This is a genomic window from Burkholderia puraquae, from assembly GCF_002099195.1.
In the GTDB taxonomy this organism is placed as follows: Bacteria; Pseudomonadota; Gammaproteobacteria; order Burkholderiales; family Burkholderiaceae; genus Burkholderia; species Burkholderia puraquae.
The window spans coordinates 1-57,021 of sequence record NZ_NBYX01000031.1 but is presented as its reverse complement, the minus strand read 5'-3'; the positions used below and the strand labels follow the sequence as shown (position 1 = coordinate 57,021).

Sequence of the window (57,021 nt, the reverse complement as noted above, 5' to 3'; positions counted from 1 at the left end):
CCTTCGCCTCGGCCGCGAGCTTCGCCATGATGCGCGGACGGTGCGCGATCAGGAAATGGCCGCCCGGCTGCGGATCGCAGTCGATTTCCGACACGAGCGACTTGAATTTCTCGAAGCCTTCGAGAATCTCGTCGTGCATCTTCAGCGCGACGTCCTTGCCCCAGCGCTCGATCCACTGCGAGCGCGACAGCCGGCCCGACGCGTTCTGCCCCTGCCCGCCGTTGCGGCTGCTGCAGCCCCAGCTCGTGCGGTTGGCTTCGAGCACGACGGCCTGGATGCCATGGTCCCGCGCGAGGCACAGCGCGGTCGCGAGGCCCGTGTAGCCGGCGCCGATGATCGCGACGTCGACATCGAGATCGCGCGTGACGGGGCCGTCGTCGGGTGGCGGAGTGCCGGCCGTCGCGACCCAGTAGGTCGGCGCGTACTGCCTGCCGCACCCGGGCCCCGGCGAAACGAGCGGATCGTAGGTCGGGTCGTAACGCGTATCGTTCGACCGGCTACCGGCGAAGCCGCTCGCGGTGCGTTCGATGGATGGGGTCGACATGATCAGCCCTCCGACGCGGGCTTGCCTGCCGCGCCGCACCGGGCGCACGAGGCGATTCGACTGACTGATGCGGGGCGCGCGCTCGCCGCGCGGGCGAATGCTGCCGACTGCCTGTTGGTCATGCCTGTCTCCTGATCGTTCTCTTCGGGTCGATCGTGTGCAGATGCTTCAATGCGGCGATCCGTCGAGGAAAGTGTAGGCAGGCCGTTTTTTCGCAGGTAGGGCCAGTGGACCGGATTCGCTTGGACCAGCGACCGGGACGACGAACGGCGGGCGACAGCGGGCGACCGGCAGACGGGGTCGGTCAGCAAGGATCGGCGGCGCAGGCGCGACACCGCCAGAAGACCGGGCCGCCGATACGGCCGCACGCCCCGCCCCTTCCGCCGTCACATCGCGCGCACCGCGACTTCCGCCACGCCGCCGCGCTTCTCGATCGCCCGCGCGGACACGATCGACAGGAGTGCAGACAACATCACGTAAACCCCGACGAGCCACGGCGCACCGCCGTTCACGCGCAGCAGCGCGGTCGCGACGATCGGCGTCAGGCCGCTCGCGAAGATGCCCGACACCTGGTAGACGAACGAGATGCCCGTGTAACGCACGTTCGCGTCGAACAGCTCCGCGAACAGCGCGGCCTCCGGCCCGTACGCCATCGCGTAGAAGATCCCGAACGGGATCACCAGCGCGAGCCATACGGCGGGCAGGTTCGCCGATTGCGTCTGCAGCAGCCAGAACGCGGGCAGCACCGACAGCCCGCACAGCGTCGCGCCCCACCGGTACACGCGCGCGCGGCCGAGCCGGTCCGACAGGCTGCCGAACACGGGGATGAACCCGCACATCACGACGGCCGCGCTCATCACGCCGAGCAGCGCGTCGCCGCGCGAGATCGACAGGTTGCGCGTCATGTAGCCGATCGAGAACACCGCGAACACGTTGAAGAACACGCCGTCGATATAGCGCGCGCCCATCCCGAGCAGGATCGCCTGCCGATAGTTGCCGAGCAGCTCGACGACCGGCAGCTTCGTGTCGCGCCGCTGGCGCTTGAGCGCGACGAACTCGGGCGTGTCGGCCACGCGCGTGCGGATGTAGAAGCCGACCGCGACGAGCAGCAGCGACGCCGCGAACGCGACGCGCCAGCCCCACGCGAGGAACGCGGCATCGGGCAACGCGCGCGACAGCGCCGCGACGACGCCGGCCGCGAGGCACAGCCCGATCGCGAGCCCGATCTGCGGCAGGCTCGCATACAGCCCGCGCCGGTGCGGCGGCGCATACTCGTACGCCATCAGCACCGCGCCGCCCCACTCGCCGCCCAGGCCGATGCCCTGCAGCACGCGCAGCGTCAGCAGCAGCACCGGCGCCCACATGCCGATCTGCGCGTAGGTCGGCAGGAACGCGACGCCGGCCGTCGACACGCCCATGATCAGCATCGTCAGGATCAGCGCGGACTTGCGCCCAACGCGGTCGCCGAGATGGCCGAACAGCAGGCCGCCGAGCGGCCGCGTGACGAAGCCGACCGCGAACGTCGCATACGCGAGCATCGTCGACACGAACGCGTCGCCGGCCGGAAAGTACTGCTTGTCGAACACGATGCCGGCGACCACGCCGTACAGGAAAAAGTCGTACCACTCGACGGTCGCGCCGATCACGCTGGCCGCGGCCACGCGTCGGACGACCCGGGAATCGATTGCCATGCGAGCTTCTCCAGGTAAGGATGCGCCGCAACCTGCCCCGCCGGCGCCGTGCCGGCGGTGGCATCGATGAACGCGCGGCGGCCGTCCGGGCGCAGGCGCACGGGCCACGCGGGTTGATGCGTGGCGAGGCCCTACGCGAGCGCCTCGGCGGCCGGCGCGACGCTGTGGCCGCGATCGGCCGCGCGTGCGTCGTCGAGGATCATGTCGGATGCCTTTTCGGCCACCATCACGATCGGCACGTTGGTATTGCCCGACACGAGGGTCGGCATGATCGAGCAGTCGACCACGCGCAACCCGCGCGTGCCGTACACCCGCAGCCGCTCGTCGACGACCGCGAGCGGATCGCTCGCGACGCCCATTTTCGCGGTGCCGGACGGATGAAAGATCGTCTGCCCGTATTCCCGGCAGAACTCGAGCAGCTCGTCGTCCGTCTGCGCGTCCGCACCTGGCCGCACCTCGCGCTTCATCAGCGGCGCCATCGGCTCGGTGGCCGCGACGCGGCGCGCGAAGCGCACGCCGGCCACCGTCGTGCGGCGGTCGCGCTCGGTGTCGAGATAGTTCGGCTGGATCGACGGCGCGTCGCGCGCATCGTCGGTGCGGATTCGCACGGTGCCGCGCGATTCGGGCCGCAACTGGCAGATCGAATACGTGCAGCCGGGAAACGGATGCACGCTGCCGCCCGCCGAATCGGCCGACAGCGTCGAGAAATGGAACTGGATGTCGGGTGTCGCCGATTCGTCCGGCAGCGCCCGGCAGAACATCCCGCCCTGGTTGATGCCGATCGCAAGCGGGCCGCCGCGGAACAGCGCCCATTGCAGCCCCATCTTCGCGCGGCCGGCCCACGAATGCAGTTCGTCGTTGGTCGTGATCCGCTTCGTCACTTCGTAGATCAGACGAATCTGCAGGTGATCCTGCAGGTTCTCGCCAACGCCCGCGCGATCGGCGACGACCGGAATCCCGTGCCGGTTCAGCAGCGCGGCCGGCCCGACGCCCGACACCTGCAGCAGTTGCGGCGACTGCAGCGCGCCGGCCGCGAGGATCACCTCGCGCAACGCACGCACGTCATGAACCTTGCCATGCCGGACGTAGCGCACGCCGGACGCCTGCGCGCCGTCGAACAGCACCTTCAGCGCCTGCGCATCGGTTTCGACATGCAGGTTCGGCCGCCCGCGCGCGGGCTTCAGGTAAGCCACGGCCGTCGAGCAGCGCAGCCCGTTGCGCGTGGTGAGCTGGTAATAGCCGACGCCTTCCTGGTCGCCCGTGTTGAAATCGTCGACCGTGTGAACGCCGAGCCGGTTCGACGCGGCGACGAACGCATCGACGAGCTCGTGCCGCTGCCGGATCGCGGACGCCCACAGCGGGCCGCCGGTGCCACGCGTCGGCCCTTCCCCGAGCGTGTTGTGTTCGAGCTTGCGGAAGTACGGCAGGCACGCTTGCCAGCTCCAGCCGCGATTGCCGAGCGCGGCCCAGTGATCGTAGTCCTGCTGCTGCCCGCGCACGTAGATCAGCCCGTTGATCGAGCTGCAGCCGCCGAGCGTGCGGCCGCGCGGCCAGTACAGCCGGCGGTTGTGCATGTTTGGATCGGGATCGGTGTGGAAGCCCCAGTTGTACACCGGGTGGAACATCGTCTTGCCATAACCGATCGGCACGTGGATCCACATGGAGTGGTCGGCGGGGCCGGCTTCCAGCAGGCACACCGTATGGCGGCCGCCGTCGGACAGCCGGTTGGCGAGGACGCAACCGGCCGATCCCGCACCGACCACGACATAGTCGAAGCTGCGTGTCATTCCGTGTCTCCGTTCCGGGGTATTGGAAAAATCCGGTATGTTTTGTCCAAATTTATGGAGCACACGGAACGCATACAAGCCGATTTATTGTCCACGCCGCGAATGTGGTACAAAAACCGTTCAATTCGTTTCATTTCCATCGCACACACCATCCCGGGACGCACGCCGATCCCGACGGAGGAGACACATGCGCGAACCCGCCCCCGCGCCGCCCGATGGCGCGCCTGCCGACGACGCGCGCGTCCTGCGCGCGCTCGCGGTGCTCGAAGCGCTCGCGGCGGCCGGCCAGCCGTACACGCTGTCGCAGCTCGCCGCGCGGCTGCATATCCCGAAGGCGACGCTGCTGCGGCTGATCGAATCGCTCGAAACGCGCGGCTACGTGATTCACATGCCCGACTCGCGCGGCCACGACCGCGGCATCGCACTCGGCCCGCGCGCTGCGCAGTTCGCGCTCGCGGCGCTGTCGAACAATACGTTCACGCGCGGCTGCCGCTCGGTGCTGCGCGCGCTCGTCGACGTGCTCGGCGAGACCTGCAACCTCACCGTGCTCGACGGCGACACGGTGCTGTACATCGAACGCGTCGAGACGACCGAGCCGCTGCGGCTCGAGATGCGGCCCGGCATGCGCGTGCCGCTGCATTGCACGGCGAGCGGCAAGCTGTTCCTGTCGCAGATGAATGCGCTGGAGCGCAACGCGATGCTCGCGCGGCTCACGCTGAAGAAGATGACCTACCGGACACTGACCGACGCGCAGTTGCTCGCGGCCGAACTCGACCGGCTCGCCGCGCGCGGCGTCGGGATCGACAACGAGGAATTCGTGCGCGGAATGGTGGCGGTTGCGGTGCCGGTAAAGGATGCCGCGAGTGGCCGCGTGCTCGCGGCACTCGCCGTGCATGCGCCGACCGCGCGCGCGACGCTCAACGACTTGCTGGAGAACGTGCCGAAGATGCGGGAAGCGGCTACGCGGCTCGCGCCGCTGTTGCATGCGGCCGAGGGCGTTCCGCCGGGTTGATGCAGTTGCGCGCGTTCATGCCGTTACGCGCTCATGCATTGAAACGGTCAAGCCAGGTGGTAACGCAGCCAGAAAGTCTCGCGGCACGCGTTGTCGAACGTCATCCGCGCCGGGCCGATCGGTTGCGCATCGGGATGGCGGAGCACGTCGTAGTCGATCCAGCATTCGGCGCACAGCAGGTCGGACGGCGCGCGATCCTGCTCGACCGAGCGGCGCACGATCGCGCCGTTGTCGAAGCGGTATTCGGTTTCGTCGCGCGTGACCTCGACGTCGTCGTCGGTCCAGCGGTCGTGCGACGTCGCATGCGACACGATCTGCACCGGGCCCGCGAGCCCGTGGATCGCAGCGACGTAGGAAATGAGCTTGTCCATGGCGAGGCAGCGAACGGATGGATGGCTGCATCGCGCAACACAAGCAGCGCGATGCAACCCGAGCGGCGAGTATAGCCGCGCGCCGAAGACCTTGCCGCCCGTGGGGTCTCGCGCGCTACGCCTCCAGCGCGAGCAACGCGAACGTCGCGAGCCAGTGCTCGCCCATGTAGTCGCCGGCCACGTGCGCGAGCGCGCTCGCGAGGTGCCGGTCAGCCGCATCGAGCAGCTTTGCGCGTCGCGCATCGCCTTCCGGCAGCGCGCCGGCAAGTGCACGCTGGCACCACGCGCGGCTCAGGTTCAGCCCGTCGAGGTGTGCGATCTTGCCGTCGCTGCGATCGCTGACCGTCGCCGGCTCGAACAGCGTCGCCGGCTCGCCGCGCGCGAGATCCGGCAGGAAGCGCGCGAACCAGCCGTCGAATTCGGCGGCCGGCAGCACGCGCCGCATCAGCTCGGCCTCCATCAGCGCGGGCGACAGGAATTCGTCGCCCGACGGCTCCCACGCCTGGCACGCGACATCGTTCAGGTGCCAGCGCTTCGCGGTATCGACGATCAGCGCCGCGAGCCCGTCGCGCTGCGTGTCGCGCGCGAAGTCGAGCGTGAGCGCGAGTGCGAACGCGGTGTTGAAGTGCGTGCCGACGCGCAGCGGATAAGTCGCTTTCGGCAGGAAGGTCTCGAAGCGCGACACGAACAGGTCGGTGAGCGGCGCCATCGTCTTCGCCCAGCGCGCGGCCTGCGGCAGCGCGCCCTTCAGCGCGAGCCGCTCGAGTTGCGCGGCGAGCGCGAGCAGCCACGCCCAGCCGTACGGCCGCTCGAAGCCGGCGTTGTGCGGCAGCGCGAGATACGCGCGCTCGCCAGCGACGTTCGCGTCGGTGAAGTGCGCATCGACGATCGCGACGATGCGTTCGGCCTCCGGCAATGCCGGGTAGCGTTCGAGCACGCGCAGCACGAGCCAGTAACCGTGCACGCACGAGTGCCAGTCGTAGCTGCCGTAGAAGATCGGGTGAAGTGCGCGCGGCCCCTGCACGTCCTGCGGGCCGGCGAGCGAATGCGTGAGCTTGTTCGGATATTCGCGGGTCAGGTGCGCGAGCGCGAGCGATGCGAATTTCGAGGCAAGTTCGGGCGTGAGTCGATCGGTCATTGGCATCTCTCAGAAGCGGAATGCGAACGCATACATCAGCAGCGTGTTCACGGCGAGCAGCAGCACGGCCGTCGGCCACTGCACCTTGATCACGCCATTCTTGTCCTTCAGTTCGAGCAGCGCCGCCGGCACGATGTTGAAGTTCGCGGCCATCGGCGTCATCAGCGTACCGCAGAAGCCGCTCAGCATCCCGATCGCGCCGACGATCGCCGGGTTGCCGTGGAACTGGTGGACGATCAGCGGCAGGCCGATGCCGGCCGTCATCACCGGGAACGCGGCGAAGCCGTTGCCCATGATCATCGTGAACAGCGCCATGCCGACCGTGTAGGCCGCGACCACCGCGAACGGCGAATCGATCGGCACCCAGTCCTTCACGAGCCCCGACACCACCCCGCCGACGCCCGCGACCGCGAACAGCGCGCCGAGCGCCGCGAGCATCTGCGGCAGGATCGCGGCCCAGCCGACCGCGTCCATCGTGTGGCGTGCCTCCTTCACGGCATGCACGGGCGAATCGCGCAGCATCGCGAGCGCGGCGGCAAACGCGACGAGCGTGCCGAGCACGAGCGAGATCAGCGTCACGCTCTTCTGGTCGACGAACGGCACCCGCTTCAGCGCGAACGTGCCGATCAGCGTGACGACCGGAATCAGCAGCGCAGGCAGGAACAGCTTGTTGCCGAAACGCTGCGCGAGCGTTTCGCGCCGCACCGCCGCCGCTTCCCCGGCTTCCTCGGACTTGCCGCGCCCGAGCTTGCCCGAGCCGGCGATCACCGCGAGCGCGATCGCGAGGCAGCCCGTCACGAAATGCGGCAGCAGCGCGCCGAACAGGAACGTGACCGCGTAAATCGCCCAGAACGCGAAATTGACGGCGCGGCGCGGGTTCGTGCGGTCGGTCAGGTTGAAGTATGCGAATGCGGCGAACATCAGCCCCGCGAGCGTGTACAGCGATTCGAGGCCGATCATCGCGCGCCCTCCTGCGCCAGCAGGCCGAAGCCGCGCGCCAGCCGGCGGTCGAGCAGCGCGAGGCGCGTGCAGTGGATCAGCAGCGCGGCGATCGCGGTCGGGATCGCCCACACCGACAGGTGCAGCGGCTCGATGGAGATCCCGTTCTGTTCGAGAAAGCCCTTGATCAGCAGGATCGACTGGATCGCGATGAAGATGTCCTCGCCGAAGAACACGGCAACGTTGTCGACGCCCGACGCATGCGCGCGGATCTGCTGGCGCACCGATTCGGGCAGCTCGCCGTGCCGGTTGACGGCGGCGGCCTCGGCCATCGGCGCGATCAGCGGCCGCACCATCTGCGCATGGCCGCCGAGCGACGTGAGGCCGAGCGCGGCGGTCGCCTGGCGCAGCACGAAGTACAGCATCAGCACGCGGCCGGTGGTGGCTGCCTGCACGCGCGAGATCATCCGCTTCGCCTGCTCCTTGAGCCCGTTGCGCTCGAGCAGCGCGATCACCGGCAACGTCAGCCAGATGAGCCCCATGTAGCGGTTTTCGGTGAACGCCTTGCCGAACGCGCTGACGATGTCGACGAGATTCAGCCCGCCCGCCAGCCCCGTCGCGAGCCCCGCGATCGTGACCACCAGCAGCGCATTGAAGCGCAGCGCAAAACCGATCACGACGATCGGCACCCCAATCAGCACCAGCATTGCTCCTCCTTGTGTCGAACGCCCGGCGCCGTGGCAACGCGCCGCCCGCCCGGTTTGGACCGGGCTCTGACGGCGAAATCTAGCACGAGACTTTATCGATAAAAAGTCGACAATTTGCTGCTTCGGGTAAACGTTGAACCGAGCGGACACCGTGCCCGGGCCATGTGTCGTTTGTGTTTCATCCGACGAATCAGCGGTCGGCCGGCCGGTGCGGGCACGCCGCGCGTGGCACGTGGATTCCCGCCCCGCGCGCGGCGTGCGACGGGCCGCCGCGCGTGGCGGAGCCCCGGTGCGCCGACTACACTGGAAAGCATCGGCAACGGACGGGAGAGCCGCCATGATTGACGTATTCCAGACCATCGGCAGCCGTGCGTTCTCCGCTCATCTGGCGAAGGACGGGATGGTGACGCTGATGGAGCAACGCCAGGAGGTCGATCGCGTGACGCTCGCGACCGCGTATGCCGCGCTCGTCGAGGAGGCCGAGCAGGAAGGCGACCTGCGCGACGCGACGGTCGAAGGCATGATGCGCGCGTTGATCCAGGGGTACGCGCGCAGCCATTGACGGCGCGGCCGCGCAGCCGGTGCGCGGCCGGTTTCCGCTCGCGCCCGTTGAAGCGGGCGACGGGCTTGCGCGGGCGCTACGCGGCCGGCGTGCCGGCGCCGATGTCGAACCACCGGCCCGCACGCAGTTGCCGGTAGTCGGCCTGCGTGAAGATCCTCAGCAGGTTCGCGACCGCGCCATTGCTGGCGCGGTCGAGTTCCGTCATGAACGCTTCGACTTCGTCGCGGCCGGCGAACAGGATCGTGCTGAAGGTACGTTCGCGCTCCGCGTCGGACAGGTTCGTTGCGCTCAGCTGGTACGGATGGTGAAGCGCCGCGAACAGGAAGTAGTAACGCTCGGCGTCGTCGCGCAGCACGCGCACCGCGTCGGGCTCGACCGGAAAATCGCGGTAGAACGACGCGTGTCCGCTCTCGATGTAGATCCGGTACCGCAACCGGCCGTCGCGCTCGGTCACGATCGGCGCGTACGGGTCGCGGCTGACGAGTACGGTGTCGGGCGCGGCCATCTTCTTCCTTTCTATTTTTCGAAGCCGCCACGGTAACATGCCTGCTTCCGCGGCCTGCCGTGCCGAATCCGCGTGGTCGGGCAGGCACGCGCGCGCCGGCCCGGTTCCCCGGCCCTCCGCCAACACCGCACAGTCATAGAGGAAACGCACTGAAACGGCATCATGCGCAAATTTTTCGATTGCCGCCGCCCGCGCCGCATGACAGCATGCGGGCGTCGCCAACCCAAAAGAATGCCGTGCCGCCCGGCCGCCGATGCCGCGCGGCAGCGCCGAACAGGCAGCCCCTTCCATGAACCCGGCCCCCCTCCAACATTACGAACCGACCGGAGAATTCCGCTTGTGAACATCGGCATCGTCAACGACCTCCCGCTTGCCGTCGAGGCGATGCGCCGCGCGATCGCGCGACGGCCCGAGCACCGTGTGCTGTGGGTCGCGACCGACGGCGCGCAGGCCGTCGAACTGTGCGCCGCGCAGCCGCCCGACGTCGTGCTCATGGACCTGATCATGCCGAAATTCGACGGGATCGAAGCGACGCGGCGGATCATGCGATCCGAACGACCGTGCGCGATCCTGATCGTGACGAGTTGCATCGGTGCGAATGCGTGGCGCGTGTTCGAGGCGATGGGCGCCGGCGCGCTCGACGCGGTCGATACGCCGCGGCTCGGCGACGGCTCGGCCGGCGACACGACCCGGCTGCTGCTCGCGAAGATCGACCAGATCGGCCGCCTGCTCGACGCACCCGGCAGCTCGCGCCTCGCCGGCACGGCCCCGCGCACCGGCGGCGGCCCGCTGGTCGCGATCGGCGCATCGGCCGGCGGCCCAGGCGCGCTCGCGTCGATCCTCGGCGGCCTGCCGGCCGATTTCAATGCACCGATCGTGATCGTGCAGCACGTCGACCGCGCGTTCGCCGAAGGCATGGCGCAATGGCTCGATGGGCAGACGCCGCTCGCGGTTCGCGTCGCGCGCGAAGGCGACCGCCCGCAGCCGGGCGTCGCGCTGCTCGCCGCAACCGACGACCACCTGCGCATCACGCGCGCCGGCACCCTCGAATACACGCGCGAGCCGGCCGCCACGCCGTATCGCCCGTCGGTCGACGTGTTCTTCAACAGCCTGACCGAGCACTGGCCCGGCCGCGTGATCGGCGTGCTGCTCACGGGGATGGGCCGCGACGGCGCAATCGGCCTGAAGGCACTGCGGATGAAGGGCTACCATACGATCGCGCAGGACGAGGCGACGAGCGCCGTGTACGGCATGCCGAAGGCCGCCGCGACGCTCGGCGCGGCGCGCGCGATCCTGCCGCTCGGGCGCATCGCGGGCGAACTGGCGGCGCTCGCGAGAATCTGAGCCCGACGATGAACACGCGCAACAGCCATGCCTGCCGCTGCAACAACCGCATCAACCCGCATCGACCATGACCATTGACCTGACTCGCCCGCCAGGCGGCCCCTACACGCCGCCCAACGACGTGCCGGCGATGGTGCTGCTGGTCGACGACCAGACGATCGTCGCGGAGGCCGTGCGGCGTGCGCTCGTCAACGAGGAAGGCATCGATTTCCACTACTGCCCGCGTTCGGACGACGCGATGGCCACCGCGATCGAGACGCGGCCGACCGTGATCCTGCAGGATCTCGTGATGCCCGGCACCGACGGGCTGAGCCTCGTGAAAGCGTACCGGACGAATCCGGCGACGCGCGACGTGCCGATCATCGTGCTGTCGACGCAGGAAGAGCCCGTGATCAAGAGCGCCGCGTTCGCGGCCGGCGCGAACGACTACCTCGTGAAGCTGCCCGACCGCATCGAGCTCGTCGCACGGGTGCGCTACCACTCGCGCTCGTACATGAACCTGCTGCAGCGCGACGAGGCCTATCGCGCGCTGCGGCAATCGCAGCAGCAGTTGCTCGAAGCCAATCTCGAACTGCGGCGCCTCACGCATTCGGACGGCCTGACCGGGCTGTCGAACCGGCGCTATCTCGACGAATACCTCGCCGCCGAATGGCGGCGCGGCACGCGCGAGCGCAGCGAGCTGTCGCTGCTGATGATCGATGTCGACAACTTCAAGCTCTACAACGACACGTACGGCCACGTATCGGGCGACAGCGTGCTCAAGCAGATCGCGTCGACCATCGAGCGGTGTCTCGGCCAGTCGGGCGATCTCGCCGCGCGTTTCGGCGGCGAGGAATTCGCGGTCGTGATGCCGGCCACGTCGCCGGGCGCCGCGCGGCTGCTCGGCGAGAAGATCCGCCTCGCGGTCGAGGCACTGCGGCTGCGGCACGCACATTCGTCGACGGGCAACACCGTGACGATCAGCATCGGCGGCGCGAGCATCGTGCCGATACCGGGCCTGCCGACGACCGTGCTGATCGAAGCGGCCGACCGCGCGCTCTATCGCGCGAAGCACGAGGGCAAGAACCGCGTCGAGATCGATGCGACGCCGACGACGCCGCTCCCGGGCGGTTTCGGCGCGCCGCGCGTCGACTGAACGCCGAACGCCGAACGCGCGCCGCGCTCACGCGGCGCCGAGCCGGCGCGCGTAGTCGCCCGGGTCAAGCGGGCGGCTGAACAGATAGCCCTGCTGCATGTCGCAGCCGATCTGCTGCAGGAACCACGATTGCGCCTGCGTCTCGACGCCTTCGGCCGTGACCTTCATCCCAAGCGAATGGGCCATCGCTACGACGGCCTGCGTGATCGCCACCGAGTCGTGATGATCGGGCACGCCCGACACGAACGAGCGGTCGACCTTCAGGTTGTGCAGCGGAAAGCGCTTCAGGTACGCGAGCGACGAATAGCCGGTGCCGAAGTCGTCGACCGAGATCCGCACGTTCATGTCCGTGAGCGCCTCGAGCATCGGCAGCACGGTGTCCGTGTCGTTCATCAGCAGTCCTTCGGTAATCTCGAGCTCGAGCGCGGACGGATCGAGCTGCGTCTGCGCGAGGCAGCGATCGACCGATTCGACGAGCCCTTCGTGGAACTGCCGCGGCGACAGGTTAACGGCCAGCATCAGGTCGGGCGCGATCGTGCGGCGCCATTCGGCTGCCTGCCGGCACGCCGTTTCGAGCACCCACTGGCCGATCGCGACGATCAGCCCCGTATCTTCCGCGACCGGAATGAACTCCGCCGGCGACATCGGCCCGAGCTCGGGGCTCGTCCAGCGCAGCAGCGCCTCGGCACCGACCGTGCGGCCGCTGCGCGCATCGACGACGGGCTGATACGCGAGCCGCAGCATGTCCGACGAGACCGCGCGCCGCAGCGACTGCTCGATCGCGAAGCGGCGCTGCAGCCGCAGGTTGAGCTGCGCGGTGAAGAACGTGAAGTGGTTGCGGCCGCGCTGCTTCGCGTCGTACATCGCCGAATCGGCATTGCGCATCAGCGTGACGGCATCGTCGCCGTCGCGCGGCGCGACGCTGATCCCGATCGACACGCCGAGCCAGTATTCGTTGTTCGCGATCGCGAACGGCTTCGCGATCGCATCGATCACCTCGCGCGCGAGCACCGCGAGCCGGTCGGGATCGTCGCAATCGTCGACGAGGATCACGAACTCGTCGCCGCCGACGCGCGTGAGTGCGTACTGGCCGCTGCCGCAGGCCGCGAGCCGCGCGGCGACGCTGCGCAGCAGCGCGTCGCCCGCGTCGTGGCCGGCCGTGTCGTTGACCTTCTTGAAGCCGACGAGATCGATGAACAGGATCGCGACGCGCGCGGGCCCGCCCGCCGCATCGCGCCCGCCGAACAGCTCGCGCATGCGGTCGCCGAGCCAGCGTCGGTTGTAGAGGCCCGTCAGCGCATCGCGCGTCGCCAGGTAGCGCAACTGCTGCTGCGCTTCGCGCACGGGGCCGATGTCGTTGAACGACACGAGCACCGAGTCGGCCTGCTTCTCCCCCGGCTTCACGATCGGCACCGCGTTGCCGCGCACCCAGATGATGTCGCCGTCCGCGAGGCCGAAGCCGACCGTGTAGCCGAGCATCGGCGTGGCCGTCTCGAGCGCGCGCCGGCTCGGCCAGTCGTCGGGCGCGATCGGCGTGCCGTCCTCGTGCAGCTTGCGCAGGATCACCGTCGACAGCCGGCGGCCGACAAGGTCGCCCTTCACACGCATCATCCGGTTCGCGCTCGGGTTGCTCGCGACCACGACGCCGTCGCGCGACACGACGAGGATCCCTTCGTTCAGGCTGTTGACCACGAGCCGGTGATGTTCCTCGCTGCGCGCGAGCTGGCGCGCGATCCGGTCCTGGTGCACCGCAAGGCCGACACTGTTGCCGATATCGCGCAACAGTTCGGCTTCCTCGTCGCTCGGCCGGCGCGGCGTGCGGTGATAGACGGCGAACGCGCCGAGCACGGTGCCCGTTTCGTCAAGGAACGGTACCGACCAGCACGCACGCAAGCCCAGCGGCAATGCGATGGCACGGTAGTCGGCCCACAGGGGATCGGTTTCGATGTCTTCGACGGCGACCATCCGGCGCAGGTACATCGCCGTACCGCACGAGCCGGCCACCGGCCCGATCGATGCGCCTTCGATCGCCGCGCTGTACTGGGCGGGCAGCGATGGCGCAGCGCCGACGTGCACGTGCACGCCGTCGATATCGAGCAGCAGGATCGTGCACGACGCACCGTCGCCGAGCAAAGCCTCGGCACGCCGGCAGACTTCGACCAACAGCTCCGGCAGCGGTGTGTTGCGCGTGATCAGCCTCAGCACGCTTTGCTCGGACGCCAGCACTTCCGCCGCGAGCCCGAGACTGTAACGAGAACTTTGCGGTTCGGTATTCAAGATGAATCCTGCCGTCTGTCCGATCGGGTCTGATGCGCCCGATTCGTTTTCGAGCCTTCGTGCCGTTTGTCGCTCCGGGTTTACGCCGATGCCCGGTGCGCCCCGTATGGCGCGCGGTGCCACGCGTACCGAAATACATTTAACACCAATCCGTGACAACCCGCGCGTCCACGTGCATCAGGGGTTACGCGCGGTCGGTGCCGCGTTGGCGGCCGGCGGTCAGCTTGCGGAAAGACTTGCACGCCGCGCGACGGCGCTGGGCAAGGCCGAGCCCGGTCGCACCGCGCTTGCCGACGGTTTGTCAGATTGTGGCGGCGCCCCGGCTCCGTTGGCGGTCATGCGAGCGCGCCGGGATCCGTGCGCGTGACGGCCTTCAACGCATCGATCGCGGCCGCGACCGACACGCCCGCGGGCGCCGCATACAGCGCGCCGACCGTGTCAGGCATCGTCGACAGCTTCAGCGGCAACCGGCCGACGCGCTCCCCTGCGCGTGCGGCCAGCTCGAACGCGCGGGCCGACTGCACGAACAGGCAAGGCGACTGCTCGGCCACCGCGCGGTTGGTCTGCCATGACACCGATTCCATCAACACGGACGGCGGCGGCAGGCCCGCCTTCGCGAACTCGGTGTCCAGCGCCGTGCGCGCGGGCGACCCGAGCGGCGGCGCGATCCACGGAAACGCGGCAACATCGCGCCAGCCGATCCGCGCGCGCCCGAGCAGCGGATGGCGCGGCCCGCATACGACGATCATGTCGTCGCGATACAGCGGCGCGACGTCGAGCCCCGCGCTCAGCGCCGACGCATCGAGCCGGCACACGAGCAGGTCGAGCTCGCGGCGCTGCGCCTGCGCGAGCATCCGGTCGAGCGTGTCCTCGCGCACGTTGAGCTGCACGGGACGGCCGGCTTCCCGCAGCCACGCCAGCGCGCCCGGAATCAGCTGGGGCGCCATGTTCGGCAGCAGGCCGATCGACACCGGGCGGCCGGTGCCGGTGCGCAACGCGTCGAACGCGGGCGCGACGCCGCGCATGTCGGTCAGCACACGGCCGATGCATTCGAGCAGCGCGTCGCCGTAGGCGGTCGGCGCGACGCGCCGCGACGTGCGTTCGAACAGCGGCAGGCCGAGCGATTCCTCGAGCTCGCGCAGCCATTTCGACAGCGCGGGCTGCGTGATCGACGCAGCCTCGGCCGTGCGGGCGAAGCTGCGCGTGCGACCGAGCGTGTCGAGCGTTTCCATGTCACGCACGCGCAGCCGGCGCAGCGCCTGCGCGATGCGCCGCTCGTGGGCCGGCGCGCCGGGCGGCACGAGCGGTTCCGGCTGCGTGCGGCCGGCCGGGGCGCGTGGGTCGTGGGTCACGGGCGTCTCCGTCATTCATGTTCGTCAGGTTATCGATCGATCCCGATCTTTCATCGATCGATACGCGATCCTGCCGCATAGTCGTCGGCGTGAAAACCCCCGGCACGAGCCGGCAAGACCAGGAGACAGCCGACGTGAAAGACGATCAGGACACCCCCGCCGCCGAACCCACCCCGCGGCGCCAGTTCCTCAAGCTGGCCGGCGCGGCCGTCGCGGCGGCCGGCTTCGGCGCCGACGCGCTGGCCGCGAACACGCCGCCGGCCGCCCCGGTTGCCGCCGGCGCGGGCGCCGATCCCGCGCCCGCGTTCCACGGCGCGACGACCACGCCCGCCGCGCCGCCCGCCGGCTACAACATCCTGTTCATCCTGACCGACCAGGAGCGCCACTTCGACCGCTGGCCGTTCCCGGTGCCGGGCCGCGAAGCGCTGCGCCGCGACGGCATCACGTTCATGCACCACCAGATCGCCGCGTGCGTGTGCTCGCCGTCGCGCTCGACGGTCTACACGGGGCAACATATCCAGCACACCGGCGTGCTCGACAACGCGGGCGTGCCCTGGCAAAAGGACATGTCGCCGGACGTGCGCACCGTCGGCCACATGCTGCGCGACGCCGGCTACTACGCCGCGTATCTCGGCAAGTGGCACCTGAGCGCGTCGATGCACGAAACCGCGAGCCCGTACACGGCGCCCGTGGCCGACTACAACCGCACGATCCGCTCGTACGGCTTCGACGACTATTTCGGCGTGGGCGACCTGATCGGGATGGTGCGCGGCGGCTACCAGTACGACGGGATCACGGCCGAGGCCGCGGTGAGCTGGATGCGCAATCACGCGCCGCGCCTCGCGAAGGAAGGCAAGCCGTGGTTCCTCGCGGTGAACCTGGTGAACCCGCACGACGCGATGTTCGTGAACACCGACACGAACGGCTCGACGGTGCAGGACGCGAACCACCCGATGCTCGGCAACGCGCCGCCGCCGAACGACGCGCTGTATCGCACGTCGTGGCGCGACGTGCCGCTCGCGGCGTCGCGGCGGCAGCCGTACGACGAGCCGGGGCGGCCGCCCGCGCACGGGATGTTCAACGCCGCGCATGCGAACCTCGTCGGCCGCTATCCGTTCACCGACGAACGCCTGCGCATCTATCAGGACAACTACTTCAACTGCGTGCGCGACTGCGACACGCACGTCGTGCGCCTGCTGCAGTCGCTGCAGTCGCTCGGCCTCGACGAACGCACGATCGTCGTGATGACGGCCGACCACGGCGATCACATCGGCGCGCACCAGCTCGTCGGCAAGGGCGCAACCGCGTACCAGCCGCAGAACCACGTGCCGCTCGTGATCCGCCATCCCGCGTATCCGGGCGGCATGCAGTGCGATGCGCTGACGTCGCACATCGACATCGCGCCGACGCTGCTCGGGCTCACCGGTCTCGACGACGCGCGTCTCGCGTCGATCCGCGGCAGCGCGCTGAAGGGGCACGACCTCACGCGCTGGCTCGCGAAGCCGGCAGACGCGCAGCGGCACGCGGCGCGCGATGCGACGCTGTTCAACTACGCGATGCTGCTCTACTACGACAGCGAATGGATGCTGAAGGAACTGGGCACGATGCGCCAGAAGGGCGTGCCGGAGGACGAGTTGCTGCGTCGTGCGCTCGCGCAGCAGCCGGATTTCCGGTTGCGCGGCACGATCCGCAGCGTGTTCGACGGCCGCTACCGGTTCACGCGCTATTTCTCGCCGCTCGAATTCAACCGGCCGACGACGATGGAAGACCTGTTCGCGCACAACGACGTCGAATTGTTCGACGTCGCGAGCGATCCGGGCGAGATGCGCAATCTCGCGGTGGACAGGAAGCAGCACGGCGAGCTGCTGCTCGCAATGAACGGCCGCCTGAACGACCTGATCGCGAGCGAAGTCGGTGACGACAGCCCCGACGTCATGCCGATCCGCGACGGCAAGGTACAGGTGCAGATCCGCAAGCGGCATTGAAGGCGGCCGGCCGTCTTCCGGAACCGGCAAACATCGGACGATTCCGCGCTCCGTGATCCCGTGCCGTGCGGCCGTTCCGCTCGACCGCGCGCGGGGCGCCCCTTTTCCTCGTCGTCCGGGACAGGTAAGCATCGAGTAAGCATGACGCCCTACAGTGTGCTGATTCTCCAGGGCGGACCATCGCGGCGAGCGCGTGCTTCGCCCGTGTCCAGGCAACATGAAGGGAACAGGCATGCAGAACCGGCCAGCGTTGCGCTATGTATGTGCGAAACACCCCGACGGACGCCGGTCGAACTGGCAACCGCCTGCGGGCTGGAAAAGGCAGCTTGCGACGCCGTCGCGCGGCGTCGTCGCGATCGACCACTACATCGCCGCCGCGTCGGAGCTGATCGATCTCGAAACGACCGAGCCGATTTTCACGCTGCACCTGCGCGCGCCGACGGGATTCGAGATGCGCACGGACGGCAACGGATGGGCCGCGCACGTGATGCGCACGCCGTTGACTTACGTGCCGCCCGGCTTCGCGTGCTCCAGCCGTTGGTCGAACGACATCGAGTGGCTCGCCGTCCATTTCGATGTGGGCTGGCTGTCGCGGTGCGGGCTGCGGTCCAGCACGCCGACCGTCCCGGCCGTGCCCCGCTTCGACGTGAGCGACGATCTGCTCGTGCAGATCATCAGGAGCATCCATGAAGATGCGGTCGCGGGGATGCCGTCGGGGCCGACCTACGTCGAAACCCTGGGCGCGGCCGCGCTTGGCCGCATGTCGTATCTCGAGTCGACGCGAAAGGCCCGGGAGTACACGCATGCGCAGGGGATGCGCCGGGCCGTCGAGTACATCCGCGACAATTTCCGCGATCCGCTGACGCTCGTGACGCTTGCCGAAGCAGTCGACTATCCCGGCGACCTGTATTCGTTCATCCGGAACTTCAAGAAAGCCAACGGGCTGACGCCGCATCAGTACATCGTCGAGACCCGGCTGCAAGCCGCCCGCGACCTGATCGAACGCGGGCGATGCGACGTGACCGAGGCCGCGCTCGCATGCGGCTTTTCGACCACGAGCCACTTCTCCGCCACGTTCCGCAAACGGTGGGGATGCTCGCCGTCCGGGCTCAAGCCGCGTGCCGCGAACCTCACGCGAGCGGCAGCGACAGGATCCACAGGCCGCTGATCGTCAGCGCGATCGTCAGCCCCAGCAACGGCAACTGGTTGAGCACCACGGTGCCGGCCAGCACGCGATGACGGACGGCGATCGCGTGCGTGACGTACACGCTCAGCACATGGCCGGCGAGAATCAGCAGGACCTGCGCATGCCAGATGTAGCCGACGTCGATCAGCAGCGAGGTCGGCGCGACCTGCGCCGGCTCGAGCGCCAGCAGGTTCCAGCCGATGCCGAGCGGATCGGAGAGCAGTGAAAGGATCTGCCGCCTCTGGTCGATGAACAGCGTGAAGTAGTGACACACGTTGTAGAACAGCGCGATCGGCAACAGCAACAGGCAGAATTGCCGCGCAAACGCCCCTCCATCCAGCGTCGAACGCGATCCCGCCGCACCGAGCGCGCAGAAGCCCCGGAACAGGCCATGGTAGGCCAGCCCGACTGCGGCAAAGGTGGCCCACTGCCCGGCGAGCACGAGATCTCCCGCGATCGCGTAGTGGTTTTTCAGCGCCGGAAATACCGCGACGATCAGCGGATAGATGCCGCGCCAGAAGAAAGTGTTCCAGACGGCCGTATCGCGCAAGCCGTCGTAGGCCGTCGACGAAAGCATGAACGACAGGAAGATCACGACGCTCGCGTCCAGCGGCCGCTCCGATGCCATGCCGGCGACCGGATTCCTCAGCCTGATGCCGATTTCGCGCGCCGACACGCGACGCCATTCGAACGGCGAAAGTCGCGCGCACAATCCGCACAGGATGCCGAACGCATCGAAATGCGTGAGCCACACGTCTCGGCCGAAGCAGAACGAACCGGCCAGCGCATAGATCACATAGCCGGCAAGAAACAGGCTCGCGTCTCGCGGCCTTGCCGCGCCGAACAGCTCCAGCGCGATGAGGGCAACGTACGCGATCAGCGCGGGATACGATGCCAGGCCGCGGGGATAGCGATACCGGCCCTTGTCGATTGCCGGAACGCAGCGCGCCGCGATCCGCAGCATCAACGCAAACGGGTTGGTGAGCGCATAGAGGCCGCCGAACACCGCACTGACATAGATCGACCCCAGATAGAACCAGAGCCAGAATCCCGACATGCCGAGGTTGACGAACGGGTTCTGGGTGCCGGCAAGGCCCGACACGATCAGCAGGACGATGAAACCCATGCTGGCGGCCTGCCCCGCTGCGAGCGCCGCGGCCGGTATCCGCCAGTCCCGGCGCCATCGGATCGCCGGCCCGCGCGTGTCCGGAATGCGAGCGCCCGATGCGAACGCCAGGATCATGAAGGACACCACGAGCGTGCCGGTGGCCGCGTACGCATAGAGCCACAAGGGCACAGGCAGGTAGTAGGGAATATTCCATGCATGCGCATCGGCGCAGGTCGGCGCGCATGCGAGAAACGCCGCGCCCCCCGGGGCCAGCCATGCCTTGCGGCGCAGTACCCGGGTGTTGACGGGGGCCGTCGCGCCGCGCGCATCGTATTCGAAGTCGTCGCGCATATCAGTAATCGGATGACGAAATCAGTCCCGTGATCTTCCAGCCGGCCACGCTTCCCTGCTCCGACACCACGCCGATCGTGTCGTAAGGCGCATCGAGCAGCTTGATCAACGCAACGGCACGCTTGTTGCCGCCGGCCGAATCCGGCAACGGAAACACCACGAAAGGCAGGATCGGAGACGGCTTGTCGCCCTCCACGATGAGCGGCAGCACTGCATCGTTCAGCGACCTGAAGACCGCGAACGACGCACGGTTGCGCAAGATCGCCTTGGCGCTTCCCGTCGGCTGCGAAGGCGTCCCGACGGCGAGGTAGGCGCCGTGATCCCGCAGGCGCCAACCGGTCAACTGCTCGACGAGCGGGCCGTCGGGCTTGCCGGTACGACTGGCAGCGAGCGCAGGCAGCCAGCGCTTGTCCACCGGCGACGTCGTGACCCAGTCGTGGAAGAAGCGCGCGTAGAAGTCGACGAGCGCCTTGTCGACGCCGGGTTGCACGGCCGGCGACGCCGGCTTCGGCACGTCACGCCGGCCGTGCCAGCGGACCGCCTGCCACGCGGGGCCGTCCGGCAGGCTCGTGCCGTCGAGGAACGACGTGTCCTTTACGCCGTTCGCGACGAACCAGCCGGATTTCGCGTGCTTGGTACGCGCGTCGATAAAACCGGCGAGCAGCAGCCGGACCTGTTCCCACGGCAGCGCGTTTCTCGACACGCCATTGATCTTCGGATAACGAAGCATCTGGAGATACGTCGATTTCGCCATCGCCTCCGTATCGACGGGCCAACGCCAGGTCATCTCCGCGTCATGGCCGGACGGGCCGCCGCGCTCGACCGGCGCGGCCATCGCCAGACCGGCATCGCATTCGATGCCGTCGCGGCGCCAGTCCGGTACGGAGGGCGTGCCCTGGTGCGCCCACGCGTCCTGCAGCGCATGCAGCGCCCGACCGAACTCGCCCAGCATGAAGGCGGCATTGCGCCCCTCGGCGCGCCGCAGCGTGGCGTCGACCAAGGCGCGCGAGGCCGGGCCGTCGGGCACCACGGCCCGCGCCGCGGCAGCGGCCGGCACCCGGGTCTCGCCCGGATAGTGCGCCGCCTGGGTATCCTGCGCATCGGGCGCGAAGCGCGACAGGCAGGCGAACTGAAGCGGCGACGTCATGTATTCGATCGAGCCGGCATCCATCCGCTGGTCGGCAAGCGCGATGGCGTCGGCCTCGCCGGACGCGAACCCCGCCTGCCGCGCAAGCCAGGCCGTGAGACCGAAGTGCACGTCCGCTTCGAACCCCGAGCACGTCAGCGGCATGGCGAGCGCCGCCAGCAAGGCCAGCGCGGCAACGCCCGGATTTCGCCGGGCACGGCCTCGCGCGCCGGCCTTGCCGCTTGCACCCCCCTCACGCAACGACCTGCGAGCAACCTGTCTGCTGCGCATCAATTGCCGATCTCCGTCGCTTTGGTGCTTTCGGGAAACGGCCACGCACCGTTCTCGAACGACAGCACGAGCAGGCCGTTGTCCTGGCACGCCGTGGTCAGCAGATGGCGGTCGAAGTCGAAATCGAGGCGCGACGCACACCAGTCCGGGCCGCCCGGGCGATACTGGCCGAACATCAGGTGCGCGGAACCGGCGCCCGGGGATTTCGCGGCGGGCGGGTTGTAGTACGCGATTTCCTTCGGCTTGGCCGGATCGCGAATGTCGAAGACGCGCACGCCGGAGTTGAAGTAGCTGCACGCGAGCGCCGTGGCGTTCTCCCGGTTGTCGACGCTGCAGTAGTGCGAGCCGTAAGTGAACGTCGAAAGGCCCAGGATGTCGGGAATCACCTTGCTGCAGTTCTGCACCGCATGCGTTTCGAGTCTCAGCTCGGACACGAGCTTCGGCGCCGCTTCGTTCGACATGTCGTAGATATGGCCCAGCGGGAACGGCGCCATGCCGGCATTGCATGCGGCCTTCACGCCTGCCGCCCCCGGATCCTGGAGGCCGCCCGATCCGCCTTCGTCGACCTCGACCACATAGGGCTTGCCGCCCACCGCGAATGGAATCGTATGCTGCCCCGCACTGCCGTCGCGCACCGGCACCGTTGCGATCCGGTGCATCTGCGCATTGGGGCGACGGCTCTGCACTTCGCTGGTGTCGATGACGAAGAACCCGTTGTCGCCGTTCGAGTTCAGGTTGTCCAGCGGCGGTGCGCCCGATCCGGTCGCCGCGCCCGTGTTGCCGAGGCCGATGAAGTAGGCACGGGTTCCATCCTGGCTCACGGACAGCCCATGCGGAACCGCTCCGAAGCCCAGTTCGGCCATCGTGATCGCCGAGATCAGCTTCGGCCGCGTCGGGATCGTCAGGTCGACTGCGTAGTACGACTTGGAAAACGCGCCGCCGATGTAGTACGTGAAGCCGTCCGGGGAAAAGCCGCCTTCGTGGCCCATCGGCCTGGCACTCGGGAGAATGCCGCCGTCGGCTCCCGTGCCGATGGGTACGCTCGCGAGCAACTGCGGGCGCGTGCAGTCGGTGGCCACGTCGTACAGGTCGACTTCGGGCCCGCCGGCGCCGCCGAGCCCGTTATCGGCGGCGAGAATCCCGCGCGCGACGTTCACGCGCAGCGATTCCCACGGGTCGACCATCGCCGTGGACGTCAGCGAGCTCACCCGTACCGGCCTGGCCGGGTCGGTGATGTCGATCACCGGCACGCCCGGGTTCACGCGCGGCGGCGCATCGGGATTGTTGAATGCCGGGGAGGCGCCCATCGTCGCATGGTAAAAGCAGGTGTGCCCCTGCCGGTCGGTGTAGGTCGCGGCCGACCACGACGCGCCCTCGCCCTGCACCTGGCTGACGCGCTTCAGGTTGCAGTTGAAGCCGCCGAATCCGGACTGGCGCAGCGCGGCAGGCACCTGCCCTTGCAGCGCCGTCTCGGGCGTGTCGCCCGGGCCGCAGCCGGGCACCCGCGGCACGACGTAGTCCGCCACCGATACGGCGGGCGTCGCACTCGTCACGTCGTTGTCGTCTCCGCCGCAGCCGGCGAGCATGAAGGTACCGAGCGATAACGCGATCGCTGTACGGGTCAGTGCTTGCATCCTTGTCTCCTCCTGTTTCGAAATTCGTCTCTATCCATGCTTGTCGTTAGTTGTCCGGATATATCTCAATGACGGCGACCTCGATCTGCTCGCCGGCCCGGCTGTGAAAGTGAAGCGAAAAGCGCCCGGTGATCCCGACCGGGAGAATGTCCATCGACTGATCGGTTCCGGATGTGCATGCCGCGAGCGCACCCGGTATTTCATGAGCCATCAGCACACCCGCCTCTCGCGAATGCACGCGGATATGCGCCGGCACGCCTTCGCGAATCGCGATCACGGATCGCTCCCACGGCGCCTTGTCCCGATCGACGTCGACGGAAAAGACCTGTTGATCCGGCGGTCTTGTCGACGCGTGCGACAGATGTCGTGCCACGCCGTAGGCGAGCATCAGCGCCGACACCGTCGCGATCAACGCGACGAGTCGATGCCGCGGTCGCAGCTTCCTCTCCTCCATTGCGGCGCTCCGTTTCGTCGTGCCGGCAGTCCGGCAGTCCGGCAGGCCGGCCATCCGCGCGGCCATCAGCCGTTCGACGAATGGTAGTGAGCGGCCCGATGCGGAGATATCTGCTTATTGCGGGTTGTCGGAAAATTGCGTCCGGAGTAACCCGAGCCGGGGCGGCCGGACAGGGTGCGCGCGACGGATGCCGGATTCGTTACGCGCGAATCTCGCGAGCCATCGACGCCCAGCGGACAGTTCGCGCGCCACGCCATCGGGCGGTGCAACATGGCGGCCGGCCGAACCGCCTTTCCGTATCCGTGATTCAATGACGATCGAACCGGCGTCGCGCAGTCGGGCGGCACGGCGATTCGTAACCTCATCGATCGACCCTTACTGGATCACCATGACGAACCCTGCCGAAATCAAGGCGCTCGTTTTCGATGTCTTCGGAACGATCGTCGACTGGAGAAGCGGCGTCGCACGCGGCGCCGCCGCGTTCCTCGACCGCTACGCCCCCGCGCTCGACCCGCTCGAATTCGCGGATGCATGGCGAGCCGAATATTCGCCGTCGATGGAAGAAGTCCGCAGCGGGCGCCGCCGCTACGTGCGGCTCGACGTCCTGCACCGCGAGAACCTCGTCCGCACGCTCGACCGCTACGGGATCATCGACGTGCCCGACGCCGACATCGACGCGCTCAACCTCGCGTGGCACAGCCTCGACCCATGGCCCGACGCCGTCGCGGCGCTGCAAAGGCTGAAGCGTCGCTTCATCATCGCGCCGCTGTCGAACGGCAACATCCGGCTGATGGTCGACGTCGCGAAACGCGCGGGGCTGCCGTGGGATGCGATTCTCGGTGCGGAAGTCGTCCGCGCGTACAAGCCGTCGCCGCAGGTGTACAGCGACACGGTCGAGATTCTCGGCGTCGAACCGGCCGAGCTGTGCCTGGTTGCCGCGCACAACGGCGATCTCGCGGCCGCGCGCCGGCAGGGGCTGTCGACCGCGTTCGTGCTGCGGCCGACCGAACACGGCCCCGGCCAGACGACCGACCTGCAAGCCGACGAAGCGTGGGACTTCGACGTCAGGAACCTGAACGAGCTCGCGGACCGGCTGGGTTGCCCGGATTGATGCCGGGTTCGATGCACGATCGCAGCGCACTGCCGGCCGCGCTGCGGGGCCGGCGGAACGATGCGTCGGGCGCGTCGCGCATAAAGTCAGACGACTGGTAGACTCCGCCAACCCTGTCCCGTCGCGACCGCGCCCCCTATGTCGTCACCCCTGCGTCTTGTCGAAGGCAAACTGATCGCATTGCGCTTTCTCGAGCGCCCCGACCAAGGCACTGCCGGGAGTCGTCAGGTGCCGCCCGTCGACCCCGAAGCCCGCAAGAAATCGCTCGGCTACCGGTTCACGCACACCGTGGTGCCGATCCTTGCGGCGCTCACCGGCAACGGAGCCGCGGCCAATGCGCTGATATTTCAGCAAGCCGACGAAGATCTCGTCCTCGCCCGGTTGAACGCCGCGGCCGACAAGGTCGAGCATCCGGCGACGTGGTCGTACGCGAACCTGCGCGAAACCCGGACCTTCACGTCCGAAAACGCGTACGTGACCGTCGGGAAGAACGGCAAGATCCTGTTCGCGAAGCTGCCGGTGGAAATCGAAATAGGCGGCGAAACGTTCCGCGGGTTCCTCGGCGGGCAGTGCTTCGACGCCGGCGACGACGTGGTTGCCGTGGTCGATCGCCGCGGCCGCCTGTTCGCGCTGTCGTCTCCGGACCGGCGCCGCATGGTGATGGATCACGCGTGCAGCGACACGGGGCTGGCCGGCCTGACGCGTAACATCGGGCTGGCGTGGAAATGGATGTTCATCGGCATGACCTGCTTTCTCATCCCGATCCTGGCCCTGGTGCTATGGACCAGCGACGGCGGCTTTTCCGACCTGGGTCTCGATCTGGCGATGTTGCTGGGCGGGCCGCTCGCGATGGGCGTCCTGCTCGCGCTGATCCTGGGTGTACGGTTGTCGTGGTCCGACTGGCTGCCGGCGTGGCGCACGTCGAGCATCCTGAAGGCGCTGGGCCGCCCGGAGCTGTGCACGCTCGATTTCTTCGATACGCGCACCGAGGCCGAACGCAACGGCCAGGTACGCGACACGGATATCGGGCAAATCTATTACGCACCCGCGCTGAAGGCCTAGCGCCTGTTCAGGCTAAAAACGGGCTCGCGCCGGCTCCATCGCGACCGCCTGCCCCTGCGCCGCCATCGCGAGACGCCGCCAGTTGCGCGCCGCGTATCGATGAGCCTGCAACAGCGCGATCCATAAACCGATCTGCCGAACCGGCCTGAAGAAACCGCGCGCGCTGAACACGGTGCGCCGCTCGACGCGTGTCCTGCCGCCTGCCACGGGCGTCAGCGTGAATTCGTCTTCCAGCAGGCCGACCCAGTCGCGGCACCACACCGTCGACGCCACCATCCGGTAACGCAGCCGGCGCTGCTCGTCGAGCACGAGAATCCGCTGGTCGATGGTGCCGCGATCGGTCGTGCACTGCCGCGTATTGCCGACGGCCGGCACGCCTTCGAGCACGCGGCAACTGACCGGCTTCGGCACGCCGAGGCGGAACAGCAACGGCCGCGTGTCGTCCATCCGGGCATGGAGGAAATGCGGCCATACGTGCTCTGGCCGGCAATCGAACGTCCACTTCGAACGAATTTCCACGACCGTCTCCTTGCGGCTGTCGGTGCGCACATGATGGCACAACCGCCGCGCCGCCTCCGTTACTTCACCGCCGCGCCCCATGCGGTCCGAGCATAGGTCAGCAGCAACGGCAGCAGCGCCAGTGCGAGCAGCATGCAAAGCGCCAGCACCCATGCGGCCATTGCTCCGGGTTCCCGTGCGCCCAATAGCGGTAACGCACGCTCAGGAATCCGATTTCCATCCGCAACGCACCGAGCGGCACAAGCGCCTTCATCACCGCCACCATGCCGAAGCTGGCGGCCGTCATTTCGACGAACACGTGCCCCGCTATTCCGGCTCGCCGACGAATCTCATCTTCCCCGATTCACCCGACAGCAGCGCCCGATTCGCGTCTGCCGCCGCGCGCAGGTAATCCCACAGCGCGGTCACGCGCCGCAGCTTGCGCAGGTCCTCGCGGCACGTCAGCCAGAAGCACCGCGTGACGACCACGTCGTCCGGCAGCACGGGCACGAGCGCCGGCTGCGTGGCCGCCATGAAGCACGGCAGGATCGCGAGCCCGCCGCCCTGCAGCGCCGCGAAATACTGCGCGATCACGCTCGTCGTGCGCAGCCCGGCCGTCGCGCCCGGCACCGCGCGGTCCAGGTACAGCAGTTCGTTGCTGAACGCGAGATCGTCGACGTAGCTGATGAACGCGTGCTGCGCGAGATCGTCCGTGCACGTGATCGGCGCGTGGCTCGCGAGATAGTCGCGCGTCGCGTAGAGCCGCAACTGGTAATCGCACAGCTTCGTGACCACGTAAGGCCCGCGCTCGGGCCGCTCGAGCGTGATCGCCAGGTCCGCCTCGCGCTTCGGCAGGTTGACGAAATGCGGCACCGGCAGCAGGTCGACCGTCACGTGCGGATGCTCGGCACGAAACTGCGCGAGCTGCGGCGCGAGGAAAAAGCAGCCGAACCCCTCCGTCGACCCGATCCGCACATGGCCCGACAGCGCCTCGCCCGTGTTCGCGACCTGGTCGCACGCGGACTGCACGGTCGTCTCCATCGCGTCCGCATACGCGACGAGCCGCTGCCCTTCGGCCGTCAGCGTGAAGCCGCCGGAGCGCGACTTGTCGAACAGCAGCGTGCCCATCGCGGCCTCGAGCGCGCGAATGCGCCGAGCGACAGTCGTGTAGTCGACGCCGAGCCGCTTCGCGGCGCCGCTCGCGCGCTGCGTGCGCGCGACTTCGAGGAAAAAGCGCAGGTCGTCCCAGTTCAGGTTGCCGGAAACCGGCTCGGTAGCGTGTCGCATCGGCGAGGAAAAAGGGGCAGGGGTCTCCGGGCCGGCTATCGATGTGCATAAATGCACATCCAACCGGTTTCTTTATCGGTACATGATGAATCTGCGCATAACTATACTCGACCGTGACCTGCGGACCACGAGCCGCGGCACCACCACGGAGACACCATGCAGACCCGATCCACCCTCGATGAGCATGCGACAGTCGCGGCGCCGGCGCCCGCCCGCACCGCGAAGCACTACCTGCTGGCCGGCTGGGCCAGCATGGCCGGCACCACGATCGAGTGGTACGACTTCTTCCTCTACGGCACGGCCGCCGCGCTCGTGTTCAACCGCATCTTCTTCCCGTCGCTGGACCCGGTCGTCGGCACGCTCGCCGCATTCGGCACGTTCGCGGTCGGCTTCATCGGGCGGCCGATGGGCGGCATCGTGTTCGGCCACTTCGGCGACCGCATCGGCCGCAAGTCGATGCTGATGATCACGCTGCTGCTGATGGGCGTGCCGAGCATGATCATCGGGCTGATCCCGTCGTACGACAGCATTGGCTACTGGGCCGCCGCGCTCCTGATCGCGATGCGCTTCCTGCAGGGGATGGCGGTCGGCGGCGAATGGGGCGGCGCGGTGCTGATGGCGGTCGAACACGCGCCGAAGGGCCGCAAGGGGCTGTTCGGCAGCCTGCCGCAGACGGGCGTCGGGCTCGGCCTGATCCTGTCGTCGGTCGCGATGGCCGCGGTGGCCGCGCTGCCGGAAGCCGACATGCTGTCGTGGGGCTGGCGCGTGCCGTTCCTCGCGAGCATCGCGCTCGTCGGCCTCGGCTGGTTCATCCGCGCGAAAGTGCCCGAATCGCCCGACTTCGAGAAGATGCAGCGCCAGGGCAAGGCCGAGAAATCGCCGGTGACGGCCGCGCTGCGCCGCCATCCGCGCGAGGTGCTGACGATCGTCGGCGCACGCGCCGCCGAGAACACGTGGTTCTACATGGTCGTCACGTTCGCGCTCGCTTACGCGACGCAGCAGCTGCACCTCCCGAAGGCCGAGATGCTGCACGCGATCACGGCCGGCGCGGCGCTGTCGCTCGTCACGATGCCGCTGTGCGGCCACCTGAGCGACCGCATCGGCCAGCGCCGGATGTTCGCGATCGGCCTCGTGCTGATGTGCGCGTTCGCCGCACCGTTCTTCATGATGCTCGGCACGCAGCAGACGTCGTACGCGTGGTGGGCGATCGTGCTCGGCCTCGGCGTCGTGTTCCCGATCCTCTATGCGCCGGAATCGCTGCTGTTCGCACAGCAGTTCCCGGCGGAAATCCGCTACAGCGGCATCTCGCTGTCGGTACAGCTCGCCGGCGTGATCGGCGGCGGCTTCGCGCCGATGATCGCGACGTCGCTGCTCAAGGCCGGCGGCGGCCAGCCGCACTACGTGATCGCGTACCTCGTCGGCTTCGGCGTGTTCGCGCTCATGTGTACCGCACTCATGCGTCCGGCACGCACCTGAGCACGCCAGCCGCATCCGGTCAATTTCAGTTCGGCCTGCTGACCGCCGTGGATGCCCGCGCGGCGGAAGCAGACACCTTTTTTCATCGTCACACCGCTTTCCGGAGACATCCATGAACGCCGCAGTTCCCCAGACCACCCTCGCCCTGCCCACCGCCAAGCTGCTGATCGACGGCGCATTCGTCGAATCGCAAAGCGCCGAATGGGGCGACATCGTCAACCCCGCGACGCAGGAAGTGATCGGCCGCGTGCCGTATGCGACGCTCGACGAGGTCGACGCCGCGATCGCGTCCGCGCAGCGCGCGTTCCAGACGTGGAAGACGACGCCGATCGGCGCGCGGCTGCGCATCATGCTGAAGTTCCAGGATCTCGTGCGCCGCAATCTCGAACGGATCGCACACACGCTGACGGCCGAGCAAGGCAAGACGCTGCCCGACGCGCAGGGCGACATCTTCCGCGGCCTCGAAGTGGTCGAGCACGCCTGCTCGATCGGCACGCTGCAGCAAGGCGAATTCGCGGAGAACGTCGCGGGCGGCGTCGATACCTACACGCTGCGCCAGCCGATCGGCGTGTGCGCGGGCATCACGCCGTTCAACTTCCCCGGCATGATCCCGCTGTGGATGTTCCCGATGGCGATCGTCTGCGGCAACACGTTCGTGCTGAAGCCGTCGGAGCAGGACCCGCTGTCGACGATGCAGCTCGTCGAGCTCGCGATCGAGGCCGGCGTGCCGCAGGGCGTGCTGAACGTCGTGCACGGCGGCAAGACGGTAGTCGACCGTCTCTGTACGCATCCGGACATCAAGGCGATCTCGTTCGTCGGCTCGACGCGCGTCGGCACGCACGTGTACAACCTCGGCAGCCAGCACGGCAAGCGCGTGCAGTCGATGATGGGCGCGAAGAACCACGCGGTCGTGCTGCCCGATGCGCATCGCGAGCAGTCGATCAACGCGCTCGTCGGCGCGGGCTTCGGCGCGGCCGGCCAGCGCTGCATGGCGACATCGGTCGTCGTGCTGGTCGGCAAGGCCCGCGACTGGCTGCCCGAGCTGGTCGAGAAGGCGAAGGCGCTGAAGGTCAACGCCGGCGCCGAAGCCGGCACGGACGTCGGGCCGGTCGTGTCGAAGGCGGCGAAGGAACGCATCCTGTCGCTGATCGACGCCGGCGTGAAGGAAGGCGCGACGCTGTTGCTCGACGGCCGCGACGTGAAGGTGCCCGGCTACGAGCAGGGCAACTTCGTCGGCCCGACGATCTTCTCCGGCGTGACGACCGACATGTCGATCTATACGGAAGAAATCTTCGGGCCGGTGGTGGTCGTGCTCGAAGCCGACACGCTCGACGAAGCGATCGCGCTCGTCAACCGTAACCCGATGGGCAACGGCGTGGGGCTGTTCACGCAGAGCGGCGCGGCCGCGCGCAAGTTCCAGAGCGAGATCGACATCGGCCAGGTCGGCATCAACATCCCGATTCCGGTGCCGGTGCCCTACTTCAGCTTCACGGGCTCGCGCGGCTCGAAGCTCGGCGATCTCGGCCCGTACGGCAAGCAAGTCGTGCAGTTCTACACGCAGACCAAGACGGTCACCGCACGCTGGTTCGACGACGACGCGACGGCCGGCGGCGTGAACACGACAATCGCGCTGCGCTGACCCCGGGAGCCTGCACATGGAAATCGCATTCATCGGACTCGGCAACATGGGCGGCCCGATGGCCGCCAACCTGCTGAAAGCCGGCCACGCGCTGACGGTGTTCGACCTCGACGCGCACGCGGTCGACGCCGCGGTGCGCGCAGGCGCGGCGGCGGCCGGTTCGCCGCGCGACGCGGCCGCGCGCGGTGCGGTCGTGATCACGATGCTGCCGGCCGCGCGGCACGTGCGCGCGGTCTACCTCGGCGACGACGGCGTGCTGGCCGGCGCGCGTGCCGGCACGACGCTGATCGACTGCAGCACGATCGATCCCGGCACCGTGCGCGCGGTGGCCGACGCCGCCGCGCAGCGTGGCTTCCCGCTCGCCGACGCCCCCGTGTCGGGCGGCACCGGCGGCGCACAGGCCGGCACGCTGACCTTCATGGTCGGCGCAGACGCCGCGCTGTTCGAGCACATCCGCCCCGTGCTGCTCGACATGGGCAAGAACGTCGTGCATTGCGGCGGCACGGGCACCGGGCAGGTCGCGAAGATCTGCAACAACCTGCTGCTCGGGATCTCGATGATGGGCGTGTCCGAAGCGATGGCGCTCGGCGCCGCGCTCGGGATCGATCCGGCCGTGCTGGCCGGCATCATCAATACGTCGACCGGCCGCTGCTGGAGCTCGGACACGTACAACCCGTATCCGGGCGTGAGCGATACCGCACCGGCCGCGCGCGGCTATGCGGGCGGGTTCGCAGCGAACCTGATGCTGAAGGATCTCGGGCTTGCGACCGAAGCGGCGCGGAGCGCGCACCAGCCGGTGTGGATGGGCGCGCTCGCGCAGCAGCTCTATCAGTCGATGAGCCAGCAGGGGCTCGGCATGCTCGACTTCTCCGCGTGCGTGAAGCTGTACGAGGCGCAGCCGGCGTAACCGCCGAAGCCGCGCCGGACGTGCGCCGACCCGCGAGGTGCGTGAACGGCATCGCGGGTCGTTTTGCTTGCGGGGAAAGGAACACGCGGGCGGCGACGGCGCGCGAGCGCCGCCGGCCATTCAACCGCGCGGATTCGACGCCGTCTCGAAGGTCGGATGGCACTCGAACGCGAGTTCGGAGCGCGCGCCGACACGGCTGCTGCCGGTCAGCGATTCCTGCTTCATGCTCGCGCGCATGCCGCGCTGCGTGCAGTAGCTGGTGGCTTCGTCGATGGCCTTCGTATGGGCGTCGGCCCACGTCGTCGACACGCCGACCGTGCGCGTCGTCACGGTATACACGTTCGGGTTCGACGTCGCGGTCACGTCGGAAGCGGTCGAACACGCGGCGAGCAAGCATGCAACAGCCGCGACGGTCAACCATCGCAAGGTTCGAAAGGAAACTGGAGTGGACATGGGGGGCAAGCGCGCGCCGTTCGACGCGCATTGAACAACATAGGCGACAGTATGCCTGCTCAATCGCCGGAGATCATGCCCCTTTCAGTGAACACATTGTTTCGAATGGTTAAACGATGATGAAAATGGGGCAATATTTCCGCCCCATTTCCGGGCCCGATGCCACCACCGGTAGTTTTGCCCGGCCGCCCCGCCGCATGACGCTTTCCGACGGCCGGTCAGTGTGTGGCTTCCTGCCTGATCCTTGCCGACGTTTCGGCCAGGTTTCGCCACTCGGGCTGCCCCGGCGCGTAGCGCGCGCGGATGTACGCGGCGAGTTCGGCCATCTGCCGGTCGTCGAATGCGTCGCCGAAGCCCGGCATGTAGCCGAGTGCGCCGGTAGCCGGCTGGTCGATCCCGTGATGCAGCACGCGCAGCAGGTTGTCCGGCGCGGCCTGGCTGACGCTCGTGTTGAGCCCCATCAGCGGGCGTACGCCGAAATGCCCGACACCGCCCGATTCCGCGTGACAGACCGCACACGCGGCGTCGAACGCGCGGCGACCGTTCTCGAGGCCCAGCGTCGCGACGGCTTCCGCGCCGCGCGCCTGCCGGGCGGCCGCATCGGCGGCGGCCGCTGCATCGACGGGCGGCGACAGCGACGCGAGATAGTGCGCGATGGCCTGGACATCGGCCTCGGGCAGCGACGCGAGTCCCGCGACGACGGGCGCCATCGGCCCGGCCGCGACGCCATGCTGCGCGGAGAAACCCGTGCGCAAGTAGTCGAACAGCGCGCCCTCGGTCCACGGCACCGGCGCAGCCGCCGACGCGACGAGCGGCGGCGCGACCCATCCCTCGGCCTCGCCGCCCGACAGGTACGCGAAGCCGCCCTTCTCCGCGCCCAGCGCATTGCGCGGCGTGTGGCACGCACCGCAGTGCCCGGCGCCGTCGACCAGATACTTGCCGCGATTCCACCTCGCGGAGCGCGCCGGGTCCGGCGCGAACGGCCGCGCATCGTGAAACAGCCAGTTCCAGCCGGCGACGAGGCGCCGCTGGTCGAGCGGGAACGGCAGCTTCGTCTTCGGCGGCACGTGCTTCACCGGCGGCTGCGACATCAGGTACGCATAGAGCGCGAGCAGGTCCGGCTCGCTCAGCTTCGCGAACGCCGTGTACGGGAACGCCGGGTACAGGTGCGTGCCGTCGCGCGAGATGCCTTCGCGCATCGCGCGCGCGAAGGCCGGATACGACCACGTGCCGATGCCGGTTTCCGGATCGGGCGTGAGGTTCGTCGTGTAGATCGTGCCGAACGGCGTATCGAGCGCGAGCCCGCCCGCGTTGGTCGCGCCGCCGGGCGCGGTGTGGCACACCGCGCAATCGCCGGCGAGGGCGACCTGGCGGCCGCGCTCGAGCGTCGCCGCACTCCACATCGCGCCGTCCGCGCCGCCGGGAGCAATGGGTGCGATCGGCGCGGGGCCCGGCAGGATCGCGCAGGCCAGACCGATCAGCCCGCCGACCACGCCGCCCACGCCGCCGCCGGCCAGCCAGCGGCGCCACCGCGATGTGCGACGCGGGGCGCTGCGCAGCCCCTCGCCGGAATCGACCGGCACCGGCCGCGCGAGCGCCGCGCGAATGCGCTCGGCGTCGAACGGCGGTGCGCGAAACCGCACGCCGGTCGCGTCGTACAGCGCGTTCGCGATCGCCGCCGCGGCTGGCGCCGCTGCCTGCTCGATCCGGCGCGCATCGTGCACGGGCAGTTCGCCGTGCGCGCGATGCGCTGCGTCGTCGAACGCAACCAGCTCGTGGGCGATCGCGCCTGGCTGCATACCCGCATCGATTTCGTCATGCGCAGGCCGCGCGGACAACCGTGCGCCCATCACGCGCGAAATCGCCGCCTCGATCTGCCACGCCGGCAAACCGGCCATCGATGCGTCGCCCGGTTCGCCGGCACCCTGCCCGGCCACCACGCGCCGCACGGCAACGTCGCCCGTCGCACGGTCGACATCGAGATCGACGACCCATGCGGACCAGCGCGCGTCGCCATCGCGTCTCGCGTCGGCCGCCGGCGGTGCGTCGCCGGCCGGTGCTGCGGCGCCATCGAAAGCGAAGCCGCGCCCGCTCAGGCGAGCAGGTGAACCCGCGTCGGCCGCGGCCGGCGCACCCCATGCAGCGCGCTCGCTGACCATCCGGATAATCTCGCGCGGCCCCGCGTCGCGCGCCGCATCGAGATGCTGCAGCCGCAATGCGACCGGGTCGCGCCGCAGCGCGCCCGCGAGTTCGTCGACGAAGGATTCGCGCGCGAACACGTGCGCGTGTCCGGGAATCGCATGGCCGGTGTCGGCGAGTTCGATCGACGTCTGCGCGTGCCGGTAGACGAACGGCGCGGCGCGGCCGGCATCTGCGCGTTCGGTCGCCGCACCGTGCGGCGCGTGAAGGCCGTCCGCCGCCGTGTCCGTAGCGGCCGCCTGCGCGCGATAGCGCCAGGTCGTCATCCGCCCGTCGGACGCGGTCCGCGTTTCGACGTCGAGCGATACCCGCGCATCTGCATGCGCATCGCCGATCGGCCATGTGTAGCGCGCCCGATGTGCGCGCAATGTATCGGTGCCGGCTTCATCGCGCGGCTCGGGTGCCGTCGCGCGCGCCGGCGCTGCGGACAAGCCCGCGTCAGGCTTCATCGCCGCCTCGCAGATAGCGTGCCGCGCGATGCACGGCCCGGATGATCTCCAGGTGCGTGCCGCAGCGGCAGAGATTGAAGCGCAACGCATCGCGGATCGCCGCATCGTCCGGCGCGGGATTGCGGTCGAGCAGCGCCTTCGTGCTCATGATCATCCCGTTCAGGCAATAACCGCATTGCGCGGCCTGCTCGTCGATGAACGCGCGCTGGATCGGATGCGGCGCGTCGCGCGAGCCGAGCCCTTCCAGCGTCGTGACATCGCGCCCGCTCGCGGCGGCGGCCGGCACGACGCACGAACGCGTTGCCTGCCCGTCGACCAGCACCGTGCATGCGCCGCACTGCCCGAGCCCGCAGCCGTATTTCGGGCCATTGAGCGCGCAGTCGTTGCGCAGGACCAGCAGCAGCGGCGCGTCGGGCGCAGCCTCGTCGAAAGTGCGCGGCGTGCCGTTCACGCGAAACGCCAGCGGCCGCGACGGAGAAGCGGGATGGGACATGAATGGATCCGGAATGCGGCGCGCGGGCCGAGGGTGCCGGCGGCGGGCACTGCCGCCGGTGTGCGCCCACCCGCGCGCGCCCTGACATATAACACACCGAAAAACGCACGTACCGGCGCCTCGGCGCGCGCGACAGCAACGGCGATGCGCCGGCCGGCGCGGGCACCGCGTACGCGTCAGGCCACCGCCGCGACGCTGCTGCGCGACGGCGACACGAGCGGCACGTCGAACACGTCGTAGCCGAACACCCACGACGGATCCTCGTTCGTGCGCAGCCACGTGTTGTTGTGCGACACGAGCTGCACCTTCGACGCACGCGCCGCGCGATTCGCCTCGTACAGCGCAAACGCGCCCGCGTAGTCGCCGATGCCCACTTCGCCGAGGCAGCGCGCGAGCATCGCGGCATCCTCGATCGCCATCGCGGCGCCCTGCGCCATGTGCGGCTTCATCGGATGACACGCGTCGCCGAGCAGCACGAGGCGGCCGCGGCTCCACAACGGCAGCGGATCGCGCTCGAGCAGCGGCCACTTGGTGATCGACGGCGACACGTCGATCAGGTGCTGGATGTCGGCGTGGAAACCGGCGAACGCCTCGCGCATTTCATCGCGGCTGCTGTCGACCATCGACACGCCTTCGGGCCATTCGGCCTGCGGCACGCCGGTCACGTAGTAATACTCGTCGCGCTTCTCGGTCACGTAGTAGACCATCATGTGGCGATCCTCCGACCACCACTTCACGCACATGTCGTACGGCTTGTTGCCCAGCAGCGACGCCGGGAACACCGCACGGTGCGCGACATAGCCCGTGTAGCGAGGCGGCTCCGCGCCGAGCAGGTGCTCGCGGATCCGCGAATTCACGCCGTCCGCACCGATCACGATGTCGGCCGTCTCGACGCTGCCGTCGCTGAACGTCAGGCGCACCGCGTCGCCGGTGTCCTCCACCGCCGCGAGCCGCTTGCCGAAGCGGATCGTGCCGGGCGTGACCGCCTGCGTCATCAATGCATGGAAATCGCCGCGATGCACGGTGAGGTAGCTCGCGCCGTAGGCCTTGCGCGCATAGTCGCCGAGCGGGATCTGCGCGAGCACGTCGGCCGTCTGCCAGTCGCGGCTGTACCAGCAATCCGGATGCGAACCCATCGTCTCCAGCGCGTCCTCGCAGCCGATGCGCCGCATGATCTTCATCACGTTCGGGCCGAGGTGGATGCCCGCGCCGAGGCGCGAGAACGCCGGCGCCTGCTCGTACAGCGCGACGTCGTAGCCGCCGCGCTGAAGCAGCGCCGCAGCGGCCGTGCCGCCGAGACCGGCGCCGATGATTGCGATACGGGGTGTGCTCATGCGGATCTCCTGATCGTGGGCCCGTGGCCTAACGCGGCACGGATACGGGCGGATTGAATGGCGTTTATATAGCGTACACACTCAATTTATTCAGGACAAGCGGATTATCGAGTGTCGTCACCGCATACGGGAAAACACCAATAATTCCTCACAAACCCGCGCGCACCAATAGAAGCGTCGCGTCGAGCCTCATTTTGATCCATTGCCATTTTCAAATGTACACACTAGACTTTGCTCGACATTCGGCGATCCTGCACCCGCGCGCCGCCCCCCTTACCGACACGGAGCCTCCCGTCATGAGCAAGACCTACCGCATCGGCCAGATCGTGCCGAGTTCCAACACGACGATGGAAACCGAGATTCCCGCGATGCTGCGGCTGCGCGAAGCGATCCGCCCCGAGCGCTTCACGTATCACTCGAGCCGGATGCGGATGAAGAAGGTCGTCAAGGAAGAACTCGCGGCGATGGATGCCGAATCCGACCGCTGCGCGGTGGAACTGAGCGATGCGCGCGTCGACGTGCTCGGCTACGCGTGCCTGGTCGCGATCATGGCGATGGGGCACGGCTACCACCGCGTGTCGCAGGCACGCCTGACGAAGCACACGGCCGACAACGGCGCGCAGGCGCCGGTGCTGACGAGCGCGGGCGCGCTCGTCGACGCACTGAAGGTGATCGGTGCGAAGCGGATCGTCGTCGTCGCGCCGTACATGCTGCCGCTGACCGAGCTCGTGGTCGACTACATCCGCAACGAAGGCTTCGACGTGCTCGCGTACCGCGCGCTGGAGATTCCCGACAACCTCGACGTCGGCCGCCACGACCCCGCGCGCCTGCCCGACATCGTGAAGACGCTGCCGTACCAGGACGCCGATGCGATCGTGCTGTCCGCCTGCGTGCAGATGCCGTCGCTGCCGGCCGTCGCGAAGGTCGAGGCGATGACGGGCAAGCCGGTCATCACGGCCGCGATCGCGACGACCTACGCGATGCTGCGCGAGCTCGACCTCGAGCCGATCGTGCCCGGCGCGGGCGCGCTGCTGTCCGGCGCGTACTGAGCGCAGCCTTTCCGACGGAGTCCATTCATGCCCTCGACTTTCCTGTATGGCGCGAACATCCGCGCGAACGGCATCCGCCAGCACTACCTGCGCTACGGCGGCACGACCGGCGCGCGCGCCTCGCGCCCGGCGATCGTGCTGATTCCCGGCATCACGAGCCCCGCGATCACGTGGGGTTTCGTCGGCGAAGTATTCGGCGCGGCGTTCGATACCTACGTGCTCGACGTGCGCGGCCGCGGGCTCTCCGACGCGTCGCCGTCGCTCGACTACGGCCTCGATGCGCAGGCCGACGACATCGCGGCACTCGTCGCCGCGCTCGGCCTGCCGCGCACGAGCCTCGTCGGCCATTCGATGGGCGCGCGAATCGCCGCGCGTGCGGCGCGGCGCGGCATCCGCGGGCTCGAATCGGTCGTGCTCGTCGATCCGCCGGTGTCGGGCCCGAACCGTCGCGATTATCCGGGCAAGCTGCCGTGGTACATCGACTCGATGGCGCTCGCGCGCGCCGGCACCGACGCCGAAGGCATGCGCGCGTTCTGCCCGACGTGGACCGACGCCGAACTGCAGTTGCGCGCCGAATGGCTGCATACCTGCGACGAGCGCGCGGTGCGCGCGTCGTACGAAGGCTTCCACACCGACGATTTCCACGCGGACGCCGCGCAGCTGCCCGTGCCGTCGCTGTTGATCACGGCCGAACGCGGCGACGTGGTGCGCGACGACGATGTCGCCGAACTGCAGCGCGCGACGCCGTCGATGCGGCACGTGCGCGTGCCCGACGCCGGCCACATGATTCCGTGGGACAACGCACCGGGCTTCTACGCGGCGTTCGGCGACTTCCTCGGCGCGCCGCTCGCGGCCTGATCGCGCGGCGCCCGCCCCTTTCCTTCACGCCTTTACCGGAGCCGACGATGCCAGTCAGCGATACCCAACTGATCGACGCGTGGAAGCAGGTGCTCACGCTGTCACGCCTCGAACCGGGCCAGACCGTCACGATCCTGACGAGCGCGGCCACCCACCCGCAGACGCTGTCGTGCGCGCTGATCTCGACGCAATCGATGGGCGCGATCGTCAACCGGCTCGACCTGCCGCCCGTGAACGGCGACAAGGCGTTCAGCCGCGACCCGCTCGCGTATCTCGGCACGACGCCGCTGACCGGCAACAAGGCCGCGATCGCCGCGCTGCGCGAGAGCGACCTCGTGCTCGACCTGATGACGCTGCTGTTCTCGCCCGAGCAGCACGAGATCCTGAAGTCCGGCACGAAGATCCTGCTCGCGGTCGAGCCGCCCGAAGTGCTCGTGCGGATGGTGCCGACACTGGCCGACCGCGCGCGCGTGCTTGCCGCGGCGAAGCAGATCGCCGCCGCCCGCGAGATGCGCGTGACGTCGGCGGCCGGCACCGCGCTCGTGTGCCCGCTCGGCGAGTTCCCGCCGACCGCCGAATACGGTTTCGTCGACGCACCGGGCCGCTGGGATCACTGGCCGAGCGGCTTCGCGCTGACCTACCCGAACGACCGCACCGCGCGCGGCACGATCGTGATCGATCGCGGCGACATCCTGCTGCCGCAGAAGCACTACGTGAGCGAACCGATCGCACTGACCGTCGAAGGCGGCTATGCGACGCACATCGAAGGCGGCGTCGACGCCGACCTGCTGCGCGACTACATGGAAACGTTCGCCGACCCCGAAGGCTATGCGATCTCGCATATCGGCTGGGGGCTGCAGCCGCGTGCGCGCTGGTCGACGCTCGGGCTGTACGACCGCGAGGCGACGATCGGGATGGACGCGCGCGCGTTCGAAGGCAACTTCCTGTTCTCGCTCGGCCCGAACAACGAAGGCGGCGGCAACCGCACGACCACCTGCCACATCGACATCCCGCTGCGCCGCTGCACGGTCGAACTCGACGGCGCAACCGTCGTGCGCGACGGCCGCGTGACCGACCAACCCGCCTGACCGACGAGCCCCGACACCATGAACGACCTCTCCCGTCACGCCGAAGCGAGCGTCTACCGCCAGCAGGGCTTCGGCACGCCGCTGCCCCCGCACGGCAACATCGGCCTGCTGATCGTCGACTTCGTCGTCGGCTTCGCCGATCCCGCGACGTTCGGCGGCGGCAACATCGCACCGGCGATCGCGCGCACGACGCATGCGCTCGCGCTGGCGCGCGAACGCGGCTGGCCCGTCGCGCACAGCCGCATCGTGTACGCCGACGACGGCAGCGACGACAACGTGTTCTCGCTGAAGGTGCCCGGCATGGCGACGCTGACCGAGCACCATCCGAACAGCGCGATCGTGCCGGAGCTCACGCCCGCGCCCGGCGAACTCGTCGTGCGCAAGACCGTGCCGTCGGCGTTCTTCGGCACGCAACTGGCGCCGTGGCTCGCGCAGCGCGCGGTGCAGACGCTGCTGGTCGCGGGCGCCGTGACGAGCGGCTGCGTGCGCGCGAGCGTCGTCGACGCGATGTCGCACGGGTTCCGCCCGCTCGTGCTCGCCGATTGCGTCGGCGATCGCGCGATCGCGCCGCACGACGCGAACCTGTTCGACATGCAGCAGAAATACGCGGCAGTGATGCCGCTCGACGATGCGATCACGGCGATCGATGCCGTGCAGGCGCGCACGCGCTGAATCGTCGCGGCGGGCCGGCGGCGTGACTGGCCGGCGCCCGCCCGCACGATTGACGCTGCGCTTTTGGCGGCCTAGATTGGCGTCGCGCGCATGCGCGACGGCCCCCGCCGCTGCGCTCGACGCACGCCGCAAACACGACGCCCGGGCCGGCGGCCGCCTCGCCCCGCATGCGCCGCAGCCGGCCGCGCGCCGCCTCTTCCCCGACAGGACCCTTCATCCGTGAACCGCCCCGAACTGCTCGCGCGCAACGGCTGCCTGACCGTGATCCGGCCGCCCGCGCCGCCCGTCAAGCCGGCGCCCGGCCAGCCGGGCAGCCTGTCGTCCTACGTGCCGGCGCTGCCGGAAGTGTTCGTCGCGATTCTCGACGACGGCCGCATCCTCGCGTTCAACGGCCACGTCGATCTCGGCACCGGCATCCGTACGTCGCTCGCGCAGATCGTCGCCGAGGAACTCGACGTGCCGGCCGCGCGCGTGACGATGGTGCTCGGCGACACCGCCGCGACACCGAACCAGGGCCCGACCATCGCGAGCGCGACGATCCAGATTTCCGCGACGCCGCTACGCTGCGCGGCCGCGCAGGCGCGTCACGCGCTGCTGGCGCTTGCCGCCGAACGGTTCGGTGTCGACGCGGCGCAACTGCACATCGACGATGCAACGATCTCGGCGAACGGGCAAACGGCAACGTTCGCGACGCTCGTCGCCGCGCACCGGATCGCGCTGACGCTGGACCTGAACACCCGCACGAAGGATCCCGCCCGGTACCGGATCGTCGGCCAGTCGTCGCCGCGCGTCGACCTGCCGGCGAAGGCAACCGGCCAGCTCACGTTCGTGCACGACATGCGCGTGCCGGGCATGCTGCACGGCCGTGTCGTGCGGCCGCCGTATGCGGGCCACGACAGCGGCGCCTTCGTCGGCACAACGCTCGTCGACGTCGACCGCGCGTCGGTGGCCGACGTGCCGGGGCTCGTGGCCGTCGTCGCGATCGGCGATTTCGTCGGCGTGGTGGCCGAACGCGAGGAGCACGCGATCCGCGCGGCGCGCCAGCTGCGCGTGACGTGGCGGCCGCTCCCCGCGCTGCCGCCGCTCGACGAGCCGGCTGCCGCGATTGCCGCCGCGCCGGCCAAACGCCGCGTGCTGCTCGACGAAGGCGATGTCGGCGCGGCACGCGCGCAGCCCGACACGATCACGCTGTCGCGCACCTACGCGTGGCCGTTCCAGATGCACGGCTCGATCGGCCCGTCATGCGCGCTCGCCGACTACCGTGAGCCCGGCAACGGCCGGATCACCGTGTGGTCCGGCACGCAGAATCCCGTCTCGCTGCGCTACGACCTCGCGACGCTCGTCGCGCGCGACGAAGCCGATTTCGACGTGGTGCGGATGGAAGCGGCCGGCTGCTACGGCCGCAACGGCGCGGACGACGTATGCGGTGACGCACTGCTGCTGTCGCGCGCGGCGGGCCGCCCGGTGCGCGTGCAGTTGTCGCGCGCGGACGAACATCTGTGGGAGCCGAAAGGCGCCGGCCAGTCGATGCAGGTGACCGGCACCGTCACACGCGACGGCCGCCTGCTCGGCTACGACTTCACGACGCGCTACCCGTCGAACGACGCGCCGCTGCTCGCGGCGCTGCTGACCGGCGCGATCGTGCCCGAGCCGCGCGTGTTCGAGATGGGCGACCGCACGGCCGTGTCGCCGTATGCGAGCCCGCATCGCCGCTTCGTCTGCGAGGATCTCGCGCCGCTCGTGCGCGCATCGTGGCTGCGCGGCGTGTCGGCGCTGCCGAACTCGTTCGCGCACGACGCGTTCGTCGACGAATGCGCGGCGCTGACCGGTGTCGACCCGCTGGCGTTCCGGCTGCGCCATCTGCAGGACACGCGCGCGACCGAGCTGCTGCAGGCCGTGGCCGACCGCGCGGGCTGGACGCCGCGCGTGCGGCGCACGCCGCATGAACCCGCTACGTCGCGGCTCGTGCGCGGCCGCGGCATCGCCTACGCGCGCTACGTGCACAGCCGCTTCCCCGGCTTCGGCGCGGCGTGGTCGGCATGGATCGTCGACCTGAGCGTCGATCGCGTGTCGGGCGAGATCCGCATCGAACGCGTCACGGTCGGCCAGGACACGGGCACGATGATCAACCCCGATGGCGTGCGCCACCAGATCCACGGCAACGTGATCCAGGTGCTGAGCCGGACGCTGAAGGAGCGCGTGCGCTTCGCCGACGGCAAGGTCGCGTCGCGCGAATGGGCGAGCTATCCGATCCTCACCTTCGCGGAAGTGCCGGACGTCGATGTCGTGCTGATGCCGAGGCAAGGCGAGCCGCCGCTCGGCGCGGGAGAATCGGCGTCGGTGCCGGGCCCTGCCGCCGTCGCGAACGCATTGTTCGATGCGACCGGTGTGCGGCTCTACGCGCCGCCGTTTACGCCGGAGACGATCCGGGCCGCGTTACGCGACGCCGGCCGGTTGATGACGGCCGACGCGGCCGGTGCGCCGGCGGCAACCGGCGTGGCCTAGGGCCTGTTCACGCGGGATCAGGTCGGCCGGCAGACCGGCCAGCCACACGGGCATGACTGCCGACCGGCTGCCGGCGCGCATCATGCGTCGCCGTCTTCTTCCATCATCTTGCGCAGCAGGAACTGCAGCGCGACCCGTTCGCCCGGATTGAGCGCGCCATACGTGCGCTCCGTCACCTGGCGCGCGAACGGCACCGTGCGGTCGATCAGCGCGAGGCCGGTCGCGGTGGCGCGCACGATCAGCTTGCGGCCGTCGTTCGGATCGGGCAGCACCTCGATCAGCGCGCGCGCCTTGAGGCGATCGACCACGCCGCGAATCGTCGCCTGGTCGATCGCGGTCGCCTTGACGATGTCGTTCAGCGAGCACGCCTGGCGCTCCTTGACTGCACACAGCGTGACGAACTGCGCGGCCGTGAGATCCGAATCGGGGATCGCTTCCTGGAAGATCGACACGTGCCGCTGATACGCGCGGCGCAGCAAGTGCCCGACCTGGTCGTGAAAGTCGTAGGAATCCTTGGAAGACGCCATGAAAGTAAAGGCCCGTGCCGCATGTCAGTGAAAGACAAGCAGTGTACACCCTCGATTCGGCCCGACCGGCTGCCGGGTTGCCGCTTCATTGCGGTGCATCAGGATTCGCGATGCCCGGCACGCAGCGCGCCTGACAAACGCCTGACGGCTGCCCGTTGCCCGCCGGGCACGTCGCCGCAACGGCGACTGCGCACGTTCGAACCTGCCGGCGCGCACGCACATGCGCGCATTGGCGGACTTTCGCGCACACGCTTCACTTTTAAGCGCATACGCACGAATTTTGTGCACGCCTCGCCCCTCTCCGCCCCCATTCGACGCGCATGCTTCTTCATCAAAAACCTCTTTAAACATGCGGTTTTTCTCACACGAATGCTTTCCGTTGCGCGGCCGGAACCATGCCTGTTCCATTCAGTATTTTCTAGTGTGTACGCTATTTAATTGCCGTGATATACAGACTCCAGTGCGCAGCGGAACGCCCGCTCGCGTCGATCGGCCACCCATTCATCCGTCACATTCGAACAGGGGCAATCCCATGTCTACCGCACACCCGAGCGCCGCCGTTTCCCCCGACGACGCGCTGCACGGCAATCTGTATCGCAAGGTCACGCTGCGCCTGATCACCCTCTTCTGCCTGTGCTACTTCGCGGCCTATCTCGACCGCATCAACATCGGCCTCGCGAAACTCCAGATGCTCGACGCCCTGAAGTTCAGCGATACGGTGTACGGGCTCGGCGCCGGCCTGTTCTTCGCCGGCTACATCCTGTTCGAAGTCCCGAGCAACCTGGTGCTGCAACGCGTCGGCGCGAAGCTGTGGATCGCGCGGATCATGATCACGTGGGGCCTGCTGTCGGGCGCGACGATGTTCGTGCATACGCCGATGCAGTTCTACATCGTGCGCTTCCTGCTCGGCGCGGCCGAGGCCGGCTTCCTGCCCGGCGTGCTGCTGTACCTGACGCAGTGGTATCCCGATGCGCGCCGCGCGCGGATCGTCGCGCTGTTCATGGTCGGGCTGCCGTTGTCGAGCATGATCGGCAGCCCGATCTCCGGGTGGATCATGCGCGCGTTCGACGGCGCGCACGGGCTCGGCGGCTGGCAGTGGCTGTTCCTGCTCGAAGCGCTGCCGTCGGTGCTGCTCGGCTTCGCGGTGCTGCGCTGGCTGCCCAACAACATCGAATCCGCGCAGTGGCTGAACGCCGACGAGAAGCACGCTTTGCGTGCGAACCTCGACGCCGATCCGTCCGGCAACAAGAGCCATGCGCTCGGCAAGGCGTTCTCCGATCCGAAGGTATGGGCGCTCGGCCTGATCGACCTGTGCGTGCTGCTCGGCCTCTATGCGGTGAGCTTCTGGCTGCCGACGATCCTGCGCGATACCGGCGTGAAGGATGCGTATCACATCGGCTGGCTGATGGTGATCCCGAATGCCGCGGCCGTGCTCGCCACGCTGTACTGCGGCGCAAGCTCCGACCGCGCGCGCGAACGCCGCTGGCATATCGTCGTCCCGTTCATGGTATCGGCCGTCGCGCTGGCGATCGCGGCCTCGTCGTCGCACGGCACGCTCGGGACGGTGCTGCTGTTCTCGCTGATCAACGCGGGCGCGGCCGCCGCGATGCCGGTCGTCTGGGCACTGCCTTCGACGTTCCTGAAGGGCTCGGCCGCTGCCGGCGGGATCGCGTTCGCATGCTCGATCGCGAACCTCGGCGGGTTCGGCAGCACCTATTTCATCGGCTGGCTGCGCGACACGTTCCATTCGCAAAGCGCGGGACTGTACGGTTTCGCCGCGTGCATGGTGGTCGGCTGCGCCCTCGCGCTCGCCTATCCGGCCCGGCTCGTGAACCGCTGACGCCGCGCGTCGCCCGCGCGACGCGATCGTTTTTACAACCGCACCGGTCGCGCGGCCCGCTCCACGCGGCCCGCCTCGCCCCGCGCACGCCGCCCCGCCGGCGCGTGCGCGCTTCCTCCCGCCGCTTCCCGCCATCACTTCCCGCCGCCATTCGCCGCGCAGGCACATCGCTTGCGCCATCCACGCGCCCGCCGATCCGGCGGACAACATCCTTCCCTCAACCGGCGCGGCGCGCCGCGCGAGCTTTCGCGTGGCGATCCCGCGTCGCAAGCAGGTTCCCTGAACGAGAGGACAACATGAGATCAATACGAACGCTGGCAGCCCTGTGCTCGGTCGTTTCCGTGCTCGCGGCATGTGGCGGCGACGGCAACGACGTCGGCACCGAGCTTGGCATCTCGAAGCCGCAGGCACGCTTCATCAACGCGGTGCCGGCCGGGCCGAACCTCGACTACTACCTGAACGCGAAGCTCGACCAGGCGGGTATCGCGTACAAGGGCGTGACGCGCTACCACGACGTCGACTCGGGCACGCAGAACGCGAGCTATGACGTCTCCGGTACGACGACGACCATCGCCGCGCAATCGTTCAGCGCGGCAAACGGCCATCACTACACGACGATCGCGCTGCCGAGCACGACGTCGCTGATCTCCGTGATCGACGATCCGTACGACAAGGGCCTGCTGTCGGACAAGGCGCGCGTGCGCAGCTTCAACGCGTCGCCGAACGCGCAGAACGTCGACATGTACGTCGTCCCGCCCGGCACCGACATCACGACGCAAAGCCCGACGCTCGCAGGCGCGGCCTACCAGAACGCGGTGCCGGCATCGACGCAGGATTCGATCTACCTGAACGGCGGCAGCTACCAGGTGATCGTCACGACGGCAGGCAGCAAGACGCCGATCCTCAAGACCGCGCCGGTCACCATCAACAACAACGCCGACTGGCTGCTGCTGACGATTCCGTCTGGCGGGGTCGGCGACGTGACGCCGAACGATATCCACGTACTGGTTGCGCAGGGCAACGACGCCGATACGTCCGCGCAGGAACTGGGTCCGCAGTAAGGACCGCCAACGGTCGCGGCGGCCGGCGCGATGGCGCCGCCCGCCGCACCTTCTCGCCACGCCGTCAGTTGCTCCGCTCCAGGACGATCACATGCTCGGCGCGCGCGCCGTCGCCGTGCTCGACGTCGACATCGCCCACATGGCGTACGCGCCAGCCCGGCCGTGTCGCGATCTGGGGCATGTTGCCGGACGGGCGGCTCTCGATCCCGCCGAGCCCTTCGTCGGGCGTATCGACCGCCTCGTCGAGCGACGCGTTCGAATAAATCACGTTGTCGTGCCACTTCGACGCGCCCGCGGCAGCTTCCATGCCCTTGCCGTCGACGTCGACCGTGTTGTCGGTCATCGCCATGCACGCGTTGTCGAGCGTCGGGATCCGGGCGGCCGCTCGCCGCACGGGGTCGTCGCTGTCGGGCGCATGCGTGCCGCGCTCGACCGGCGGCAGGCCGGTCGGCATTTTCCCGGCGATCGCCTCGGGCGTCAGCGGACGCCGCGCGACTTGCGCCGCCTGGGTCGCCGCGTCGGGCATGTCGCCGGCCGCCGGCGTCTGCACCGGGCTCTTCTCGATCTGTTCACGCTGCTTTTCCGGGGTAGGGTTCGATTCCGCGTTCTGCATCGCACCTCCTTGCCCGGCCGGCGTACGCCTGCGTCACACTGCCGCCGCCAGTCCGGAAATCGCTACAACGGTCCTTGCAAATCTTTCATGTGCACGCGGCCGCGTGCGTGCGCGCCACCCGGCGCACATGCCCGACCGGCACGGCACTCGAAGAAAATGGAGGGCACACCGGCACGCAGCCGGCGCGCCGTCCTTCGGCCAATCGCGCGCGTCAGCCGCCGCTTGCGCCGCCCGGCGCGGAGGCCGCACCTGGCATGCTCGCGCCGCTGTCGCCGCTGCTGCCGGCCGCCCCGCTGCCCGGCGTACCCGACGGCGCGGTGGACGGCGCCGCCGACATGCCGCCTGTCGCGCCCGAATCAGAACTCGCGCCGCCACTGTCGCTCTTCTTCTGGCAGCCGGCGCCTGCCGCGAGGCCTGCAATCAGGATGCCGGCGAAGACGGCTCGCGATACATGACGAAAGGAATATCGCTGCATGACACCTCCGCTGATGTCGATGTGGATGGAGCCCGCTTGCGCGCAATTCGCGTGCCACACCCGGCCGTTGCTGCCGCCCGCCTTCCATTCATTTTTCAAATGACGCCCAGCCGAATATTTAATTTCCCATCACCGTGCCGGCCACCCATACTCGCGAACAAATCCGAGACATAACGTCCACGGCGGCCGGGCCCGCGCAGCGTGTACACGCTGCCGGTTTCGCGCCCCGCACATGGAAGGAGACAACGGCGTGCAACTGGAAGCCACCCACCGCCCGGGCATCGTGCTCGGCGCGGACGACGCATCGCATCGAACCGGTTCGGCCGCGCGCGACCCTGCGCTGAGCCCGCGGCTGCACAATCCCGACCTCGCGCCCACCAAGGCCGAGGGCCGGACGTGGGGCCGCTACAGCATCTTTGCGCTATGGACCAACGACGTGCACAACATCGCGAACTACTCGTTCGCGATCGGGCTGTTCGCGCTCGGCCTGTCGGGCTGGCAGATGCTCGCCTCGCTCGCGATCGGCGCGGTGCTCGTCTACTGCTTCATGAATCTCACCGGCTACATGGGCCAGAAGACCGGCGTGCCGTTTCCGGTGATCAGCCGGATGAGCTTCGGCATCTACGGCGCGATGCTGCCCGCGATGATCCGCGCGGTGATCGCGATCGCATGGTTCGGCATCCAGACCTATCTCGCGTCGGTCGTGCTGCGCGTGCTGCTCACCGCCATCTGGCCGGGCCTCGCCGCATTCGACCAGAATGCGATCTTCGGGCTGTCGACGCTCGGCTGGGTCACGTTCGTCGCGATCTGGCTCGTGCAGATCGGCATCCTCACGTACGGGATGGAAATGGTCCGCAAGTACGAGGGGCTGGCCGGCCCGGTGATCCTCGTCACGACGCTGTCGCTCGCCGCGTGGATGTTCAGCCGCACGGGCGGCCATCTCGCGATGTCGATCGGCAAGCCGATGACGGGCCTGAAGATGTGGACGGAGATCTTCGCGGGCGGCTCGCTGTGGCTCGCGATCTACGGCACGCTGGTACTCAACTTCTGCGATTTCGCGCGCTCGTCGCCGAGCGCGAAGACGGTGCGCGTCGGCAACTTCTGGGGCCTGCCGGTCAACATCCTCGTGTTCGCGACGATCAGCTTCGTGCTCGCGGGCGCGCAGTTCAAGCTGAACGGCCACATCATCCACAGCCCGACGGAAATCATCGCGACGGTGCCGAACAAGCTGTTCCTCGTGCTCGGCTGTCTCGCGTTCCTGATCGTGACGGTGGCCGTGAACATCATGGCGAACTTCGTCGCGCCGGCGTTCGTGCTGACGAGCCTCGCGCCGCATCGCCTGTCGTTCCGCCGCGCGGGCCTGATCAGCGCGACGATCGCCGTGCTGATCCTGCCGTGGAACCTGTACAACAGCCCGATCGTGATCGTCTACTTCCTGTCCGGCCTCGGTGCGCTGCTCGGCCCGCTGTACGGGATCATCACGGTCGACTACTGGCTCGTGCGCAAGCAGCGCGTGAACGTGCCCGACCTCTATACCGAAGCGCCCGCCGGCGCCTATTTCTACACGCGCGGCGTGAACCGCAAGGCACTCGCGGCGCTCGTGCCGTCCGCGCTGATCTCGATCACGCTCGCCGTCGTGCCGGCCTTCAGTGCGATGACGCCGTTCTCGTGGCTGCTGGGCGCGGCCATTGCGGGCAGCGTGTATTGGCTGCTGGCCGATCGCAAACGGCACTACGAGGAGCGCTCGGGCGAACCCATCGCGGTCGCCTGCGCCAAACACTGAAAAAATACATGCATACGGAGTCGCAATGAGGATCCTGGTAGTCAACGTCAACACGACCGAGTCGATCACCGACGCGATCGCCGCACAGGCGCAGGCCGCCGCGTCGCCGGGCACGGAGATCGTCGGGCTGACACCGCGCTTCGGCGCGGAGTCGGTCGAAGGCAACTTCGAGAGCTACCTCGCGGCGATCGCCGTGATGGATCGCGTGCTGAGCTACGACGAGCCGTACGACGCGGTGATCCAGGCAGGCTACGGCGAACACGGCCGCGAAGGCCTGCAGGAACTGCTGACGGTGCCCGTCGTCGACATCACCGAAGCGGCTGCGAGCGTCGCGATGCTGCTCGGCCACCGCTACTCGGTCGTCACGACGCTCGACCGCACGGTGCCGCTGATCGAGGATCGCCTGAAGCTCGCCGGGCTCGATGCGCGCTGCGCGTCGGTGCGTGCAAGCGGCCTCGCGGTGCTCGAGCTCGAGGAGAACCCGGCCCGCGCGATCGAGTCGATCGTCGGCCAGGCGCAACGCGCAGTGAAGGACGATCACGCGGAAGTGATCTGCCTCGGCTGCGGCGGGATGGCCGGCCTCGACCGGCAGATCGAGGAATGCACGGGCGTGCCGGTCGTCGACGGCGTATCGGCCGCGGTCGCGCTCGCCGAGTCGCTGGTGCGCCTGAAGCTGAAGACATCGAAGGTCCGCACGTATGCGCCGCCGCGCCCGAAGCGGATCGTCGGCTGGCCGGGCACCTTCGCACAATGACGCGCCGCCGGCCCGCTGCTGCGTCGCGCCCGGGCGCCGGGTCGCCGGGAGGCGTATCGGCATGCGGGACCCACTAGACCCGAACGCCCTGCCCCGCGACACGTCCGACGCCGCGGGCGCGCTCGACGTGCTCGATGCGCGGCTGATGCGCATCCTGCTCGTGCTGCTGACCGAGCGCACCGTGTCGCGTGCGGCCGTGCGCCTGAACATGTCGCAGCCGGCAACGAGTGCCGCGCTCAAGCGCCTGCGCACGCTGCTCGGCGATCCGCTGCTGGTGCGCAGCCGCTACGGGATGGTGCCGACCGAGTTCGGCGCGCGGCTGGTCGAACCGTTGCGCAACGCGCTGCGCGTGATCGACTTCATCCGGATCCAGCAGCCGACGTTCGACGCGCGCACGTCGGTGCGCACCTACCGGATCGGCTGCCCCGACTACCTGAACGTGCTGTTCGTGCCGAAGCTCGTCGCGCTGTTCCGCGAACGCGCGCCGAGCGCGCAGCTCGTGTTCCATCCGCTCGGCGACGGCTTCGACGACGAGCGCGCGCTGGCCGACGGCGAGCTCGACGTCGTGATCGACAATCGCCCGGCGCGCTCGTCGCGGTTCCGGCAGGACGACCTGTTCGACGATCGCGTCGTCTGCCTGATGCGCGCGACGCATCCGCTCGCGCGGCGCGGCACGATGACGGCTGCCGATTTTGCCGAAGCGCCGCAGCTGTGCCCGACGCCGTCGTGGCTCGAAGCGTCCGGCGCGATCGACAAGCAGCTCGAGCGGGTGGGCCTGCAGCGGCGGATCGTCGTCACGCTGCCGCATTTCGAACTCGCCGCGCATGCGCTCGTGCGCACCGACATGCTCCTGACCACCACGCACCGGCTCGCGCGGCACTATGCGAAGCTGCTGCCGCTCGCCGCCGTCGCGCTGCCGGCCGAACCGCCGGACATCGTGTACCGGATGACCTGGAACGAAGCGGGCGCATGCGTCGAAGGCGTACGCTGGCTGCGCGGGCTGATCGCGGAGGCAACGCACGCATGGCTCGACGCGGAAGCGATGCAGCCAGCTGTGGCGGCAATTGCGGCCGGTGCGGTTGCGGATGCGCGGAACAGCACGCCGGCCGCGGCCGATACGCCCGAGCCCACACGACGCACGCGCCGCAGGCAGGCGTCGCATTGCCATGCGTCGCACCCGCCGCGTGTCGCCCATGCGGCACGCATCCACCGCCTCGCGACGAAGTCGCATTGAGCGGCGCGGCCCGCGGCCCGCAACGATCCGCGCAGCAGCGGCATGTCGGACCGGTCCTATTTACCCGGTCCGTGCCCGATCGTCAGAATGACGTCTCGAACACTGGCGGATGGACATCGGCATCGCGAATGCCCGTCGCTGCCCTATCGAGGAAAACCGCATGAAGAAGACACTCGTTGCGCTGGCCGTTCCGGTCGCGCTGCTCGCGAGCACCGGCGCATTCGCCAATACGCAAGACTGCGCGACGCGCATCCGCGCATTGCAAACGCAGATCGACAACGCGAAGCGGTTCGGCAACACGCGTCAGGCGATGCGCCAGCAGGCCGCGCTCGACCGGATCAAGGCCCATTGCACGGACGCCGGCCAGCTCGCGCGCGCCGAGCGTGAGGTTGCCGGCAAGCAGCAGGATCTGCAGCGCGCGCAGGACGAGGTGCACGAAGCGCAGGCACGTGCCCATGAAGCCGAAGCACTCGGCGATGCGAAGAAGTTGAACAAGGCGCAACGCAAGCTCGCCGACAAGCAGGTCAAGCTGCGCGACGCGACACGCGACCTGCACGATGCGCAGGCCGATCGTGACGCGCTGAAAGGCTGACGCGATGCGTTGAAACGGCGTGCCGCGCCGGACGTGCCGCGCAAGCGCGAGCAGCACCGACAGCGACAGCGACGCGATCGACCCAAGCGTCGGCAGCAGGATCGTGCGCGACGTCACCTGCGCTTCACGCCCGTGGAATCCGGCCAGCATGGACGGCCCGTTGCCGGCCGGCAACGCGCATCGACGCGAGGTTTGACGCCTTTTGCCAGGTGGCATGACTGGCCGATACCCTGGCGACTCGCGCGGGCGCGAGGCGAACCAGGAGAAGCATCCCTGCCGACAGCAGGCTCGCCACCACCGTGAGGGCGACATAGGGCGTGCCATCGCGGCTCGCGAGCATGCCCATCAGCCCCGGGCCAAACGCGCCGGCAGCAGACTTGATTGCGGGCATGCCCGTATGCCCGGCCGCACACCGGGTTGCCGCGCTACGCGCCGCGCATCGGCTGCGCAAGCAACTTGCCGGCAACGACGGCCGAGACGAGCGCGAGCACGCCGCTCACCGTCAGCGCATCGGCGAACCCGCTCGCGAACGCGACGGGCGCCGCCTGCGCAAGCGCACCGGCGGCCGACGGCGGCACGCGCTCGAGCGCCCGCGCCAGGTCGCCGGCCAGCAGGCTCGACATGAACGATGCATCGGCGAACGCGCGCAGGCCGGGCACGGCGGACAGCAGCCGGTCGAGCCGTGCATGCGTGCTCGCCGCCAGCACCGCGCCGAGCACGCCGACGGCCGTCACGATCGCCGAGAAGCGCGTCGTCGTGCTGATGCCCGACGCCATGCCCGTGCGGTTCGGCGGCACGCACGCCATGATCGCCTTCTGCGTGTCGCCGTTCATGATGCCCGCGCCGCAGCCCGTCACGAACATGCCGAGCGCGACGAGCCGGTAGTCGCCGCTGGCCGTCAGCGCCGCGGTCGCGAGGTTGCCCGCACCGATCAGCGCGAGCCCGCCCGCCAGCACGCCGCCGGACGACACGCGCGCGGCCAGCGCCGCGCCGAGCGACGGCCCGGCGATCATCGCGAACGCGAACGGCAGCATCCCGAGCCCCGCGTCGATCGCCGACATCCCGAACGCGTTCTGCAGGTACAGCGGCAGGAACGTCATCATCACCTGTGCGCACGCCGCATAGCCGAACATCGCGAGCACGGCGCCGACGAAGCGCGGCTGGCGGAACAGCGCGAGATCGATCATCGGCCGCGCCTGCCAGCGCTCCGCGCCGATGAACGCCGCGAACAGCGCGGCGGCGAGCGCGAGCCGGCCAAGCGTCGCGGCCGCCAGCCAGCCGTGCGACGGCGCACCGATCAGCGCCGCGATCGCGCACGCGAGCGCCGCGCCGAACAGCAGGCTGCCGGCCGCATCCACGCGTTTCGCGTGCGGATCGCGCGATTCGTCGATCGCGACGCGTGCGCCGGCGGCGAGCAGCAGGCAGACAGGCAGGTTCAGCAGGAACACCCAGCGCCACCCGATCCATTGCGTGATCGCGCCGCCGACGAGCGGCGCGATGGCCGTCGCGATCCCCATGCACATGCCCCAGATCGCCCACGCGCGCGCCCGTTCGCGCCCTTCCGGGAAACGGTTCGCGATCACGGCGAGCGCCGCGGTCAGCAGCAGCGCGGCGCCGCCGCCCTTCACCGCCCGCGCGGCGATCAGCCAGCCGGCCGACGGCGCGACGCCGCAGCCGAGCGACGCGAGAAAGAACAGCGCGAGCCCCGTGAAGAGCATCCGCTTGCGGCCGAAGCGGTCGGCGAGCCCGCCGGCCGGCAGCAGGCACGCGGCGAACGCGGTCATGTACGCGCTCACGACCCATTCGACATCGGCGAAGCTCGCGTGGAAACTGCGCGCGATGCTCGGCAACGACACGGCGACGACGTTCGTGTCGAGCACGATCAGCGAGCAGGTCGCGGATGCGACGGCGAGCGTCGCGGCGGCAGGCATGCGGGCGCCCATGCGCGTGGTGGCAGCCGCGCCCGCGCGCGACGCCGGTGAAGACTGGGACATCGGCTACTCCGGAACAGGTTGGACGAGCCGTATGCTAGGCTTGCCCGGTATTGCCTGTCATTGACACGCCAACGCTGTTTTATTGACGAAAATTGCAATCATGGACCGGCTCGAATTCCGTCACGTGCGCGCGTTCCTGAGCGTCGCGCAGCACCTGCACTTCGCCCGCGCGGCCGAAGCGCTCGACATGGCGCCGCCTGCGCTCACGCGACAGATCCAGGAGGCCGAACGCGTGCTCGGCGTGCGCCTCTTTCACCGGTCGCGCCGCGCGGTCACGCTGAGCGCGGCCGGCGAGGCCTATCTCGCCGAGGCAAGCGCCGCGGTCGAACACCTGCAGCGCGGCCGCGAACTCGCTGCATTGGCCGAGCGCGGCGAACTCGGCCGGATCGAGATCGGCTACGTGTCGTCGGCCGTCTATTCGGGCACGCTGCAGCGCACGGTCGGCGCGTTTCGTGCCGCGCACCCGCGCATCGAGCTGAACCTGCGCGAAGTGCCGATGGACGACGTCGCGAACCAGCTCGACACGGGCCGGCTCGATCTCGCGTACGTGCGCCCGCCGCTGCCGCTGCCCGGCGGCCTGCGGATCGTCACGCTGCAGCGCGACGTGTTCGTCGCGGCCGTGCCGGCCGGGTCGCGCTACGCGTCGATGGCGGCCATTCGCGCTGCCGACCTCGCCGACGCGCGCTTCGCGGTACCCGAACAGGAACGCGGCACGCTCGAAGTCGCGCGCCGCGGCCGCTTCGCGCCGCTGATCGCCGCACGACCGGGCGGCCTGCTCGCGGTGCTGGCATGTGTGTCCGTGAACGGCTGGGTCGCGGTGATTCCCGATGCGCTCGCCGGCTGCGTGTCGCTGCCGGGCGTCGTGTACCGGCCGATCGCCGGCAAGCCGATCACGTCGGAACTGGCGCTCGCGCACCGGCGCTTCGAAAAGGCACCGGCGGTGCGCGCGTTCCTGCGGACGGTGCCGTCGGCCGCACAAGACGCCGCATAAGGTGCCCGCGTGCGGCGACGGCGGCCATGCCGGCCGTCGCCGCGCGAATATGCATTGCACGATTCGATGTTTGTCGGCCGGAAACCGATTCCGTAACCTGCCCGGCAGCCGCGCCGCCTGCGCGCGGATCACCGAGGACACCCCGCCGATGAATCCATCCTCCGCCCCGGCGCGCCGCCGCGTGCTGCAGCGTCTTGCCGCCCTCGCCGCCGCGCCGCTCGCCGGCGGCTTCGCACGCCCCGCTCATGCGGCCGGCGCCGACCTGTCGGGCGTCACGCTCGTGCTCGGCGACCAGGCCGGCGGCCTGCGCGCACTCGCCGAAGCCGCGCACGTGCTCGACGGCACGCCTTACCGGTTCCGCTGGGCCAACTTCCAGGGCGCCGCGCCGCTGTTCGAGGCGCAGCGCGCGGGGGCGATCGATCTCGCGCCTGCCGGCGACCTGCCCGTGCTGACGGCCGCGCTCGGCGACCCGTCGTTGCGGATCGTCGCGACGCGCGTCGGCTCGCCGGCGTCGCTCGGCATCGTCGTGCAGCCCGATTCGCCGGTCCGCACCGTCGCCGACCTGAAAGGGCAAACCGTCGTCGTGTCGTCCGCGCGCGGCAGTATCTCGCAGTACCAGTTGTACGGCGCGCTGCGCGAACACGGCCTCGCGCCGCGCGACGTCGACGTGCGCTTCGTGCTGCCCGTCGATGCGTTCGCCGCCTTCGAGGCGAAACGGATCGGCATCTGGGCGACATTCGACCCGTACTACGGGCATGCGGTACGGCGCGGCGCGCGCATCGTCCGCGACGGCAGCGGCATCAATTCCGGGCTGGCCTTCCTCACGTCGCCGGTCGAAACGCTCGACGATCGCGCGAAGCGCGCGGCACTCGCGGACGTGCTGGCACGACTCGCCCGCGCGGGCCAATGGGCGCTCGCGCACCCGGCCGATTATGCAAGCGTCTATGCGTCGCTCACGCGCCTGCCGCCCGACGCGGCCACCGACATCGCGCGCCGGGCCGCACTCGCGCAGCGCAGCCTCAGCGGCGCCGACATCGACGTGCTGCAACGTGTCGCCGACCGCGCGGCGGCCGACGCGATCCTGCCGCGGCGCGTCGATGTCGCATCGATCGCAATCCGGAGCGTGTCCGCCTGAGCGTTGACGTGTGTGGCTGCGTTCAGCGTGGCCGCGCCATATCGAGGTCCGGCACGTCGTCGCCGAACGTCGAGGCGACGAGCGTGCGCATCGCCGCGATCAGCAGCGTCGAGCCGGACTGGTTGAATGTGCAGCGCTCGCCCGCGGCCGGCACGGCCCGGTGCAGCACGGCTCGCCATGCTCCGTGCCCGCCGTCGCGCTCGAATGCGGCGAACGGCAGCCGCTCGACGATCGGGCCGCCGTCGGTCCATGATGTCGACGGCGCGAACGGCGCCGGCGCACCGCCCGCGGAGCGAATCGACGTACATCCGGACGCGTCGGCGCGCGGGGCATCATGGCCTTCCGCGACCGCGACCCAGTCATCCAGCGACGCACCTGTCAGATCCTGGACTTGCATGACTGTCTCCGTCGCCGTCGTCGTCAAATCGACATGCCAACTGTTGCACATGCGGCCGTTGCGGTTCCTGACGGCGCCGCAGCGCGCCGCCATATCGCTGAAATCCCTGCCCCCCGAGCAAACCCGCGCACGCTGTCACCGCCACGTCATTCGTGCGTACAATGATCTGGCCGCCTGCCGCCGCGGTTCGCGGCAAACGGATCAGAACATTACAAACACAATACATACAAGACCAGCGCCGACCCGGGCCCGTTTCCGCGAGTTCGGCGACAACAGGACCAGACAATGCGGCGCAGACCGGATTTCACGGGGGGACACATGTCCAGGCACACCCGAAAGCCGTTGGTATCGCTCGTCGTACCCTTCCACGACGAGGCGGAAGCGATCGAGACATTCTTCGCGACCACCCTTCCCATCCTCGAATCGATCGACACCACGCGCTTCGAAATCGTTTGCGTGAACGACGGCAGCCGCGACGACACGCTCGACAAGCTGATCGACGTCGCCGCCGGCGACTCGCGCGTGCGCATCGTCGATCTCACCCGGCGCTTCGGCAAGGAAGCCGCGCTCACCGCCGGCATCGACGAAGCCGCCGGCACCGCCGTGATCCTGATCGACGCCGACCTGCAGGATCCGCCCGCGCTGATTCCCGCCATGGTCCAACGCTGGCTTGGCGGCGCCGAAGTCGTCGCCGCCAAGCGCACCGACCGCATGTGCGACCCGCTGATGCAGCGCGTGGCCGCCGCGCTCTACTACCGCGTGCACAACCGCCTCTCCGAAGTCGAGATGCCCGAGAACGTCGGCGATTTCCGCCTGATGGACCGCCAGGTCGTCGACGCGCTGCGCGCGCTGCCCGAGCGCCGCCGCTTCATGAAGGGCCTGTTCGCGTGGGTCGGCTATCGCATCGAGATCATCGAATACACGCGTGCGCCACGCAGCGGCGGCCGCTCCAAATTCTCCGGATGGCGGCGCTGGAACTTCGCGCTCGAAGGCATCACCAGCTTCAGCACCGTGCCGCTGCGCGTGTGGACCTACATCGGCCTCGC

General features: G+C 68.9%; 51 protein-coding genes and 1 pseudogene (1 of these 52 only partly in view). 25 read left to right on the top strand and 27 right to left on the bottom strand.

Features of this window, described 5'->3' with window-relative positions; translation table 11 throughout:
• The 3 genes from B7G54_RS34575 to B7G54_RS34565 all read right to left on the bottom strand — a co-directional run.
• Positions 1-544, bottom strand: the start of a protein-coding gene (locus B7G54_RS34575; RefSeq protein WP_085043191.1) for an NAD(P)/FAD-dependent oxidoreductase. Its footprint begins 872 nt before the window's first position; the window shows 544 of its 1,416 coding nt (coding positions 1-544); its start codon is at positions 542-544; its stop codon lies beyond the left edge, outside the window.
• Between the two features lie 386 nt (positions 545-930).
• A complete protein-coding gene (locus B7G54_RS34570; RefSeq protein WP_085043190.1) occupies positions 931-2,235 on the bottom strand; it encodes an MFS transporter in 1,305 nt (434 codons plus the stop codon).
• A 131-nt stretch (positions 2,236-2,366) separates the two neighbouring features.
• The gene (locus B7G54_RS34565; protein ID WP_085043189.1) at positions 2,367-4,022 is read right to left on the bottom strand and encodes a GMC family oxidoreductase; all 1,656 of its coding nucleotides are present in this window, start codon (positions 4,020-4,022) and stop codon (positions 2,367-2,369) included.
• Positions 4,023-4,209: 187 nt separating this feature from the next.
• Between B7G54_RS34565 and B7G54_RS34560 the strand changes: the two genes are divergently transcribed.
• Positions 4,210-5,034, top strand: a complete 825-nt coding sequence (locus tag B7G54_RS34560; protein WP_085043188.1) for an IclR family transcriptional regulator — start codon at positions 4,210-4,212, stop codon at positions 5,032-5,034.
• Positions 5,035-5,081: 47 nt separating this feature from the next.
• Here B7G54_RS34560 and B7G54_RS34555 read toward each other — a convergent pair whose 3' ends face one another.
• From B7G54_RS34555 to B7G54_RS34540, 4 genes are all read right to left on the bottom strand, one after another.
• Entirely contained in the window at positions 5,082-5,405 is a 324-nt protein-coding gene (locus B7G54_RS34555; RefSeq protein WP_085043187.1) for a hypothetical protein, read from the bottom strand.
• Between the two features lie 115 nt (positions 5,406-5,520).
• Positions 5,521-6,543 carry a DUF2891 domain-containing protein gene (locus B7G54_RS34550; RefSeq protein WP_085043186.1) on the bottom strand — a complete coding sequence of 341 codons (1,023 nt, stop codon included), beginning with the start codon at positions 6,541-6,543 and terminating at the stop codon, positions 5,521-5,523.
• A 9-nt stretch (positions 6,544-6,552) separates the two neighbouring features.
• Positions 6,553-7,503 (bottom strand): DUF979 domain-containing protein, encoded by a 951-nt coding sequence (locus B7G54_RS34545; RefSeq protein ID WP_085043185.1) that lies wholly within the window; start codon positions 7,501-7,503, stop codon positions 6,553-6,555.
• Entirely contained in the window at positions 7,500-8,189 is a 690-nt protein-coding gene (locus B7G54_RS34540; protein WP_085043184.1) for a DUF969 domain-containing protein, read from the bottom strand. The genes B7G54_RS34545 and B7G54_RS34540 overlap by 4 nt, the downstream gene beginning before the upstream one ends.
• A 337-nt stretch (positions 8,190-8,526) precedes the next feature.
• Here B7G54_RS34540 and B7G54_RS34535 point away from each other — a divergent pair, with 337 nt between their 5' ends.
• Positions 8,527-8,751, top strand: coding sequence for a hypothetical protein (locus B7G54_RS34535; RefSeq protein ID WP_085043183.1), 225 nt, complete (start codon positions 8,527-8,529; stop codon positions 8,749-8,751).
• A gap of 76 nt (positions 8,752-8,827) precedes the next feature.
• Here B7G54_RS34535 and B7G54_RS34530 read toward each other — a convergent pair whose 3' ends face one another.
• Positions 8,828-9,256, bottom strand: coding sequence for a hypothetical protein (locus tag B7G54_RS34530; RefSeq protein ID WP_085043182.1), 429 nt, complete (start codon positions 9,254-9,256; stop codon positions 8,828-8,830).
• A 339-nt stretch (positions 9,257-9,595) separates the two neighbouring features.
• On the opposite strand from B7G54_RS34530, the gene cheB reads away from it, so the two are divergent.
• Together cheB and B7G54_RS34520 are read left to right on the top strand one after the other, a co-directional pair.
• Positions 9,596-10,600: a chemotaxis response regulator protein-glutamate methylesterase gene (cheB, locus tag B7G54_RS34525; protein ID WP_085043181.1), complete on the top strand. Its 1,005-nt coding sequence runs from the start codon at positions 9,596-9,598 to the stop codon at positions 10,598-10,600.
• 67 nt (positions 10,601-10,667) lie between these two features.
• Positions 10,668-11,735 carry a response regulator gene (locus B7G54_RS34520; RefSeq protein ID WP_085043180.1) on the top strand — a complete coding sequence of 356 codons (1,068 nt, stop codon included), beginning with the start codon at positions 10,668-10,670 and terminating at the stop codon, positions 11,733-11,735.
• A gap of 27 nt (positions 11,736-11,762) precedes the next feature.
• On the opposite strand, the gene B7G54_RS34515 is transcribed toward B7G54_RS34520, so the two are convergent.
• Both B7G54_RS34515 and B7G54_RS34510 read right to left on the bottom strand, forming a co-directional pair.
• Positions 11,763-14,012 (bottom strand): putative bifunctional diguanylate cyclase/phosphodiesterase, encoded by a 2,250-nt coding sequence (locus B7G54_RS34515; protein ID WP_085043179.1) that lies wholly within the window; start codon positions 14,010-14,012, stop codon positions 11,763-11,765.
• Positions 14,013-14,347: 335 nt separating this feature from the next.
• Positions 14,348-15,364: a LysR substrate-binding domain-containing protein gene (locus B7G54_RS34510; protein WP_085043214.1), complete on the bottom strand. Its 1,017-nt coding sequence runs from the start codon at positions 15,362-15,364 to the stop codon at positions 14,348-14,350.
• Positions 15,365-15,498: 134 nt separating this feature from the next.
• Between B7G54_RS34510 and B7G54_RS34505 the strand changes: the two genes are divergently transcribed.
• Both B7G54_RS34505 and B7G54_RS34500 read left to right on the top strand, forming a co-directional pair.
• Positions 15,499-17,349 carry a sulfatase family protein gene (locus B7G54_RS34505; protein WP_085043213.1) on the top strand — a complete coding sequence of 617 codons (1,851 nt, stop codon included), beginning with the start codon at positions 15,499-15,501 and terminating at the stop codon, positions 17,347-17,349.
• Positions 17,350-17,581: 232 nt separating this feature from the next.
• Entirely contained in the window at positions 17,582-18,517 is a 936-nt protein-coding gene (locus tag B7G54_RS34500) for an AraC family transcriptional regulator (protein ID WP_085043178.1), read from the top strand.
• Here the strand turns inward: B7G54_RS34500 and B7G54_RS34495 are convergent.
• Genes B7G54_RS34495 through B7G54_RS34480 form a run of 4 tightly spaced genes read right to left on the bottom strand, consistent with a single transcriptional unit; the run spans position 18,480 to position 23,499 of the window.
• The gene (locus tag B7G54_RS34495) at positions 18,480-19,994 is read right to left on the bottom strand and encodes a hypothetical protein (protein ID WP_085043177.1); all 1,515 of its coding nucleotides are present in this window, start codon (positions 19,992-19,994) and stop codon (positions 18,480-18,482) included. The two genes, B7G54_RS34500 and B7G54_RS34495, sit on opposite strands and share 38 nt — an antisense overlap.
• A 1-nt stretch (position 19,995) precedes the next feature.
• Positions 19,996-21,456 carry a DUF6765 family protein gene (locus B7G54_RS34490; protein ID WP_244289468.1) on the bottom strand — a complete coding sequence of 487 codons (1,461 nt, stop codon included), beginning with the start codon at positions 21,454-21,456 and terminating at the stop codon, positions 19,996-19,998.
• A complete protein-coding gene (locus B7G54_RS34485; protein ID WP_085043176.1) occupies positions 21,411-23,045 on the bottom strand; it encodes an LVIVD repeat-containing protein in 1,635 nt (544 codons plus the stop codon). The genes B7G54_RS34490 and B7G54_RS34485 overlap by 46 nt, the downstream gene beginning before the upstream one ends.
• 46 nt (positions 23,046-23,091) lie before the next feature.
• On the bottom strand, positions 23,092-23,499 hold the full coding sequence (locus B7G54_RS34480) for a hypothetical protein (RefSeq protein WP_244289467.1): 408 nt from the start codon (positions 23,497-23,499) through the stop codon (positions 23,092-23,094).
• Positions 23,500-23,887: 388 nt separating this feature from the next.
• On the opposite strand from B7G54_RS34480, the gene B7G54_RS34475 reads away from it, so the two are divergent.
• A complete protein-coding gene (locus B7G54_RS34475) occupies positions 23,888-24,610 on the top strand; it encodes a haloacid dehalogenase type II (protein WP_085043175.1) in 723 nt (240 codons plus the stop codon).
• Positions 24,611-24,748: 138 nt separating this feature from the next.
• Positions 24,749-25,672, top strand: a complete 924-nt coding sequence (locus B7G54_RS34470) for a hypothetical protein (RefSeq protein WP_085043174.1) — start codon at positions 24,749-24,751, stop codon at positions 25,670-25,672.
• A 12-nt stretch (positions 25,673-25,684) separates the two neighbouring features.
• On the opposite strand, the gene B7G54_RS34465 is transcribed toward B7G54_RS34470, so the two are convergent.
• Entirely contained in the window at positions 25,685-26,191 is a 507-nt protein-coding gene (locus B7G54_RS34465) for an SRPBCC family protein (RefSeq protein ID WP_085043210.1), read from the bottom strand.
• Between the two features lie 306 nt (positions 26,192-26,497).
• The gene (locus B7G54_RS34455) at positions 26,498-27,457 is read right to left on the bottom strand and encodes a LysR family transcriptional regulator (RefSeq protein WP_085043173.1); all 960 of its coding nucleotides are present in this window, start codon (positions 27,455-27,457) and stop codon (positions 26,498-26,500) included.
• Between the two features lie 156 nt (positions 27,458-27,613).
• Between B7G54_RS34455 and B7G54_RS34450 the strand changes: the two genes are divergently transcribed.
• The 3 genes from B7G54_RS34450 to mmsB all read left to right on the top strand — a co-directional run bounded on the left by B7G54_RS34450 (position 27,614) and on the right by mmsB (position 31,479).
• Positions 27,614-28,933, top strand: coding sequence for an MFS transporter (locus B7G54_RS34450; protein ID WP_085043172.1), 1,320 nt, complete (start codon positions 27,614-27,616; stop codon positions 28,931-28,933).
• Positions 28,934-29,045: 112 nt separating this feature from the next.
• The gene (locus B7G54_RS34445; protein WP_085043171.1) at positions 29,046-30,572 is read left to right on the top strand and encodes a CoA-acylating methylmalonate-semialdehyde dehydrogenase; all 1,527 of its coding nucleotides are present in this window, start codon (positions 29,046-29,048) and stop codon (positions 30,570-30,572) included.
• A 16-nt stretch (positions 30,573-30,588) separates the two neighbouring features.
• Positions 30,589-31,479 (top strand): 3-hydroxyisobutyrate dehydrogenase, encoded by an 891-nt coding sequence (gene mmsB, locus B7G54_RS34440; protein WP_085043170.1) that lies wholly within the window; start codon positions 30,589-30,591, stop codon positions 31,477-31,479.
• 120 nt (positions 31,480-31,599) lie between these two features.
• Here the strand turns inward: mmsB and B7G54_RS34435 are convergent, their stop codons facing one another.
• From B7G54_RS34435 to B7G54_RS34420, 4 genes are all read right to left on the bottom strand, one after another.
• Positions 31,600-31,932 (bottom strand): hypothetical protein, encoded by a 333-nt coding sequence (locus B7G54_RS34435; protein WP_085043169.1) that lies wholly within the window; start codon positions 31,930-31,932, stop codon positions 31,600-31,602.
• A gap of 218 nt (positions 31,933-32,150) precedes the next feature.
• Positions 32,151-34,580, bottom strand: a complete 2,430-nt coding sequence (locus B7G54_RS34430; protein ID WP_085043168.1) for a cytochrome c — start codon at positions 34,578-34,580, stop codon at positions 32,151-32,153.
• The gene (locus B7G54_RS34425; RefSeq protein ID WP_085043167.1) at positions 34,570-35,073 is read right to left on the bottom strand and encodes a (2Fe-2S)-binding protein; all 504 of its coding nucleotides are present in this window, start codon (positions 35,071-35,073) and stop codon (positions 34,570-34,572) included. The genes B7G54_RS34430 and B7G54_RS34425 overlap by 11 nt, the downstream gene beginning before the upstream one ends.
• Before the next feature lie 176 nt (positions 35,074-35,249).
• Positions 35,250-36,407, bottom strand: coding sequence for an FAD-dependent monooxygenase (locus B7G54_RS34420; protein ID WP_085043166.1), 1,158 nt, complete (start codon positions 36,405-36,407; stop codon positions 35,250-35,252).
• A gap of 296 nt (positions 36,408-36,703) precedes the next feature.
• Here B7G54_RS34420 and B7G54_RS34415 point away from each other — a divergent pair, with 296 nt between their 5' ends.
• From B7G54_RS34415 to B7G54_RS34395, 5 genes are all read left to right on the top strand, one after another.
• Positions 36,704-37,456 (top strand): maleate cis-trans isomerase family protein, encoded by a 753-nt coding sequence (locus tag B7G54_RS34415; protein WP_060212471.1) that lies wholly within the window; start codon positions 36,704-36,706, stop codon positions 37,454-37,456.
• 27 nt (positions 37,457-37,483) lie between these two features.
• A complete protein-coding gene (locus tag B7G54_RS34410; RefSeq protein ID WP_085043165.1) occupies positions 37,484-38,314 on the top strand; it encodes an alpha/beta fold hydrolase in 831 nt (276 codons plus the stop codon).
• A 47-nt stretch (positions 38,315-38,361) separates the two neighbouring features.
• Complete coding sequence (locus B7G54_RS34405; RefSeq protein ID WP_085043164.1) at positions 38,362-39,402, top strand: 2,5-dihydroxypyridine 5,6-dioxygenase NicX family protein; 1,041 nt, start codon at positions 38,362-38,364, stop codon at positions 39,400-39,402.
• Between the two features lie 18 nt (positions 39,403-39,420).
• Positions 39,421-40,074, top strand: a complete 654-nt coding sequence (locus B7G54_RS34400) for an isochorismatase family protein (protein WP_085043163.1) — start codon at positions 39,421-39,423, stop codon at positions 40,072-40,074.
• 219 nt (positions 40,075-40,293) lie between these two features.
• A complete protein-coding gene (locus B7G54_RS34395; RefSeq protein ID WP_085043162.1) occupies positions 40,294-42,579 on the top strand; it encodes a xanthine dehydrogenase family protein molybdopterin-binding subunit in 2,286 nt (761 codons plus the stop codon).
• A gap of 80 nt (positions 42,580-42,659) precedes the next feature.
• On the opposite strand, the gene B7G54_RS34390 is transcribed toward B7G54_RS34395, so the two are convergent.
• A complete protein-coding gene (locus B7G54_RS34390) occupies positions 42,660-43,106 on the bottom strand; it encodes a MarR family winged helix-turn-helix transcriptional regulator (RefSeq protein WP_085043161.1) in 447 nt (148 codons plus the stop codon).
• A gap of 532 nt (positions 43,107-43,638) precedes the next feature.
• On the opposite strand from B7G54_RS34390, the gene B7G54_RS34385 reads away from it, so the two are divergent.
• Positions 43,639-44,946 carry an MFS transporter gene (locus B7G54_RS34385; protein ID WP_085043160.1) on the top strand — a complete coding sequence of 436 codons (1,308 nt, stop codon included), beginning with the start codon at positions 43,639-43,641 and terminating at the stop codon, positions 44,944-44,946.
• A 296-nt stretch (positions 44,947-45,242) separates the two neighbouring features.
• Entirely contained in the window at positions 45,243-46,007 is a 765-nt protein-coding gene (locus B7G54_RS34380; protein ID WP_085043159.1) for a DUF4397 domain-containing protein, read from the top strand.
• A 64-nt stretch (positions 46,008-46,071) separates the two neighbouring features.
• Here the strand turns inward: B7G54_RS34380 and B7G54_RS34375 are convergent, their stop codons facing one another.
• Together B7G54_RS34375 and B7G54_RS39420 are read right to left on the bottom strand one after the other, a co-directional pair.
• Positions 46,072-46,620 (bottom strand): DUF3005 domain-containing protein, encoded by a 549-nt coding sequence (locus B7G54_RS34375; RefSeq protein ID WP_085043158.1) that lies wholly within the window; start codon positions 46,618-46,620, stop codon positions 46,072-46,074.
• 211 nt (positions 46,621-46,831) lie between these two features.
• Positions 46,832-47,095: a hypothetical protein gene (locus B7G54_RS39420; protein ID WP_175130419.1), complete on the bottom strand. Its 264-nt coding sequence runs from the start codon at positions 47,093-47,095 to the stop codon at positions 46,832-46,834.
• 232 nt (positions 47,096-47,327) lie between these two features.
• Here B7G54_RS39420 and B7G54_RS34360 point away from each other — a divergent pair, with 232 nt between their 5' ends.
• The 4 genes from B7G54_RS34360 to B7G54_RS34345 all read left to right on the top strand — a co-directional run bounded on the left by B7G54_RS34360 (position 47,328) and on the right by B7G54_RS34345 (position 51,458).
• Positions 47,328-48,878 (top strand): NCS1 family nucleobase:cation symporter-1, encoded by a 1,551-nt coding sequence (locus B7G54_RS34360; protein ID WP_085043157.1) that lies wholly within the window; start codon positions 47,328-47,330, stop codon positions 48,876-48,878.
• A gap of 25 nt (positions 48,879-48,903) precedes the next feature.
• A complete protein-coding gene (locus tag B7G54_RS34355; protein WP_085043156.1) occupies positions 48,904-49,632 on the top strand; it encodes an aspartate/glutamate racemase family protein in 729 nt (242 codons plus the stop codon).
• Positions 49,633-49,693: 61 nt separating this feature from the next.
• On the top strand, positions 49,694-50,866 hold the full coding sequence (locus B7G54_RS34350) for a LysR family transcriptional regulator (protein ID WP_085043155.1): 1,173 nt from the start codon (positions 49,694-49,696) through the stop codon (positions 50,864-50,866).
• A 160-nt stretch (positions 50,867-51,026) separates the two neighbouring features.
• A complete protein-coding gene (locus B7G54_RS34345) occupies positions 51,027-51,458 on the top strand; it encodes a DUF1090 family protein (RefSeq protein WP_085043208.1) in 432 nt (143 codons plus the stop codon).
• A gap of 33 nt (positions 51,459-51,491) precedes the next feature.
• On the opposite strand, the pseudogene B7G54_RS39890 reads toward B7G54_RS34345, so the two are convergent.
• The 3 genes and pseudogenes from B7G54_RS39890 to B7G54_RS34335 all read right to left on the bottom strand — a co-directional run.
• Positions 51,492-51,638: pseudogene (locus tag B7G54_RS39890) on the bottom strand (AEC family transporter); the annotation flags it as partial.
• A complete protein-coding gene (locus B7G54_RS34340) occupies positions 51,583-51,849 on the bottom strand; it encodes a hypothetical protein (protein ID WP_133059245.1) in 267 nt (88 codons plus the stop codon). The pseudogene B7G54_RS39890 and the gene B7G54_RS34340, both read right to left, overlap by 56 nt.
• Positions 51,850-51,883: 34 nt before the next feature.
• Positions 51,884-53,452, bottom strand: a complete 1,569-nt coding sequence (locus B7G54_RS34335) for an MFS transporter (RefSeq protein ID WP_085043153.1) — start codon at positions 53,450-53,452, stop codon at positions 51,884-51,886.
• A 100-nt stretch (positions 53,453-53,552) separates the two neighbouring features.
• Here B7G54_RS34335 and B7G54_RS34330 point away from each other — a divergent pair, with 100 nt between their 5' ends.
• Positions 53,553-54,443: a LysR family transcriptional regulator gene (locus B7G54_RS34330; protein ID WP_085043152.1), complete on the top strand. Its 891-nt coding sequence runs from the start codon at positions 53,553-53,555 to the stop codon at positions 54,441-54,443.
• Between the two features lie 148 nt (positions 54,444-54,591).
• Positions 54,592-55,578 carry an ABC transporter substrate-binding protein gene (locus B7G54_RS34325; protein ID WP_085043151.1) on the top strand — a complete coding sequence of 329 codons (987 nt, stop codon included), beginning with the start codon at positions 54,592-54,594 and terminating at the stop codon, positions 55,576-55,578.
• Between the two features lie 22 nt (positions 55,579-55,600).
• Here the strand turns inward: B7G54_RS34325 and B7G54_RS34320 are convergent, their stop codons facing one another.
• A complete protein-coding gene (locus B7G54_RS34320; protein ID WP_085043207.1) occupies positions 55,601-55,975 on the bottom strand; it encodes a phage protein NinX family protein in 375 nt (124 codons plus the stop codon).
• Between the two features lie 318 nt (positions 55,976-56,293).
• On the opposite strand from B7G54_RS34320, the gene B7G54_RS34315 reads away from it, so the two are divergent.
• Positions 56,294-57,021: glycosyltransferase family 2 protein (locus B7G54_RS34315; RefSeq protein WP_085043206.1), on the top strand; the 728-nt coding region annotated here is incomplete at its 3' end.

Excerpts from the sequence above, each read along its gene's own strand:
- B7G54_RS34520 (WP_085043180.1), top strand. The coding sequence starts at position 10,668 with ATGACCATTGACCTGACTCGCCCGCCAGGCGGCCCCTACACGCCGCCC.
- B7G54_RS34475 (WP_085043175.1), top strand. The coding sequence starts at position 23,888 with ATGACGAACCCTGCCGAAATCAAGGCGCTCGTTTTCGATGTCTTCGGA.
- B7G54_RS34445 (WP_085043171.1), top strand. The coding sequence starts at position 29,046 with ATGAACGCCGCAGTTCCCCAGACCACCCTCGCCCTGCCCACCGCCAAG.
- B7G54_RS34355 (WP_085043156.1), top strand. The coding sequence starts at position 48,904 with ATGAGGATCCTGGTAGTCAACGTCAACACGACCGAGTCGATCACCGAC.
- B7G54_RS34410 (WP_085043165.1), top strand. The coding sequence starts at position 37,484 with ATGCCCTCGACTTTCCTGTATGGCGCGAACATCCGCGCGAACGGCATC.
- B7G54_RS34550 (WP_085043186.1), bottom strand. The coding sequence starts at position 6,543 with ATGACCGATCGACTCACGCCCGAACTTGCCTCGAAATTCGCATCGCTC.
- B7G54_RS34560 (WP_085043188.1), top strand. The coding sequence starts at position 4,210 with ATGCGCGAACCCGCCCCCGCGCCGCCCGATGGCGCGCCTGCCGACGAC.
- B7G54_RS34425 (WP_085043167.1), bottom strand. The coding sequence starts at position 35,073 with ATGTCCCATCCCGCTTCTCCGTCGCGGCCGCTGGCGTTTCGCGTGAAC.
- B7G54_RS34545 (WP_085043185.1), bottom strand. The coding sequence starts at position 7,503 with ATGATCGGCCTCGAATCGCTGTACACGCTCGCGGGGCTGATGTTCGCC.
- B7G54_RS34330 (WP_085043152.1), top strand. The coding sequence starts at position 53,553 with ATGGACCGGCTCGAATTCCGTCACGTGCGCGCGTTCCTGAGCGTCGCG.
- B7G54_RS34390 (WP_085043161.1), bottom strand. The coding sequence starts at position 43,106 with ATGGCGTCTTCCAAGGATTCCTACGACTTTCACGACCAGGTCGGGCAC.
- B7G54_RS34350 (WP_085043155.1), top strand. The coding sequence starts at position 49,694 with ATGCGGGACCCACTAGACCCGAACGCCCTGCCCCGCGACACGTCCGAC.
- B7G54_RS34385 (WP_085043160.1), top strand. The coding sequence starts at position 43,639 with ATGTCTACCGCACACCCGAGCGCCGCCGTTTCCCCCGACGACGCGCTG.
- B7G54_RS34565 (WP_085043189.1), bottom strand. The coding sequence starts at position 4,022 with ATGACACGCAGCTTCGACTATGTCGTGGTCGGTGCGGGATCGGCCGGT.
- B7G54_RS34555 (WP_085043187.1), bottom strand. The coding sequence starts at position 5,405 with ATGGACAAGCTCATTTCCTACGTCGCTGCGATCCACGGGCTCGCGGGC.
- B7G54_RS34450 (WP_085043172.1), top strand. The coding sequence starts at position 27,614 with ATGCAGACCCGATCCACCCTCGATGAGCATGCGACAGTCGCGGCGCCG.
- B7G54_RS34540 (WP_085043184.1), bottom strand. The coding sequence starts at position 8,189 with ATGCTGGTGCTGATTGGGGTGCCGATCGTCGTGATCGGTTTTGCGCTG.
- B7G54_RS34375 (WP_085043158.1), bottom strand. The coding sequence starts at position 46,620 with ATGCAGAACGCGGAATCGAACCCTACCCCGGAAAAGCAGCGTGAACAG.
- B7G54_RS34335 (WP_085043153.1), bottom strand. The coding sequence starts at position 53,452 with ATGTCCCAGTCTTCACCGGCGTCGCGCGCGGGCGCGGCTGCCACCACG.
- B7G54_RS34455 (WP_085043173.1), bottom strand. The coding sequence starts at position 27,457 with ATGCGACACGCTACCGAGCCGGTTTCCGGCAACCTGAACTGGGACGAC.
- B7G54_RS34360 (WP_085043157.1), top strand. The coding sequence starts at position 47,328 with ATGGAAGGAGACAACGGCGTGCAACTGGAAGCCACCCACCGCCCGGGC.
- B7G54_RS34480 (WP_244289467.1), bottom strand. The coding sequence starts at position 23,499 with ATGGAGGAGAGGAAGCTGCGACCGCGGCATCGACTCGTCGCGTTGATC.
- B7G54_RS34435 (WP_085043169.1), bottom strand. The coding sequence starts at position 31,932 with ATGTCCACTCCAGTTTCCTTTCGAACCTTGCGATGGTTGACCGTCGCG.
- B7G54_RS34340 (WP_133059245.1), bottom strand. The coding sequence starts at position 51,849 with ATGCCCGCAATCAAGTCTGCTGCCGGCGCGTTTGGCCCGGGGCTGATG.
- B7G54_RS34485 (WP_085043176.1), bottom strand. The coding sequence starts at position 23,045 with ATGCAAGCACTGACCCGTACAGCGATCGCGTTATCGCTCGGTACCTTC.
- B7G54_RS34380 (WP_085043159.1), top strand. The coding sequence starts at position 45,243 with ATGAGATCAATACGAACGCTGGCAGCCCTGTGCTCGGTCGTTTCCGTG.
- B7G54_RS34570 (WP_085043190.1), bottom strand. The coding sequence starts at position 2,235 with ATGGCAATCGATTCCCGGGTCGTCCGACGCGTGGCCGCGGCCAGCGTG.
- B7G54_RS34345 (WP_085043208.1), top strand. The coding sequence starts at position 51,027 with ATGAAGAAGACACTCGTTGCGCTGGCCGTTCCGGTCGCGCTGCTCGCG.
- B7G54_RS34325 (WP_085043151.1), top strand. The coding sequence starts at position 54,592 with ATGAATCCATCCTCCGCCCCGGCGCGCCGCCGCGTGCTGCAGCGTCTT.
- B7G54_RS34500 (WP_085043178.1), top strand. The coding sequence starts at position 17,582 with ATGCAGAACCGGCCAGCGTTGCGCTATGTATGTGCGAAACACCCCGAC.
- B7G54_RS34400 (WP_085043163.1), top strand. The coding sequence starts at position 39,421 with ATGAACGACCTCTCCCGTCACGCCGAAGCGAGCGTCTACCGCCAGCAG.
- B7G54_RS34320 (WP_085043207.1), bottom strand. The coding sequence starts at position 55,975 with ATGCAAGTCCAGGATCTGACAGGTGCGTCGCTGGATGACTGGGTCGCG.
- B7G54_RS34415 (WP_060212471.1), top strand. The coding sequence starts at position 36,704 with ATGAGCAAGACCTACCGCATCGGCCAGATCGTGCCGAGTTCCAACACG.
- B7G54_RS34470 (WP_085043174.1), top strand. The coding sequence starts at position 24,749 with ATGTCGTCACCCCTGCGTCTTGTCGAAGGCAAACTGATCGCATTGCGC.
- B7G54_RS34495 (WP_085043177.1), bottom strand. The coding sequence starts at position 19,994 with ATGCGCGACGACTTCGAATACGATGCGCGCGGCGCGACGGCCCCCGTC.
- B7G54_RS34535 (WP_085043183.1), top strand. The coding sequence starts at position 8,527 with ATGATTGACGTATTCCAGACCATCGGCAGCCGTGCGTTCTCCGCTCAT.
- B7G54_RS34530 (WP_085043182.1), bottom strand. The coding sequence starts at position 9,256 with ATGGCCGCGCCCGACACCGTACTCGTCAGCCGCGACCCGTACGCGCCG.
- B7G54_RS34430 (WP_085043168.1), bottom strand. The coding sequence starts at position 34,580 with ATGAAGCCTGACGCGGGCTTGTCCGCAGCGCCGGCGCGCGCGACGGCA.
- B7G54_RS39420 (WP_175130419.1), bottom strand. The coding sequence starts at position 47,095 with ATGCAGCGATATTCCTTTCGTCATGTATCGCGAGCCGTCTTCGCCGGC.
- B7G54_RS34405 (WP_085043164.1), top strand. The coding sequence starts at position 38,362 with ATGCCAGTCAGCGATACCCAACTGATCGACGCGTGGAAGCAGGTGCTC.
- B7G54_RS34420 (WP_085043166.1), bottom strand. The coding sequence starts at position 36,407 with ATGAGCACACCCCGTATCGCAATCATCGGCGCCGGTCTCGGCGGCACG.
- mmsB (WP_085043170.1), top strand. The coding sequence starts at position 30,589 with ATGGAAATCGCATTCATCGGACTCGGCAACATGGGCGGCCCGATGGCC.